Source organism: Enterococcus phoeniculicola ATCC BAA-412 (genome assembly GCF_000407505.1).
Lineage (GTDB): Bacteria > Bacillota > Bacilli > Lactobacillales > Enterococcaceae > Enterococcus_K > Enterococcus_K phoeniculicola.
Map to the genome: position 1 here is coordinate 1 of NZ_ASWE01000003.1, position 57,671 is coordinate 57,671.

General features: G+C 36.9%; 47 protein-coding genes (1 of these 47 running past the window's edge). 43 read left to right on the top strand and 4 right to left on the bottom strand.

The genetic code is table 11. The annotated features are described in order from the left end of the window. From I589_RS10770 to I589_RS10895, 26 genes are all read left to right on the top strand, one after another. Positions 1-414 (top strand): LPXTG cell wall anchor domain-containing protein (locus I589_RS10770; protein WP_016250109.1); only part of this gene is annotated, 414 nt, incomplete at its 5' end. A gap of 45 nt (positions 415-459) precedes the next feature. Then, positions 460-804 (top strand): DUF6568 family protein, encoded by a 345-nt coding sequence (locus tag I589_RS10775; protein ID WP_010767789.1) that lies wholly within the window; start codon positions 460-462, stop codon positions 802-804. 247 nt (positions 805-1,051) lie between these two features. After that, positions 1,052-4,021, top strand: coding sequence for a hypothetical protein (locus I589_RS10780; RefSeq protein WP_010767790.1), 2,970 nt, complete (start codon positions 1,052-1,054; stop codon positions 4,019-4,021). A gap of 14 nt (positions 4,022-4,035) precedes the next feature. Next, positions 4,036-4,257, top strand: a complete 222-nt coding sequence (locus I589_RS10785) for a hypothetical protein (protein ID WP_010767791.1) — start codon at positions 4,036-4,038, stop codon at positions 4,255-4,257. Positions 4,258-4,348: 91 nt separating this feature from the next. Next, entirely contained in the window at positions 4,349-5,056 is a 708-nt protein-coding gene (locus I589_RS10790; protein WP_139242893.1) for a WxL domain-containing protein, read from the top strand. 141 nt (positions 5,057-5,197) lie between these two features. Beyond that, positions 5,198-5,992, top strand: a complete 795-nt coding sequence (locus tag I589_RS10795; protein ID WP_010767793.1) for a WxL domain-containing protein — start codon at positions 5,198-5,200, stop codon at positions 5,990-5,992. 42 nt (positions 5,993-6,034) lie between these two features. Continuing rightward, positions 6,035-6,964, top strand: coding sequence for a WxL domain-containing protein (locus I589_RS10800; RefSeq protein ID WP_010767794.1), 930 nt, complete (start codon positions 6,035-6,037; stop codon positions 6,962-6,964). Between the two features lie 13 nt (positions 6,965-6,977). Continuing rightward, positions 6,978-7,868 (top strand): WxL domain-containing protein, encoded by an 891-nt coding sequence (locus I589_RS10805; protein ID WP_010767795.1) that lies wholly within the window; start codon positions 6,978-6,980, stop codon positions 7,866-7,868. Positions 7,869-7,901: 33 nt separating this feature from the next. Continuing rightward, a complete protein-coding gene (locus tag I589_RS10810) occupies positions 7,902-9,044 on the top strand; it encodes a WxLIP family cell surface protein (RefSeq protein WP_010767796.1) in 1,143 nt (380 codons plus the stop codon). Between the two features lie 422 nt (positions 9,045-9,466). Then, complete coding sequence (kdpA, locus tag I589_RS10815; protein WP_010767797.1) at positions 9,467-11,143, top strand: potassium-transporting ATPase subunit KdpA; 1,677 nt, start codon at positions 9,467-9,469, stop codon at positions 11,141-11,143. Positions 11,144-11,158: 15 nt separating this feature from the next. Continuing rightward, entirely contained in the window at positions 11,159-13,189 is a 2,031-nt protein-coding gene (kdpB, locus tag I589_RS10820; protein ID WP_010767798.1) for a potassium-transporting ATPase subunit KdpB, read from the top strand. Positions 13,190-13,205: 16 nt separating this feature from the next. Continuing rightward, positions 13,206-13,736 carry a potassium-transporting ATPase subunit C gene (locus I589_RS10825; RefSeq protein ID WP_010767799.1) on the top strand — a complete coding sequence of 177 codons (531 nt, stop codon included), beginning with the start codon at positions 13,206-13,208 and terminating at the stop codon, positions 13,734-13,736. Between the two features lie 188 nt (positions 13,737-13,924). Further along, the gene (locus I589_RS10830; protein ID WP_010767800.1) at positions 13,925-16,489 is read left to right on the top strand and encodes a sensor histidine kinase; all 2,565 of its coding nucleotides are present in this window, start codon (positions 13,925-13,927) and stop codon (positions 16,487-16,489) included. 11 nt (positions 16,490-16,500) lie between these two features. After that, on the top strand, positions 16,501-17,193 hold the full coding sequence (locus I589_RS10835; RefSeq protein WP_010767801.1) for a response regulator transcription factor: 693 nt from the start codon (positions 16,501-16,503) through the stop codon (positions 17,191-17,193). A 562-nt stretch (positions 17,194-17,755) separates the two neighbouring features. Beyond that, a complete protein-coding gene (locus I589_RS10840) occupies positions 17,756-18,124 on the top strand; it encodes a DUF2620 domain-containing protein (RefSeq protein ID WP_010767802.1) in 369 nt (122 codons plus the stop codon). A gap of 4 nt (positions 18,125-18,128) precedes the next feature. Beyond that, on the top strand, positions 18,129-19,436 hold the full coding sequence (locus I589_RS10845; protein WP_010767803.1) for a YhfT family protein: 1,308 nt from the start codon (positions 18,129-18,131) through the stop codon (positions 19,434-19,436). Between the two features lie 23 nt (positions 19,437-19,459). Further along, the gene (locus I589_RS10850; RefSeq protein ID WP_010767804.1) at positions 19,460-20,347 is read left to right on the top strand and encodes a phosphotriesterase family protein; all 888 of its coding nucleotides are present in this window, start codon (positions 19,460-19,462) and stop codon (positions 20,345-20,347) included. Positions 20,348-20,349: 2 nt separating this feature from the next. Then, a complete protein-coding gene (locus tag I589_RS10855) occupies positions 20,350-21,444 on the top strand; it encodes an aminotransferase class V-fold PLP-dependent enzyme (RefSeq protein WP_010767805.1) in 1,095 nt (364 codons plus the stop codon). 4 nt (positions 21,445-21,448) lie between these two features. Further along, positions 21,449-22,372: a GntR family transcriptional regulator YhfZ gene (gene yhfZ / locus I589_RS10860; RefSeq protein WP_010767806.1), complete on the top strand. Its 924-nt coding sequence runs from the start codon at positions 21,449-21,451 to the stop codon at positions 22,370-22,372. 12 nt (positions 22,373-22,384) lie between these two features. Beyond that, positions 22,385-22,738, top strand: coding sequence for a PRD domain-containing protein (locus I589_RS10865; RefSeq protein WP_010767807.1), 354 nt, complete (start codon positions 22,385-22,387; stop codon positions 22,736-22,738). A 13-nt stretch (positions 22,739-22,751) separates the two neighbouring features. Then, positions 22,752-23,903, top strand: a complete 1,152-nt coding sequence (locus I589_RS10870; RefSeq protein WP_010767808.1) for a YhfX family PLP-dependent enzyme — start codon at positions 22,752-22,754, stop codon at positions 23,901-23,903. Between the two features lie 2 nt (positions 23,904-23,905). Then, a complete protein-coding gene (locus I589_RS10875) occupies positions 23,906-25,114 on the top strand; it encodes a phosphopentomutase (protein WP_010767809.1) in 1,209 nt (402 codons plus the stop codon). 673 nt (positions 25,115-25,787) lie between these two features. Next, positions 25,788-27,206, top strand: a complete 1,419-nt coding sequence (locus I589_RS10880) for a helix-turn-helix domain-containing protein (RefSeq protein WP_162140352.1) — start codon at positions 25,788-25,790, stop codon at positions 27,204-27,206. Continuing rightward, the gene (locus I589_RS10885; RefSeq protein WP_010767811.1) at positions 27,199-27,570 is read left to right on the top strand and encodes a hypothetical protein; all 372 of its coding nucleotides are present in this window, start codon (positions 27,199-27,201) and stop codon (positions 27,568-27,570) included. Before I589_RS10880 ends, I589_RS10885 begins: the two co-directional genes overlap by 8 nt. A gap of 176 nt (positions 27,571-27,746) precedes the next feature. After that, positions 27,747-31,313 (top strand): SpaA isopeptide-forming pilin-related protein, encoded by a 3,567-nt coding sequence (locus I589_RS18710; protein WP_010767812.1) that lies wholly within the window; start codon positions 27,747-27,749, stop codon positions 31,311-31,313. Between the two features lie 676 nt (positions 31,314-31,989). Further along, a complete protein-coding gene (locus tag I589_RS10895) occupies positions 31,990-32,967 on the top strand; it encodes a tRNA dihydrouridine synthase (protein WP_010767813.1) in 978 nt (325 codons plus the stop codon). A 245-nt stretch (positions 32,968-33,212) separates the two neighbouring features. On the opposite strand, the gene I589_RS10900 is transcribed toward I589_RS10895, so the two are convergent. Continuing rightward, on the bottom strand, positions 33,213-34,211 hold the full coding sequence (locus I589_RS10900; RefSeq protein WP_245561646.1) for a LacI family DNA-binding transcriptional regulator: 999 nt from the start codon (positions 34,209-34,211) through the stop codon (positions 33,213-33,215). Between the two features lie 174 nt (positions 34,212-34,385). Between I589_RS10900 and I589_RS10905 the strand changes: the two genes are divergently transcribed. The 8 genes from I589_RS10905 to I589_RS10940 all read left to right on the top strand — a co-directional run bounded on the left by I589_RS10905 (position 34,386) and on the right by I589_RS10940 (position 43,435). After that, entirely contained in the window at positions 34,386-35,705 is a 1,320-nt protein-coding gene (locus tag I589_RS10905; protein WP_010767815.1) for an ABC transporter substrate-binding protein, read from the top strand. After that, positions 35,705-36,580 carry a carbohydrate ABC transporter permease gene (locus I589_RS10910; RefSeq protein ID WP_010767816.1) on the top strand — a complete coding sequence of 292 codons (876 nt, stop codon included), beginning with the start codon at positions 35,705-35,707 and terminating at the stop codon, positions 36,578-36,580. Before I589_RS10905 ends, I589_RS10910 begins: the two co-directional genes overlap by 1 nt. Further along, a complete protein-coding gene (locus tag I589_RS10915; RefSeq protein WP_010767817.1) occupies positions 36,567-37,403 on the top strand; it encodes a carbohydrate ABC transporter permease in 837 nt (278 codons plus the stop codon). The genes I589_RS10910 and I589_RS10915 overlap by 14 nt, the downstream gene beginning before the upstream one ends. A gap of 11 nt (positions 37,404-37,414) precedes the next feature. Further along, positions 37,415-38,923: an alpha-amylase family glycosyl hydrolase gene (locus I589_RS10920; RefSeq protein WP_010767818.1), complete on the top strand. Its 1,509-nt coding sequence runs from the start codon at positions 37,415-37,417 to the stop codon at positions 38,921-38,923. Beyond that, positions 38,920-39,822, top strand: coding sequence for a DUF1861 family protein (locus tag I589_RS10925; RefSeq protein ID WP_010767819.1), 903 nt, complete (start codon positions 38,920-38,922; stop codon positions 39,820-39,822). The genes I589_RS10920 and I589_RS10925 overlap by 4 nt, the downstream gene beginning before the upstream one ends. A gap of 12 nt (positions 39,823-39,834) precedes the next feature. Further along, a complete protein-coding gene (locus I589_RS10930; RefSeq protein ID WP_010767820.1) occupies positions 39,835-40,902 on the top strand; it encodes a BtaManbiosPhlase in 1,068 nt (355 codons plus the stop codon). Then, positions 40,899-42,617 carry a phospho-sugar mutase gene (locus tag I589_RS10935; protein WP_010767821.1) on the top strand — a complete coding sequence of 573 codons (1,719 nt, stop codon included), beginning with the start codon at positions 40,899-40,901 and terminating at the stop codon, positions 42,615-42,617. Before I589_RS10930 ends, I589_RS10935 begins: the two co-directional genes overlap by 4 nt. Positions 42,618-42,982: 365 nt before the next feature. After that, positions 42,983-43,435, top strand: coding sequence for a GNAT family N-acetyltransferase (locus I589_RS10940; protein WP_010767822.1), 453 nt, complete (start codon positions 42,983-42,985; stop codon positions 43,433-43,435). 168 nt (positions 43,436-43,603) lie between these two features. On the opposite strand, the gene I589_RS10945 is transcribed toward I589_RS10940, so the two are convergent. After that, complete coding sequence (locus I589_RS10945; protein ID WP_010767823.1) at positions 43,604-44,548, bottom strand: helix-turn-helix transcriptional regulator; 945 nt, start codon at positions 44,546-44,548, stop codon at positions 43,604-43,606. 125 nt (positions 44,549-44,673) lie between these two features. On the opposite strand from I589_RS10945, the gene I589_RS10950 reads away from it, so the two are divergent. Genes I589_RS10950 through yicI form a run of 4 tightly spaced genes read left to right on the top strand, consistent with a single transcriptional unit; the run spans position 44,674 to position 49,955 of the window. After that, on the top strand, positions 44,674-45,948 hold the full coding sequence (locus I589_RS10950) for an ABC transporter substrate-binding protein (protein ID WP_010767824.1): 1,275 nt from the start codon (positions 44,674-44,676) through the stop codon (positions 45,946-45,948). Between the two features lie 54 nt (positions 45,949-46,002). Then, on the top strand, positions 46,003-46,869 hold the full coding sequence (locus I589_RS10955; protein ID WP_010767825.1) for a carbohydrate ABC transporter permease: 867 nt from the start codon (positions 46,003-46,005) through the stop codon (positions 46,867-46,869). Next, positions 46,869-47,693, top strand: coding sequence for a carbohydrate ABC transporter permease (locus tag I589_RS10960; protein ID WP_010767826.1), 825 nt, complete (start codon positions 46,869-46,871; stop codon positions 47,691-47,693). The genes I589_RS10955 and I589_RS10960 overlap by 1 nt, the downstream gene beginning before the upstream one ends. Positions 47,694-47,702: 9 nt before the next feature. Continuing rightward, entirely contained in the window at positions 47,703-49,955 is a 2,253-nt protein-coding gene (gene yicI, locus I589_RS10965) for an alpha-xylosidase (RefSeq protein WP_010767827.1), read from the top strand. A gap of 114 nt (positions 49,956-50,069) precedes the next feature. On the opposite strand, the gene I589_RS10970 is transcribed toward yicI, so the two are convergent. Continuing rightward, the gene (locus tag I589_RS10970; protein ID WP_010767828.1) at positions 50,070-52,874 is read right to left on the bottom strand and encodes a sigma 54-interacting transcriptional regulator; all 2,805 of its coding nucleotides are present in this window, start codon (positions 52,872-52,874) and stop codon (positions 50,070-50,072) included. A gap of 188 nt (positions 52,875-53,062) precedes the next feature. Between I589_RS10970 and I589_RS10975 the strand changes: the two genes are divergently transcribed. From I589_RS10975 to I589_RS10995, 5 genes are read left to right on the top strand one after another with little or no spacing between them, the layout of a single operon-like run. Further along, a complete protein-coding gene (locus I589_RS10975) occupies positions 53,063-53,488 on the top strand; it encodes a PTS sugar transporter subunit IIA (protein WP_010767829.1) in 426 nt (141 codons plus the stop codon). Next, positions 53,478-53,942, top strand: a complete 465-nt coding sequence (locus tag I589_RS10980) for a PTS sugar transporter subunit IIB (RefSeq protein WP_010767830.1) — start codon at positions 53,478-53,480, stop codon at positions 53,940-53,942. Before I589_RS10975 ends, I589_RS10980 begins: the two co-directional genes overlap by 11 nt. A 12-nt stretch (positions 53,943-53,954) precedes the next feature. Next, a complete protein-coding gene (locus tag I589_RS10985; RefSeq protein ID WP_010767831.1) occupies positions 53,955-54,734 on the top strand; it encodes a PTS mannose/fructose/sorbose/N-acetylgalactosamine transporter subunit IIC in 780 nt (259 codons plus the stop codon). Further along, positions 54,734-55,555 (top strand): PTS system mannose/fructose/sorbose family transporter subunit IID, encoded by an 822-nt coding sequence (locus tag I589_RS10990; protein ID WP_010767832.1) that lies wholly within the window; start codon positions 54,734-54,736, stop codon positions 55,553-55,555. The genes I589_RS10985 and I589_RS10990 overlap by 1 nt, the downstream gene beginning before the upstream one ends. A 13-nt stretch (positions 55,556-55,568) precedes the next feature. Further along, positions 55,569-56,633, top strand: a complete 1,065-nt coding sequence (locus I589_RS10995) for a tyrosine-protein phosphatase (RefSeq protein ID WP_010767833.1) — start codon at positions 55,569-55,571, stop codon at positions 56,631-56,633. 202 nt (positions 56,634-56,835) lie between these two features. On the opposite strand, the gene I589_RS11000 is transcribed toward I589_RS10995, so the two are convergent. Next, positions 56,836-57,671, bottom strand: partial view of a LacI family DNA-binding transcriptional regulator gene (locus I589_RS11000; protein WP_010767834.1) — the 3' portion only. 142 nt of this gene lie beyond the right edge of the window; 836 of the gene's 978 nt are visible here — the last part of the coding sequence; its start codon lies off the right edge, out of view; it ends in the stop codon at positions 56,836-56,838.

Below are 57,671 nucleotides of genomic sequence, written 5' to 3' on the forward strand. Positions count from 1 at the left end.
AAAGATGAAACTGGGGCAGATGTCACAAAATCTGGAAAAGTATCAATCAAAGACAACAAGATTGCCTTTACACTGAATAAACAAGACGATAGTTATGGCTACTTAGCGGGTCATGAATATACCATGACTGTCACAACAGCTATTCGAGGTGACGCAACGGAAGCCGAGTTGTTCCCATACATTAAAGGTGGCGGAATCCCTAACCAAGGAGACTTGAATTTTGGCAATAAAGGGGATGTGGTTCATTCCAATAAGCCAACGGTTACACCACCTAATTTAAAAATAGTTAAAAAACAACACTATGAAGGCCTTCCTAAAATGAATGAGCTCATTAATAACAAGTTCATATGGGTGGGAATGATTCTTTCTCTTATAGCAGTTGTAGTATTAATTAAAAAGAGAAAGGAGAATTAAAAAATAAAAAAGGTAAAAATTGGACTCTCAATATTACTATCGTTAATGATAGGGACGATTCTATTTTTTAGTATCAAAAGTAATAGTTTATCCTATTCGGAATATGAGCAGCTTGTCGACAAACAAGAAAACTTTTATTTTGTACTTTCAAAAAAAGATTGTTCTGACTGTATTGAGTTTAATAAATATTTAAAATCAGGGGAAAATATTTATGAAGTAGATTTATCTAAAAATAAAAGGTTAGATGAGTGGCGAACGTTTATTCAAGAAAATGATGTTAAACTAGTTCCTTCACTGTATGAAGTTAGAGATGGTAAAGTCACTAAGATACAAGGCGAAGGCTCAGCAAAAAAATTATATAGTAACTATAAAAAAATGGAGAAATACTAATTCACGCGCCTACAGTTAGAAGACGGAAGAGTGAAAAATTAACAAAGTATTACGTTTTGTGTCAAAGCAGTGAAAAGTATAAAATTACCGGTTATTTTCAAAGAGACATAGAATACTATGAATAAACTGTTTTTGACTATTTAAATAAAACTCGAGTATATATTATGTAACTATTGGGGAAGTTGCATAATATATACTTATATTTAGAAAATTCTCGAAAACTATTCATAGAAAAAGAGTGAATACAATGAAAAAGGAAAATTTAAATATAGTGTTTATACTGGTCTTCATTTTTGTTTGTTTCTTTTTGACAAAAATTACTGTAACTGCTGCTACTAGCGCTTTAACAGATACGGAAGACACCTCAAAGCAAGTGGAAAAAACGAGTAATCTAACTTCTTTTGACTACTCAGATTTAACATCTGAACCTGATGATATAAATTATCATTCACAAGCTTCGTTAGATTTGGAAGCAGAGTATGGAGCAAAAGCAAGTAATGAAGAAGAGATGGAAAGTTCCTCAGAACTTGAATTTAAATCAGAACCATTAGCTGAAACTACCTCATCAAATACTCAGTATTCGATAGAAACTGACAGAGAAATAGTAGAAGCTAGTACAAGATTACCAGAGCCAAATGGTACAGACATTACCGTCGATACCGTGGATGATTTAATTGCAGTATTAAAAAATGATACAGTCGTTGGAGGTGTCATTGGCATTGGTGGAGAATATAAATATTCAGGAGTTAAAAATATTTATTTAACTACCAATATGACTATTCAGACGAATGTATTGATTGGTAAAGATAAAAAGAGTGGTACTTCGGTATCAAGAAATTTAACGATTTATGGTCACGCTCCAGATGCATCTGCAGAGGCAGAGAACGTTACACTTTCGATTGATTCTGGATCATTAAAAAGTAATTCAAATAATCAAACAATTGAATTTAAAGAGATAAAGTTAGTTGATTTAAGAACTGATAGTACATATATTGAATCTTCTAAGAAAAATAGTTTGTATGCGTTTACGAATGTCGATTTTCAAGGAAATACACTTGTTTCTATCGGAAGTGAAAAAAGTGGACTTACGACAGTAAATGGTACCGGAAGTGTGAGTCTCACCAATTCAACTCTAGAAACTCATTCCGGGAATGCTATAGTGTCGGGTGCTGATTCTATAGATTTCTATGAAACTGTTGCTATGAATCGGGTAGCTGAAGGTCAAAAACCTGTTTTTGAGTTTCGTAAAAATCAGGACAGTTTTTTTACAGCTCATTCCAATAGTACAGTCAACATTACTGCAAATGGTACGGGTGTCTGGCAGTCATTTTTCTATAATGGTAAAACGACTGTAGCTGTTGATGCTGGTTCATCAGTAAATATTGACGCAGGAGATTCAACCATCAATCGTTTCTTTGGAGAGAATGAAGCAAAAGTTTCTTCTTTGACAGTAGGAACAGATGCATCGTTTATTTTTAATGCGAATAATTACGCCGAGTCGGCAGCTGTTTTAGATACTAGAGGATTATTAGTGGAGCAAAATGCTGTATTTAAGTTAAAAGCGGCATCAGATAAAGCACAACTGTTATGGATTTCAGCAGATAGTTCTTTAAACGGAGGGCTGCAATTAAGACAGCCTAAAAGTTTTCTTTTAGAGAAGTCTGGCGGTTCTAGTGTGGCAGTAATGGGGTCAGATAATACAACGAAGAACTTTAATATTACTGCTGACGGTTTGTTCTTTTATGATTCGATGGATCGAGCATTGCTAGGAGAGCTCTCAGTAAACTCGGATAAAACACTTGATCAGAAATATATGATAGGAAATGACAACACCCCTTTTTCCTACAACGGTAAAATTCAATCAAAGATAGCCTTTAATGGGAGTGTTACAAATAGTAGTATTCCTGGTGATGGTACTAGAAACTTGATTTTGTCGAACACAGATGGATTAGTATCAATTGGGGTAACAAAACTGATTGTAGACGATCTATATTCAGACAATGCTTCTTATGAAGATAGCACAGCGATAACGGGTCAGAGCTATCCAGGATCAAGAGTTATTTTGCATTATCAGGCAATAAAAGACGACAAACTTGTTACTTATGTACAAGAAACGGTCGCAGACGCAAATGGAGCATTTAACTGGAACTTGGAAGGACATTTAGCAGCTGGTAAAGATGTGACGGTGACCTCTGAATACGACTATCGCTATAAATCAGTAGTGAAACATATTCCTGATGAAATTGCACCGTCAGCAGAACCAGTGAATCAATTTATTTATGTTGGTGATACGATGCCTTCTAATGTTAATGAGCTAGTTAAGAATGTGGAGGATAACAGTAAAGAAAAAGTAAAAGTTTCTCTTTCTGCTGATCAAACACAATTTGATAATAGCAAAGTTGGTATAACCCAAGTAAAGGTTGACTTAGAAGATGAAAGTAAGAATGTTACAACGGTTATTGTGCCAGTCTTTGTGGGAGATGAAAACTCACATGTTGAAACGACAACCAAAGATAAATTATATGTGATTCAGGGAAACAATTTTACTGTACCGACTGTTGATTTGAGAGCAAACAAAAATGATGAGCAACGAAAAGCAATGGTTTTTGAAAAAGGAGCGGTTCATCTTTTTGATATTAGTAAAATGACTGAAATTTCAAATGATCAGCTGGATATTAAAGGATTGGAAAACTTTGTAGAAGGACATACTACAGCACCTTTTACCTTCTCTTACAATGATGGTACGAAAGTCTATGAATTTGGAGGAAATCCTGTTACAGCAACCATTACACTACCAGTTATTGCGTTTAAGGAAGTCCCTTCCGCGATTAATTTTGATGGGAAAATAGCTGCCTTTACGACTGATTACTTTCCCAAAGAATCTCAAGAATTAAAGATTAGCGATGAACGTGGAGTCGTTACTGCTGGAGACTGGGAGCTACAAGTACAATGTACGTCTTTTCTTTCAGAAACTGGAAACGAGAATTATCCGAATTTGTTGTGGTTTAGATCATCAGCTGATGCAGAAAAACAAAGTTTATTAGATAATGCTTCTATTTTTAGTCAATCAGGAGCAGCAGAAGAGAAAATTGTTGAAACACTTGTTTCTTGGAAACCAGAGAACAAGTTAGGCGTGTTTATTGATGCACAACCTGGCGAATTATTAAAAGGAAGTTATCAAGGTGAATTGACTTGGACAATTAACTTAACGCCTTAAAGGGGTTGATAAATATGATAATTTTAAATGGACTTGCTAATGTTGTATTAGGCAGTACACAGGAAATTTCAACAACAGGCTACTTAATTGTGAAAACAGCATATCAGAAAAAAAGTCCTGAAGGTAGTTTGCCGTCATTGAATGAATGGTCAAATTCATTGGGTTGGCTTGGGTTGATAATGATTTTATTGAGTTTGTTTTTAGTAATAAATCATTACTCTAAGAAAACAAAATGAAGCAAATACACTGAGAGGGGGAAATTGATCATTGTTATCTGGTAAAAAGAAACGTAGGATTCTAAAAGTTTTATTAATAAGTAGTTTTAGTATGAGTAGTTTTACCGTTTCAGTACAAAACGTTTCCGCTGATAGTAAAGCTATAGTGGCTTCGTTACCAGGGGATTCAACTGCAACACCCACTAATCCAACCGATTGGACACCAATAAATGAGTTTCCGATGGATGGTGCTTATGGAGAGGGAACTTTGCGAATTGATTATGCTCCTAGCCTCAATTTTGGTTCAATTGAGTATACTGGAAACGAATTGAAAGTTCCTGCCCAAATGAGTGAAATAAATTCACAATCTCAAGCTATGTGGGTAACCCCCTTCTTTCAATTAACAGATATTCGTGATCATCAGTTTGGCTGGCAAGTTTTCTTGAGGGCAGATAGTTTAAAAAATCTGTCAGAGTCAGACAACGTCTCCAGTACTTTTGCGGGTGCACAATTAGTTTTTGAACGACCAGTAGTTAAAAGTATTTCAGAAAATGATGTAGACGAGGTATCAACACAACAGACAACTGTTATCGACTTATCAGATGATTCAAAAGCACAAACTTTGGCAGCTGTGTCTGCTAAAGGTGGAAAAAATTCTTGGATGGTTAGCTATGGTAGTGAATTGACTAAAGTAAAAAATAAAGATGAACCATTACCTATGACAGATGGTGTGTATCTTCTTCTTCCTAAAGATGCATCCGTATTGGCAGGTTCGTACAAAACGAATCTTTACTGGTCTATTGCTGCTACTCCCGCTTAAAAAATAGAGGAAGTTTAATTATGAAACTGGGATAGGTGCTGTTTTTGTATCCGCCAGTTATCAAGGGTTTAAAAGTTCGAAGCTGAACTAAAATAGCCATGTTTCGGACTTATAAAGATAAAAAAAAAAGGAGAATTAATTATGAAAAAAATTACATTATTAGGAACATTGCTTGTATCAACAATTTTACTTGGTGGGACAGTTGTCGCATTTGCTGAAGGAGAAGCAACACCAATATCCGCTGGTTCAAAAGCGACTGCAACGATTGAGGCGGCTGATGAGACAGATCCAGAAACACCGACAGATCCGACAGATCCAGGTCAAGAACTGGTTCCACCAATTGATGGTTCGGCAAGTAAAGGACCTTTGCGCATGGATTTTGTTCCAAATTTGGATTTTGGATCATTCAAAAACCAATCTGCTCAGATTGAACAACCTGCACTGTACAACAAAATTTTAGCATTGCAAGAAGATCAATCAACGGTAGAAAAATTTGTGAAAAACTATGTACAAGTGACAGATATTCGAGGAACTAAAGAAGGATGGAAACTGAGTGTTGCAGGGTCTGATTTAAAAAATACGGATCAAGGTTCAACCAATGTTTTAACAGGTTCAAAAATTGTTATTTCTAAATTAGATGCAAGTTCAATAAACTTCAATGGCGAATTAACAACTGGATTGGATGCGATTAGTCCAATTGTTGCAAAAGAAACTGTGGAAATTGAATTAGGCGGTACAGAACAAACATTAATGACAGCAGCAGAGGGTGCGGGTTATAACTCTTGGTTTATGACTCTTGGTTCAGGGAAAGTCGTTGAAGGAACTTCAGCTTCTACCAATGAAGATGTGCAGTTAATCATTCCTGCAAGTGCTGATAAAAGTGCAGCTGATTATTCAGCAGATTTAACTTGGACATTAACGAGTACACCAGCTTAAAAGAAAATGATTTTCAAAAAAGTGATGAAAAGAGCGAATCAAATGAATCAATTAAATAGTTGGAAACGAGTAATGGTTTCAATCGCGTTTAGTGGATTACTTTGCTCTTTTCCACTTTTATCTAATGCAGAAGAGGTACCTTATGTATCAGGTAACACGAATATACAAGGGAATTTTGAAAAAGGAAATATTCAGTCTGCAAAAGATAAAAAGTTATTCAAACCAGGAAAAGATGAATTAATTTCTCCCTTTGATGCAGAAGATGAAAGCCATTATACTAGCTCAGATAATAGTTTGGGCTTCAGTTATGTACCTAATTTTAACTTTGGCGTCTCCATTTTACCTGATGAAAAAAGTTTAAATATTGCTGGCAAACTTCAAAATTATTCTAAGTTAACAGAAGGCTCAGAAATTGATTATGAGTATTATATGCAGGCTTTTTTCATTTTACAGGATGTTCGTGGAACGAATAGTGGCTGGCGAGTACAGCTACAAGCAACGCCATTCGTCAACAAACTATCAGCTGATGATGTCATTGTTGGTTCAGCCATTTACCTTTCTGGCGCTAAAGTATACAGTAACGGAGTAGAAGGCGATAAGTTGATTAATTATTTGGATCGTAAAGAAGCGTATCAACCTTTACTAACAGCTGACGAATTGATTAACGATAAAGAACCAACAACAAATTTAGGCAATCGTTATTATTTAAAAGAAGTAGATTCTTCCTATAAAGATATTACAACAGTCGCTCAAGATATTTTAGCAGCCCCTGTAGGATCAGGTGCTGGAACTACTTATTTTGTTTTTGATCAAACGTACGAACCAGACTTTGAATGGTCTTGGAATAAAGATAGTTATGAGAATGTTTTGAGAACACCTGCTCAGATTTTAAGGGTTCCTCAAGGCGCGGTAACGGAAAAAGGCAAAGCTTATCAGAGCGATTTAACTTGGAGTATCATAGCTGGACCCTAAAGGAGTGGAAAAGATGAAGAGTAAAGAAAAAAAATCCATAAAAAAAGCACTCTTTGGAATCTTTTTCTTTTATGGCATCCTATTGTCAATTCAAACCTATGCAGAACAAATTGATGCGACAACAGCTGCAACTTTAATGTTTAATACAGACTATATTTCAATAAAACAAAAGAAGCCAGGACTAGGAAATGGTAGTTTCAACACGGATATTACACCAGATAATTTTGGCAATGGATTAACTACAGGAGAGTCTGAATATCAGTTTACGTTTATTCCTAATTTTAACTTTGGTGTTCGAAACGTCATGGCCAAAAAAACAATAGAGGGTGCAAAAATGATGGGGTATACGAGATATGATTCAACTACGGGGAGTAATCCTCGATACTACATGCCTTATTTTTTCACGATTCAAGATATTCGAGAAGATTCCCCTGGCTATAAAGTGAAATTGGAACTTAGTGAATTTACGACGGTTAAAAGTGGTCATCAATTAGTTGGAGCAAAAGTTGGTTTTAATGGAGTCTCTCTCTACGCTGATGAAAATTCAATAAAGAATCCTTCAATAGATGAAGTACCACAAGGAAATCCAACTTCGATGTATACAGATTTACCTGATGGAACGCTCCACTATTTTGCTCCGGGTATTTCTGAAGAAATGGTTTCTGTTGGACCAAGTGATGCAAATGAAGCGACAGTCAGTGGTGAGTCTGGAAAATATTATCATGGCAGGACCTATGTTGTTTTTGATAAAAATTATACAAAAGATGTGGAAGAAATAAAGGATGAGCATGGTGAAATTCCAATAGATTCGGGATTATTCCTTGAATTGCCTGCGTATGCCGGTTCAGAAGAATTAGGTGATTATAAAGCAGACATGATATGGTCAATTGAGAGTACACCGTAATGGAAAAAGAACGAGTAGAAAGTAGGAAGATGTATGAACATAAGATATAAAAAAGAAGCAGTAGGAATTTTTATAGGCTTCATTTTAATACTTTTGATAGGAATGAGCTCACCATCTCATGCATCTGCTGTAGAAAATAGTGCTAGTTTTTCTGTGTCGCCAGTTATACCAGAGGATCAAGAAAATCAAAATTATTCTTACTTTGATTTATTGGTGCATCCAAATGAAGAAAAAGTGTTAGAAGTGAATGTATCAAATAGTTCGGATAAAGAGATCACGGTCTTTGCTGAAATCAATGTAGCGACAACAAATTCAAATGTAGTGGTTGATTACAGTTGGAACTTAGAGAATGAATTAGAAAAAGCAAAAAAAAATAATGAAAACGAGGCGCTACTCCCGATTAAACTTGAAGATGTTGCCTATGATAACACGTTAAAATATCCGATACCGGATTTTGTCAAAGGGGATAAAGAAATTAAAATTCCCGCACAAAGTAGTAAAAAATATAAACTAACGATTCAAATGCCAAGCGAATCGTTTGATGGCGTTCTATTAGGGGGGATTCGTTTTATTCAGAAAGAATCAGAAGAATCTGCCGCTGATCAAAATGTTCAAATAAAAAATAGAATTGCCTATGTCATTGGTTTATTACTGCGTGAAAATGATAAAGAAGTTAAGCCTAGTATGGTTTTAAATCAGAAGAAAATTATTGCTGGTCAAATCAACGGGTACAACAAGTTGCTGGTTAATCTGCAGAATGAAACGCCGGTTATGTTACGAGATGTAACAATTAAAGCTGAGATAAGAAAAAAAGGGAGCGATGAAGTGCTTCATTCATTTAATCAAACGAAGCTTCGAATTGCCCCTAATTCTAATTTTAACTTACCTATTGACTGGGAAAATCAACCTTTCAAAGCGGGAGAGTATACTGCTGATGTAACTGTAGAAAATAAAGCAATTGATGGTGAGCCGGAAATCGTTAATCAGAAATGGCATTGGGATGAGGCATTTACTATTGAATCTAAACAAGCAAAAGCGGTGAACGAAAAGGCAGTGGTAATTGAAGAAGAGCCATCTACGTGGTCATATAGTCAATTATGGATGGGTCTGTTCATTCTAGTTTTCCTAGGGTTAGTGATTTGGATTGTTAGATTAAAGAAAAAGCTAAAGAAGTAATTCTAAATTCATATCTTAGCTGCAGACGTAGTGCATGCCATTCAATAGATAAATGGAAAAAATTTATAAAGTAAAGCTAGATTGTTTTTTAAGTATACTCTATCAGGCATCCTCATTTTTTGGAGGGTGTCTTTTTTTGTTGGAGGAATCAATTCAGTTTGATTACGCCTGCCCTGACTGATTGTCTGCTTCTCTTCATTTATTTAGAACTAGATAAGTCGTGTATAAAGATAGTGTAAAGAAATGCTTGAAATTTTCACACTATCTTTAGGTCTTTTTTTTTATACTGACAAAGTAAAGGGAATCCTGTCTTTTACGAACTGATTGAAAAAGGAGAGAAATGAAATGACGATTATTCTTGGGATAGTTGGCTTCTTATTAATGGTCTATCTTTTCTGGTTTTTATTTAAGGGGGAAGAGATATGAGTAGTGTGATTTATCAAGGAGTATTTTTCCTATTTATTTTATTATTGTTGGCATTCCCTTTAGGCTGGTATATGAAAGAAATTATGCAGGGAAGAGTCCCAAAAGGCGTTCGTTTTTTACAACCAGCTGAACGTTTGTTTTATAAAGTGATTGGTCCAGTCAGTAGAAAAGATATGTCAGCGAAACGGTATATTTTAAATGTTCTGCTGTTAGGATTTTTTTCACTCTTGCTCTTGATTATTTTATTAAGAATCCAGCATTTTCTGCCTGGGGGTTCTTCAGTTAAAAATTTAACATGGCCATTAGCTATAAATACGGCGGTTAGTTTTGTAACGAATACGAATTGGCAAGCGTATGCAGGTGAAACGGATTTATCCAATTTGGTGCAGATGTTTGGACTGACTGTCCAAAACTTTCTTTCAGCAGGTGTGGGTCTTTCTGTTTTGGTAGCGGTGTTGCGTGGATTCTCACAAGTTAAGAAGAAAACGCTGGGAAACTTTTGGCAGGATTTAACGCGTAGTTTGCTCTACATCTTACTGCCACTGGCGCTTATTTTTTCAGTTTTGTTGGTTTCACAAGGAACGGTTCAGACTTTTACATCGGGCATTTCCTATGAAGGGTTGGAAGGAAACAATCTTTGGTTATACTTGGGTCCAGTAGCTAGTCAGGTAGCGATTAAACAGCTGGGAACAAATGGTGGCGGCTTCTTTGGTGCAAACGCTGCTCATCCATTTGAAAATCCGACCTTGTTCACCAATTTTATTGAGAACCTGGCGATTTTATTGATTCCAGTGGCTTTGATTTTTGCTTTTGGTTTTTGGGTGAAGGAGTGGAAGCAAGGTCGAACGATTATGCTTGTTTCTCTATTTTTCATCTTATTAGCTTTTGTTGGTGTAGCGTTAAGCGAGTATTATGGTCCTGAATTTGCAAACGTTCTTGGATCAACTAACTTAGAGGGAAAAGAGATTCGTTTCGGTGTTGGCTGGTCAAGCTTATGGGCGGTGTCAACCACGGCAGCATCTAATGGGTCTGTCAATGCCATGTTAGATAGCTTTATGCCGTTTGGTGGAGCGATTCCTATGTTTCTAATGCAGCTTGGTGAAATTATTTTTGGCGGTGTAGGAAGTGGTCTGTATGGAATGTTGGCATTTTTATTACTGGCAGTATTTATTGCAGGGCTTTTAGTCGGACGCACACCAGAATATTTAGGAAAGAAAGTAGACGCTTTTGATATTAAAATGGCTAGTTTGGTTATTCTGACGCCATTAATGCTGACATTGTTTGGCGCGATGGCTCTTGTTTTGCATCCGGAAATACAATCTTGGTTAACGAATGAAGGTCCTCATGCTTTTAGTGAGTTACTTTATGGTGCTACTTCTCTAGCTAATAATAATGGGAGTGCGTTTGGCGGCTTACTTGCAAACACGCCATTTATAAATAGTTTAGGTAGTCTGTTAATGGTTATTTCACGCTATTTACCAATGATAGCTATCTTGTTTTTGGCAGAAAATATGGGCAGCAAAAAGAAAGCGGCACTAAGCTCCGGAACGCTCTCAACAGTTAGTCCAACATTTGTTTCTATGCTAATTATTGTCATTTTAGTGGTGGGTGCGCTAAGTTTCTTGCCAACATTGGCATTGGGACCAATTGCAGAATTCTTTACGATGAATTAGATGGAGTGAATAAAAATGAAAAAAATCTATCAATGGGCTGTCGGACAGTCCTTTAAAAAATTAGATCCACGGCAACAACTCAAAAATCCCGTGATGTTTGTTGTTTATTTAGGCGCAATCCTCACAACGATTTTATGTTTTTATCCTATGCGTGTCCCAGTATGGTTTAGTATTTCAGTGACTGTTTTTCTTTGGCTGACTTTACTTTTTGCGAACTTTGCTGAGGCAGTTGCAGAAGGACGTGGAAAAGCACAAGCAGATAGTTTAAAACAAGCGAAAAAAGAAGTAATGACTTATAAAATTACTCGTTTAGAGGATATTAAAGAGGGAAACTTTATTGAAATGCGTTCTTCTGATTTGAAGCGTGGGGACTTGGTCTACGTTCTTGCAGGAGAACAGATTCCAGCAGATGGGGATGTGGTTGAAGGCGCAGCATCAGTGGACGAAAGTGCGATTACGGGGGAATCAGCACCAGTCATCCGAGAATCTGGCGGTGACCGTAGCGCTGTTACAGGCGGAACCACCGTTGTATCAGATTATTTGGTTATCCGTGTGACTTCAGAGAATGGGCAGTCATTCTTAGACAAGATGATTGCTATGGTTGAGGGAACACAACGGAAAAAGACGCCTAATGAGATAGGATTACAGATTTTTTTAATCACCTTAACCATCATCTTTTTAACCGTTTCTATCACATTAGTCCCATTTACAGGTTTTAGCAGTCAGCTTTCAGGAAGAGGAGAGTCTCTCTCAATGATTATTGTGATTGCTTTGTTAATTTGTTTAGCGCCAACAACGATTGGGGCGCTGATTTCTTCAATTGGTATTGCTGGTATGAGTCGTTTGACGAAAGAAAATGTGATTGCTATGAGTGGCCGTGCGATAGAGGCAGCAGGAGATGTGGATGTTCTTTTACTCGATAAAACAGGAACAATTACATTGGGAAATCGTCGGGCAAGTGAATTCTTACCGGTTCCTGGTATTCGTGAAGAACAGCTAGCGGATGCTGCACAATTGTCTTCGTTAGCAGATGAAACAGCAGAAGGTCGCAGTATCGTGATTTTAGCAAAAGAGCGATTTAATTTTCGAGAAAGAGAATTCCAGCAGTCAGAAGTAAAATTTATCGATTTTAGCGCAAAAACCCGAATGAGCGGGATTGATTATCGGGGGGATGAAATCCGTAAAGGGGCTGCTGATACGATGAAAAAATACGTACAGGTCCAAGGCGAAATTTATCCTCCCGAATGTGATGAAATAGTTGATAAAATCGCTCGAGCAGGCGGAACGCCCCTAGTAGTTGTGAAAAACAATCGTGTGATGGGGGTTGTTTATTTGAAAGATATTGTAAAAAATGGAGTGAAAGAGAAGTTTGCTGATATGCGCAAAATGGGGATAAAAACCATTATGATTACTGGAGATAATCCTCTGACCGCAGCAGCAATTGCTGCAGAAGCAGGTGTGGATGACTTTTTAGCTGAAGCGACCCCTGAAAATAAAATGGATTTAATCCGAGAGTATCAGGAAAAGGGACACTTGGTTGCAATGACTGGCGATGGGACGAATGATGCACCTGCCTTGGCGCAAGCAGATGTGGCAATGGCGATGAATACTGGAACGCAAGCGGCAAAAGAAGCAGGAAATATGATCGATTTAGACTCTAGCCCAACGAAGTTACTGCAAGTGGTTCAGATTGGCAAACAATTGTTGATGACACGTGGTGCATTGACTACGTTTAGTATTGCAAATGATATCGCCAAGTATTTTGCCGTTATCCCAGTACTATTTTATAGTATTTATCCGCAATTGGATCAATTGAATATTATGGGATTAAGCAGTCCCTTGACGGCGATTTTGTCTGCGGTTATTTACAATGCGGTGGTTATCATAGCACTGATTCCTTTAGCATTACGAGGAGTAAAGTACAAAGAAAAACCTGCTAGTCAAATCTTGCGGCATAATTTGCTAGTCTATGGACTTGGGGGGATTATTGCTCCATTCATTTTTATCAAAGTGATTGATATAATCCTTTCATTAATTATTCTGTAGAGAAGGAGAAAGAAGAATGAAAAAAAGTATTCTAGGAAGTGTACGTTTTCTGATTTTGAGCACCCTCATTTTTGGCGGCTTATATACGGTATTCGTCACAGGGGTAGGACAATTATTTTTTTCAAATCAGGCGAATGGGAGTCAACTTGTCGTAGATAATCAAGTGATTGGATCAGAACGAATTGGACAACCATTTGAACAAAAAAAATATTTTTCAGGACGTAGTGAAGAGGTCAGTCAACTATCTCCTGTTTCAAAAGAGCAAAAGCAACGAATTGAAAAGCGGACAGCCTTGGAACAAACAAAAAATTCAACAGAAAAGAAAGTTCCGAATGATCTTGTGACAGCTTCTGCTAGCGGAGTTGATCCAGATATTAGTGAACAAGCTGCTGAATTTCAAGTAGCTCGTATTGCAAAAGAACGAGGAATTTCTGAACAAGCGATTTACAAGTTAATTGAAGAACATGGTCAAAAGGATTGGTTTTCTAATCAGAAATATGTCAATGTTTTGCAGTTAAACCTAGCATTAGATAAACTAAAGGAATAGTATAAGTGATGAGTCTAGGAATGTAGATAGTAAGGCGTAAAACCAAGGGACTTTGTCTCATTGAAGACTCAGAGAAAACAAAGTCCGTAGCTAGTGCTGGAAATTCGGATAGGTTGACGATAGCCTATGATGTTGATGCCAGCACGGTTTATCTAAGCGCCAGGTGGACAAGCAGAGGAGGAAGATTGATGCAAGGGACAGAAGAACTGGGCGATGAACGTCGAGGGCGATTACGCGTGTTTTTCGGATTTGCGGCGGGTGTTGGAAAAACCTATGGCATGCTGGCAGAAGCCCATGAGCTTTTATTGATGGGAAAACATGTGGCTATTGGTTATATTGAACCCCATGATCGACCAGATACCAATCGTTTACTGGAAGGCTTGCCTAACATTCCTCCGAAAATATTTACTTACAAGCAATTGGTCTTGACCGAGCCGGATATTGATCGAATTATTCAGGAAAAACCAGAAGTGATTCTAATTGATGAGTTAGCGCACACTAATGCAACAGGCTCACGAAATCGCAAACGATACCAGGATGTAGACGAATTATTAAATGCAGGGATTGATGTTTTTACTACCGTTAACGTTCAGCATATTGAAAGTTTAAATGATATTGTTGAAGAGGTTACCGGAATTGAAGTAAAAGAGACCGTACCAGATACCTTTTTACAGCAGGCAACGATTAAAGTAATTGATGTGGAGCCTGATGAGTTGATTGAGCGGCTTGAACAGGGCAAAATCTATGCCAATGAAAATGCAAAACGTGCTTTACAAAATTTTTTCATTCCGAAAAAACTGGATCAGCTGCGTGGATTAGCTATTCAACGAGCGTCAGATCACATTAACCGTATCAGTGGAAAAACGGTGGGCATTCAAAGCAAATTACTTACAGTGGTAACGGATGTATTTCCAAAAATGACAGAAAAATGTATTCGTTGGACGGCACGATTAGCGCAAGGACTAGGTGCTGAGTGGACAGTCATTCAAATTCGTACACAAGAAGAGACGCCCACTAATATTCCTCTTGCAGATAAGCTAGGGGCAGAGGTAATCAGTATTGAAGAAGACGGCAGTTTTGAGACGATTGTTGAATTTGCTAAAATGACCGGTGTGACAGACATTATCATGGGGAAAAATCTTCGTCAGCCATGGTATGAAAAAATTTTTGTTGAAGCGTATGATGACCGGCTATTAAGGCGGTTAAATGATACTGAGCTTCACCTGATCCCATTTAAAGAAGAAAAACAAACCCTGTTTTCCAAGACACGTAAGATTATTGAAGGTGGGGGAAAAGATTTAAGTATTGCGCTAGGCGGTGTCTTTCTGGCAACAGTAATAACTGAGCTGATGCAATATATCCATGTTGGGGATCAAAATTTAATGCTCATGTACATCTTTTTTATCTTGCTAGTCGCTCGAACGACCTCGGGGTATTTTTGGAGCGCTCTTTCGTCTATTTTAAGTGTTTTGTCCTTTAACTGGTTTTTCGTTGAACCGTTGTATTCATTAACCGTATACAAACAAGGGTATCCGATTACTTTACTAATCATGCTGGTGGTGGCGCTTATGATTAGTAATTTAATGGTTCGATTAAAAAAACAAGCAGATAGTTCGATGGAAAAAGAACATCAGATGGAAATCTTGTATGAATTAAACAAAAAATATATGTTAGCTGAAAGCCGAAAGCAGATTCTAGAAATATCTGTCACTTATCTATCGAGATTGTTGGAACGAGAAGTGATTATTTTTGACCAGCAGGCAAACATGCAGAGCGTTCACTGTGTAGAGGATAAATCCTCTGTTTTGAATCAAAAAGATGAGGCAGCCGTTGCTTTTTGGGCGGCTAAAAATCAAAAAGAAGCAGGTAATGGGACAGATACTTTGATTGGGGCAAAAGGCTTTTATTTACCCATTATAGCAAGCGGAAAAACCTTGGCAGTATTAGGCGTTGAACGAAACGCCACGCTTGATTTGGAAAACGATCAGCTTAACTATTTAAAACTAGTCTTAACGCAAATTGCTTCAATTTTGGAGCAAACAGAATTAAAAACAGAAAAAGAACAAGTTGAATTGGAGAACGAACGAGAAAAAGTTCGCAGTAATCTATTGCGCGCAGTCTCTCATGATTTGAGAACGCCGTTAACAGTTATTTCCGGCATTGCAGAAACATTGGGGCTGGGGACAGACTTAAAAGAGGAAACACGTCAGAAATTAGTAAAGGATATTCAAGAAGAATCGCAGTGGCTGATACGAATGGTGGAAAATCTATTATCCATTACACGCATCAATATGGATACGATGAAAGTAACGAAAACATCTGAGCCTGTGGAGGAGATTATAGAAGCTGTTTACAAACACTTAAAAAAAGTTTATCCAGAAGGTCAAGTCCGGATTCAGTTACCTGAAACAGTTATTTTTATTCAAGCTGATCCTATTTTAATTGAGCAGGCACTATTCAATTTAATAGAAAATGCATTCCGACATGGAGATAAAAATCAACTAGTAAACTTAATCGTTTATCAGGAAAACGGTCAAACTGTTTTTGAAATTGAAAACTATGGTGAAATTCCATTGAAGCAGTTTCAAAAAATTCAATCTAACTTATCTAGTACAAATGAAGTACCCGTTGATTCAAAAAATGGGTTGGGAATTGGTCTAAGTATTGTAAAAACAATTATCCATGCGCATAATGGAAAGATGGAAATGAAGGTTGGCGAAGGAAAAACAGTGGTTAAAATTTATTTGAAGTGAGGAGGATGCTTGTGAAACAATCTATTTTGTTGATTGAGGATGATCCAAATATCACGGATTTTATGGAAGTTGTATTAGATCAGCAACGGTATCAGTTAACTGTTTCTAGTACTGGGATGGAGGCTCTAAGTGCTTTTCAGACAACCTCGTTTGATTTGGTCTTATTAGATTTGGGCTTACCCGATATAGATGGCATCGATTTGTTAAAAATCCTTCGGAAACGAATGTCTTTGCCGATTATTATCATTTCTGCCAGAAATAATGAAGGGGAAAAGGTAAAAGCTTTAGATTTAGGTGCGGATGACTATGTAACAAAACCATTTGGGACCAATGAATTGCTGGCTCGGATTCGTACGGCCTTGCGTCATCAAAATATGCAAGCAGATAGGGCAACGATCATAGAAAACAAAGCGTTGAAAATCGATTTTGATAAGCAGCTAGTGTACAAAGAAGGTCAAGAAATCCATTTAACGAAAAACGAATATCGAATTTTAGCATTGCTGTTTCGAAGACTAGGCAAAGTGGTAACCTATCAAACGTTAATGACAGAAGTGTGGGGCCCCTATAGCGATGATTCACAAATATTACGGGTGAATATGTCAAATATTCGGAAGAAATTAGAAAAAGACACGTTAAATCCAGAATATCTAATCACAGAAATAGGTGTAGGTTACAGATTACGAGATTATCAAAAAAATCAGTAGAATAAGCTTTTATAGGATTATGACGTAGAGGAACCGCTATTTAAGGGAAGACGGCTGTCCTTTGAGGGTTGCATAGAAAACGCTGTAAAAGAATTTTCATGTCAGCTTTCTTTCTAATTTTTTGCTTGCTAAGTTATTGATCAATACATTAAAGAGAGCATATTAGTAAAAAAAATTGAATAGAGGAGTTTTCCTTAAAAGAAAGAATTTCTTATTTTAATTATTTGAAGTTCTTTCTTATTTGTTTGAATGGCACTGATAGGCTGTTTTTAAATGTTTAGGGACAATCAGCAAGAAGAATTTTGAAGACTTCTTCATCTGTGAAAGCCTGTAACGAAACAGTTCTTAGAGAGAAACGTCATTGTCCTCTAACTAGTTATCGTTATTAAATAATTAAAAGAGCGATACGTTCAGTGGAATACAGGGCTTAAAATTTTGCTGCAAGAAAGTGTTTACAATTTTATGATAAGGTGGTATATTCTAGGTGGAAATATAAATACAAAAAAATGTATTTATATTTTTGCAATTAATATACAAAATTTTGTACAAAGGTGGGTTTATCATGAAGAAAATTGTTGTAGGTGGACAGATCGAAAAAGCAAAGATTGAAGAACTGTTACAAAAGTATGGGAAGGGGAACTATGAAATCTCTGTTAAAACGGATATTGATGCAGCGATGGATTTGAAAAGTGGTGCAGCGGATTACTACTTTGGTGCATGTAACACTGGTGGCGGTGGCGCACTAGCAATGGCCATTGCTATGCTTGGTGGAGATAAGACAGCGACTTTAGGGATGCCGGGAAAAACTTCTTCTGAAGAGGAAATTAAACAGAGCGTAGCAGATGGAAAAGTGGCATTTGGATTCACTTCACAAGATATGGATTATATTATTTCAACGATAATGGCGGAGCTTGAAGCGAAGGAGGAATAAATAAATGGTGGTAAATATATTAGTAATGGCGGCACTTTGCGCAGTAACAACGATTATGGCGAATACGAAAATTGCTGTGTTTAACGATGCTCTAAGACCCATTGTTTTAGAGTATCGAGAAAACAGAGTGACAAAGTCAGCCTTGGGAACGACAGCGTTAGCTTTTGGAATTGGCTATATTGTTGGCTTTATTCCACAATCAATTGCTTCAAGTGTCATTATTATCCATGTGGTTTTATTAGGAACAGATATTATAGGAAGTTATTTGCCAGACAATAAAAAATCTTCTATCTGGATTGCTGGGGTAGCGGGTGGATTGTATGGTGTAGTGATGGGAGCAGGACTAGGAACTATTCAAAAAGTTTTCGAAATTCTTCCATATAACTTTCTGGATAGCTTAGGTCAAGTATCCTCAGTTGTTTTAGTCGCTTTTGCTGTATTTCCAGCATTGGTTGTGGCATTACAGTATGGTTGGAAAAAAGGTGGCATTACGTTTACAGCCACAATCCTTGCACAAATCATTACCACACAATTTGGTTCATTTAGCTTGTCTAATGGGAACACTATTGTCATCAATGCAAATGCAATTGCGTTGCTTGTAGGGATGATTTTCATGATTAGCTATGCGATGAATGATAAAAAAGAAAGAACAGATTCCCAAGCACAATTGGCAAATATCTTTGCAGAACGAGTGAAGCAAATTAAGAAATATTGGTACTTATTTGCTCTATCCGGTGCATTGATAGCTTTGGCGGCATCATTGACAATTGTAACAGAATCTGCGCTCTCTGCTCCATTATACCAAGAAGGACAATTTAATTCAGCAGCTTTGACTGAATTAGCTCGAGTTGTTGGATTTATTCCATTAGTCGTGACTACAGGAATTGCTACAGGAACCTATTCACCAGCAGGAATTAAAATGGTGTTTGTTATTGGGTCACTTGGGGCTGCGATGGGCCAACCACTTTTAGCCTTTGTTGCTGGGGGAATTTGGATGTCTGTTGAAGTACTGTTACTAACGAAATTCTCTGTACTGCTTGATCGTTTCCCAGGAATGAGAGATGCTGGAGACAACATCAGAACAGCGATTACCAAAGTACTGGAAATTGCATTATTAGTAGGCGGGGTTATTGCAGCAACCGCTATCGCACCTGCATGGGGCGGGCTATTTGTTGTAGGACTATACGTACTAAATGAGACTTTCAAAAAGAAAATGGTCAATCTTGCAATTGGTCCAATCGGCGCATTATTAGTAGGTGTGATTTCTAATATTTTAGTATTACTGAATTTAATGACACCACCAGGTATGTAATGAATGGTAGGAGACGATAAATAATGAGTTTAAAAAATGGCATCACGTATATGCATGAGCATACGACGATTGACTTATCAAGAATAAAAAATATTGATGATACAAATTTAAACTGTTTTGAAGAGACCGTGGCAGAATTTAAAGAGCTGTACAGTAAGGGTGTTAGAAATATTGTTGATGTAACCAACTTGGATATGAGACGAAACCCTCTCTATGTTCAGCAGGTGGCAGAAGAGTCTGGGATAAATATTATTCAGGCAACTGGATTTTATACAGAAAAATTTTTACCATCTATCGTCACTGAATGGACTGTAGAAGAGCTTTCAAAATTGATGATAAAAGAGATTCAAACAGGAATTGCTGATACCACAATTCAAGCAGAAATTATTGGTGAAATTGGTTCAAGTAAAGATGGCTGGACAGCTAACGAAAAGAAAGTATTTGAGGCTGCCGTTATTGCACATAAACACACGGGTGTACCAATCACTACGCATACAACGCTAGGAACGAACGGGCACGAACAAGTAGCTTTCTTTAAAGAAAGTAAGGTGGACCTATCCTCTGTTGTTATCGGACACGTAGATTTAAGCGGCAATCTGAACTATATTTTAAAGATGCTGGATCAAGGTGTCTATGTAGAATTTGATACTATAGGCAAAGAAAACTATCAGCCAGATGCGTTGCGGGTCTCTATGCTAAAGGAAATTGAAAAAAGAGGCTTTGCCGACAAAGTATTTTTATCAATGGATATTACAAGAAAATCAAATATGAAATTTAAAGAGGGAATCGGTTATTCTTATTTATTAGATAGCTTTGTCCCTATGATGAAAGAAGCAGGGATTTCAAACGAATCGATTGAAAACATGCTCATTCATAATCCAATGACGTTCTTTACACAAGGAGTGAAATAAGCATGGAAACATTTCCTTTACACACAATCAGTCTGGAAGAGGCAATGAAAAAACAATTTCAGTTAGTTGACTGTGTTACACAAAATTTTAAAGGCTCAGAAATTCTTACAAGAGGAGATTTAGGCGTGGTTCAAGGGCTAAATCAACCCGTAACGACACATAAAGTAGAAAAAGTGTTAAAAGATTTCTTCTCAGCTCAAGCAGCTATGCTTGTTCGAGGAGCAGGTACGATGGCTATTCGTTTATCGCTACATGCAGCAAGTAAAAAGTATGGAAAGACGGTTTTGGTACACGATGCCCCTGTCTATCCAACAACCCAAACGTCAATAGATATGTTAGGGTTAAACAAAGTAGTTGCTGACTTTAATCAGCTTGATTCTATTGAACAGGTGATTAATGAGCAGGACATTCAATTAGCGATAGTTCAATTCACACGACAAAAACCATCGGATTCTTATGATCCGGAAGCTGTGATAAAAAAGATTAAAGCCGTGAAAAAAGAGATTATCGTGATTACAGACGATAATTATTCTGCACTAAAGGTTCCTAAGATTGGGACGGAATGCGGTGCTGACTTATCTTGTTTTTCAACCTTTAAATTGCTGGGACCAGAAGGTGTAGGCTGTATTGTTGGTGATGCTGATTTACTCAGTGATTTGCGTGAGGAAAACTATTCAGGTGGATTACAGGTTCAAGGATTTGAAGCAATTTCTGTGCTGCAAGGACTTATTTATGCTCCTGTTGCTTTAGCTATTTCATCCCAAGTTTCATCAGAAGTTGAGTCACGATTAAATGCCGGAGAAGTAAAAGGGGTAAAACAAGCATTTATTGCAAATGCCCAATCAAAAGTCATCATTGTGGAATTGGAGCAGCCTATTGCTGCGCAAGTCTTAGAAAAAGCAGAAGAATTGGGTGCTGCACCCAATCCAGTAGGGGCTGAGTCAAAATATGAATTTGTCCCGATGTTTTATCGGTTATCAGGAACATTTAGAGCTGCTAATCCGGAAAGTGTAAAAACAATGATCCGTATCAATCCGATGAGAGCAGGTGCAGAAACAATTATTCGAATCATAAAAGAAGCAATCGAGAGGGGTTAAGCTAATGCAAGAGGAATTTCTAAATAAAACGGGGAAAGCAATTCAACAGTTAGCGTGTGATTTAATTTTACTGTCAGAGGGAAGTAGACTACCTGTAATTTCAGATTTACAAGAAAAATATGGACTGTCTAGAGGAACTGTACAGAACGCCTTTAGTTATCTTAAAGACGAAAATATTATTCATACCCTAAGTCAAGGACGCCATGGAACGATTCTAACAACTATTGATTATGGAAGATTACAAAAAATTGTTCTTGAGGGAACGATTCGAGGGACGATGCCTTTACCATATTCAAAGTTGTATGAAGGATTCGCTACTGGTTTGTATGAAGTGTTTCAACGAGCAGAAATTCCTTTAAGCATGGCTTATGTAAGGGGCTCAAAAGAACGAATGGAGCTGACTAGCGAAAAAACAATGCACTTTTCAATTGTTTCAAAGCTGGCAGCGATGCAGGCGATAGAAGCAGGAGAAAGCTTAGAAATTTTCAAAGACTTTGGCCCACAAAGCTATCTGTCTAACCATGTAATCATCTTTTCAAATTCAAAAAGTGCACAAATTGAAGAGGGGATGAGAGTAGGTATCGACCATAGTTCCTATGATCAACAGATATTAACAGAAAATGCAACGATTGGAAAAAAGGTTACATTCGTTGAAGTACCAAGCCATCAGCTAATCTATTCTTTGGAGCAAGGAATGATTGATGTAGGCATTTGGAATTACGATGAAATAAAAGATAGAAAATTAGACCATTTAAATTACCAGTTTCTTGAAGGTAGTAAAGAAGATAGTTTATCAAGCACCGCAGTCTGTGTATTGAGCAAAGATAATCTGTTGTTAAAAAAAATCTTGATGAGTGTGATAGATGAAGAAACGATTTTATCTATTCAAAAAAATGTTTTAGAAGGTAAAATGATCCCTCATTATTAAAGGAAGTCCAAAATGATTGAAAAAAAATTAGATATTTTAAAAGAATCCAATGTAATTACAGAAGAGACGAAGCAATTTGTATTATCCGTAAGCAAGTATTTAATGGAAAAACAAGTCATTGATAGCGAAGAACATCTGGATATGTTCTTGACACACTTGGCAATGGCAGATGCTCGACAAAAAAAGAACGAACCAGTTGCAGGAATGGATGAGATGATTCTTTCGCAAATTCAAAATGATGAAAAGCTAGATCAATCAAAAGAATTATGGAAAGAGCTGTCACAGTATTCCTCAACAGAATTCAGCGCGGACGAACGATGGTTTGTTTACATGCATATTATAAATATTTTGAATAAAGAGAACTAAGGGAGGAATTCATTTGTTTCTACCAATGATGAAACAAGAGAATCCTGCATTAATTGATGCCGGGATTCAATTACACCAATCTGGACAAATTCTTCCTGATACCTATGTTTTAGATTTAGATACCATTATTTCTAATGGGACTGTTATGCTAGAGCGTGCAAAAAAAGAGGGAATTGACCTGTTTTTTATGCTTAAGCAAATTGGCAGAAATCCATTGATTGCAAAAGAGCTGATGGCTATCGGCTATCGTGGGGCAGTAGTGGTTGATTTTAAAGAAGCATTAATCATGATGGAAAATCACATTCCGTTATGTAACGTGGGCCATCTGGTTCAAATTCCAGATAGCCTTTTGGAAAAAATTATGCTTTACGGCACGGAATACATGACTGTCTATTCGATGGAGAAGTTAGAAAAAATTCAAGCAATTGCAAAGAAACACGGAATGAAACAAAAGGTTTTATTAAAAGTAGTGGATGACGAGGATCAGATTTATGAAGGTCAATTTGGCGGCTTCTTATTGAAGCATTTGGCAGAGGAAAGTAAAGCATTTCATCAGTTTGATGCAATCGAATTTAGTGGCATTACTTCATTTCCGTGCTTCTTATTTGATGATAGATATACAACCTTGTCACAAACGAATAATGTGAAAACTATTGAAGCGGCTAAAAAAATTCTGTGTGAGGAAGGCTTTCCTATTTCAGAGCTGAATGTTCCTTCTGCTTCATGTAGTACAACGATTCCCTTCATTAAAGAAATTGGCGGGACACAGGCTGAACCTGGTCATGCATTAACTGGAACTACGCCGTTACATGCGTATAAAAAACAGCCAGAAAAGCCTGCGCTGCTTTATGTTAGTGAAATTTCTCATAACTTTAAGGGGAAATCTTATTTTTATGGTGGAGGATATTATCGCAGAGGTCATTTAAATTCAGTAATGATAGGAGATACAAGACGACAAGTAGAAGATCAAGTTGAACGTTTTTCTGACGAAAGTATTGATTATTATCTTTCTACTCCCTCTGAGCATCCTGTTGGAGAGACAGTCATTGCCGCCTTTCGTACACAAATATTTGTTACTAGAAGTGATGTCGCTGTTGTGAAAGGAATTAGTCAAGGTAAGCCGGAGATTTTAGGAATCTTTGATAGTCGAGGAAGAAGGATTTAACAATGAGTAGATTTATTATTAATGTTTTAGATAGTTTTGGTGTGGGTGCGATGCGTGATGTTCCAGTTGTGAGACCTGCAGATATAGGGTCAAACACAGCGAAGCATATCATTGAGGGTGTTCCTTCAATAACAATCCCCACTTTGGAAAAACTTGGATTGATGAATCTTTTAGGATTTGAAACAGATACATTGAACTATTCAGAACAAGCAAATTATGGTAAAGCCAATTTAACGCATCACGGAGCAGATTCATTTTTAGGTCATCAGGAAATTTCAGGAACAACACCTAAGGAGCCCTTGAATCAGGCCTTTAATGAAGTGATAGATGAGGTTGCACAGCATTTAAAGGAAAAAGGACATCAAGTACGTTACGTTGGAGAAAAAGATGAACCAAAGATTCTGGTCGTAAATGAGGTTGCTACTGTTGGTGATAACCTAGAGACGGATTTAGGACAAGTATTCAATGTTTCTTCTGCACTGGATGATATTTCTTTTGAAGAGGTTACTGCACTGGGGAAAGCCGTTCGTGAAGTAGTAAAAGTTTCTAGAGTGATTACTTTTGGCGGACATGGCATTCATTTAGAAAACTTACTTGCCGCTAGAAAAGTTATTGGAAAATTTGCTGGTGTAGATGCACCAGAATCGGGTGTTTACGATGATGATTATCATGTGATTCATTTAGGCTATGGGATTGATCCAAATGTTCAAATTCCTACTATTTTAGATAAGGCAGGAATTTCGGTAGAATTGTTTGGAAAAGCAGCCGACATTATTCAAACATCAAGCACATATCTATTTCCTGGGGTAGATACAGAAGAACTTTATGACCAGTTAATTTCTGAGGTTAAGAAAAATGAAAATGGCTTATTCTTTCTTAATATACAGGAAACGGATTTAGCGGGACATGCGGAGGATACAGCTCGTTATGCAGATCGTTTGGAGGTCAGTGATAAAAAACTGGCGGAATTACTTCCTTATTTAAACGAAGGGGATATCTTGATTGTAATGGCAGACCATGGAAATGATCCAACCATTGGACATAGCCAGCATACACGGGAATTTGTACCATTACTGGTTTATAGTAAAGGCATTGAAGGAAAAGTCATTGGCGAAAGAGAGACAATGGCAGATGTAGCAGCAACTGCGGCAGATTTCTTCCACGTAGAAATGCCACAGCATGGACATTCTTTTTTAGATAAGCTGAAATAAAAGAAGAAAAGAATTGAGTAGGGGATGGGATAGGAAGCGTTCAGCTCTAAGAACCAAGTAGGTATGTGCATTAGTGGAAGTGAAATGATCTGATTTGCAGAACTAGGCAGGTACATCACTACTCTTTTTACGTTTACTGAGCGCTTTCTCGTATACTCATCAGTAGGTTTCTCTTTTTTTGAGTTCCTATCTTAATCAGTTGTACAAAAATAAGAATAAGGCATAATGGAAAATTTCTTGTGATTGGTATGATTCCCGTCATAAAGAGACACTTTCCATTATGTTTTTTTTTTTTTTAGATAGTTTTCTTTTTTAAGAGTGTAAATTAGTAAGTTTTCTTTTCAAAATTTCGATTTTTTTTCTTCAATCTCTAAAAAAATCAGAATTTCCACGTAGATTGTTTCTTTTTTTGCAAACTTTTCAAAGTAAACTAATGTGTAGAAGAGATGATGAATGATAGAGTTATCATATTTTAGATTCTTGTTCGAGAGAATCTGAGAAAAAGGGATGGTTATTTTTTTAAGTCAATCATTATTTTTTCTTTGGGGAATAGTTAATAAAGGGGTGAGGGAATCATTAGAATATGAAGAAACGATAATGCATAATGCTTCTATCATTTTTAGGATTGCGTTATTCTTTACCTAAAAAAATCAAATTTTGGGAAGTATTTACAATGAATATGAATGAATTTCTAGATCAAAATCAATATCCAGTATTAATACTACAGTGGTTGGAACTAAAAAAATCAACATATTGCACAGTCGGAATGTTATGCGAATTTGTCGGGATTTCTAAATTTAAAGCAGAACAATATTTAGAAGAGCTAAGGGTTTCTTTGTCAGAGGTAGCACCAGAAACAAGGATCACGGTCGAGTCTACAGGAGAAATTTACGTGACGCACCTATCTAATCTCGTTATTAAAAAAGTTCGAGTACGCTATTTAGTTGATTCCGATGTGTTTCAATTACTAAAATATACGCTCGATTTGGAGAGTTCATTAGATAAGTTTTCACAAGAACGGTTTTTGGGGAAATCTCAAACCTACGACAAGCGAAAAAAATTAATAACAGCACTAAAACAATTTAAATTGCACTATAAAAAAGGGAAAATTATCGGAAATGAATTGACTATAAGAAGTTTTGTTTATGCGTTGTATTTGAATTTTTTTTATGGGCTCTATGATCCTTTTTCTGATTCATTAGCAAAAAAAATTCATTATGTGATGAATCGAATGATTAGCCATTTAGACTTGAACCTTACTTTAACGCAAAAAAATAAGCTGTATTTTTATCTGGGTATTTTATTTACTCGGACAGCACACAATCATTTTTGTCCTGAAGAGTCATCTCTAGCCAATACGTTTTCTACTATTTCGAGGTTAGAAGTATTTGATCAACAGTTTGTTAGTTCAAAAGAGAATATAAAAAATGAGTGGCAATATGTTCTTGCTTTTTTGAGAGTAGAAGGGCTGTTAGAAAATGAGTTGTCTACTAAAGCAATGGAGCAGACAACTCTCTGCCAAGAATTTATTTCGCAAGTTGTAAAAGGGAATCCTTCTGAGAAATCAAAATTTTCTGAGGAGTTAGGCTACGAAATTGAGCGGTTGAAATTGAAGTATACGATTTTTCCAGTAGATACCGAAGGCGAGGCCTATCAGCAGCCGACTTCTTTTTTAGAGGAAAGCTACCCCATTCTTGTGGAACCTATACGGGAATTTACGAAACAGATTCAGCAAAACAATGACTTATTCAGCGAAAGTCAGCGAGTCTATAATGACCTTTTTTTTAGCGTTTTATTTGTGATTCCGATTGAGTACATGGGTAGCAATGTGTATGTTTGTGTTGACTTTACACAAGGGGAAGCCTATACGCATTTTATTTACAAACAGATTGAAGGGTTTCGAAATCAGAATATTGTGGTTCAGACGAAAATTTCTTCTAAGACTGACTTGTTTATTTCTGATTTTGCGAGTGAGCGGTTGTCAGCGGAGCAAATAATCTGGAAAGAACCTCCTAATGCGGATGATTGGGAAGCATTTGGAGCAATCGTCTCACAAATTAAACAACGGAAAGCAGGCATAAAGAGTGAATAAAGTTTTTTTAGGTTTAGCGATGGCTTCACTTGTAAGCTATCAGATTGGTCAACCTGTGTTTCTTATTGATCAGCTTCCTAAAGAAACAGTGAAGAAATCAAGACCACATGTTGAGCAATGGCAAGAAGAGCAAGTAATCATTGAAGGACAAACTACGGTTATTTTACAAAAAGCAAATACAAAAGAGTCAGATACGAAAAAAGAAAAGACACGCAAACTAAAATCAACTGAACAACTTCGCTTAGAAATCTTACAGCTAGAGCGTTCACCAAAATTGGATGATGGCAATAAAGGAAAAAGTTTATTTGCCCAGCAGCTAAAGAGTCTTTCAGGAACCGTATTATATGGTGCCGTTGAAGTCTGAGATTTTTTTGAAGACGATTAATGATTTTTGGGAGAAAAAAGGGAAATAGGGTAATGAAAAAGGAATGTTTTTTTATAGAAGAGAAGAGGCTGGATAAAAAAGATAATTTTAGGAAGAAGGATTTAATTATCAATTTTGTCTAATTCAACGTGTAAGAAAAAGAAAGAGGAATCGATTTGAAAAAAAGTTATAGAAAGAAAGCAGGCTATATTCTGACGATTGTTTTTATGCTTATCAGCCAACTGGGAATTACCCCTTTCGTTGTTGCTGCAGAAAAAGCGACAAATCGTTCAACTATTTACCATGATTATAACGACTATCTGGCAGCATTAAAAGTCTATAAAGATGACTATGCACAATATCAGACGGACTTGGCGCAGTATAATCAAGATAAACAGATTCATGACGATACGCAGGCACAAGCAGATCGTATCCAACAGGAGAATGCTGACAAGAAAGCTGCCTATGAAAAAGAACTAGCAGATTATCAAGTGGCTCTTGCTGAATACAATAAAAAACTAAATGAAATAGCAGATCATAGTGGAAAAGGACAATATGTTGGACCTGATATGTGGGGAGTTTATGGACATCTTGAAACGTATTTAGTCGATTATTCGGCAATTATTCAAATGATGAATACGGGCTTGTCTATATCAGGAGATCCATTAACCAAAGTGATTCAATCTGATATGAGCAATGATCCGTATACTGGCAGCTCAACGATTGAGCAGAACATAAATGATGTAATTACTGAGTGGGATAAGTATGCCGCTTATGAAACAAGCATTTACGCATCAGTAGATCCAATAGATCTTGACACCATGATTGGTTTTGCCGTTGGTGGTGCTTGGTATAGTGGATTTAAGGGTGTAGAGTTTTATCATACTTATACGAGTACAACTGGGCAAACCAAAGACAATATTCCAAGTAGTTTAGATCATCCAACAGAAGAGGGGATTAAAACCGCACTTGCTGATTTATTTACGCAAACAAATGGCTCTCCATTCAATAGCGGTTCTGCGGGAATGTCTTCAAATACCTACATGGTGGATCAAGCGATGGTTGCAAAATGGGAAGCAGCTGTGGCGGAAGCCAAAATGCAAGGGGCGAATTTATATGAACAAGCAGGTCAAGAATACCTAGCAGCATACCAAGCGTATAATGCTACTGAATATACTTCCTCAGATTACGCTGCTTTTCTAGCGGGGGTAAATCAGGCGAAAGATACACAAATAAAAGCGATGAATTATATCAGTGGAGTTCCCAAAGCTAGTTTAGCAGATAAAGATGATTCTGCCCCTTTTTACAATGATTTAAAAAATTTATCGGCAAGCGAACTAGCAGGAAAATATGGTTACTTAATTTTATTGAGTAACATGGCAAATCAAACGACCTATGGCTATTTCCATTTGCTGCAACCTCAGGGTGGAGAAGTAATTCAAGCTGCAACAGCCGTTTCTTGGTCGGTATCTTATCGTACATTTGGAGAAACAAAGGGGGATCATGAGCCGACACTTTCTGAGCCAGTAGAACCGACTCCGCCTAGCTATGAAGAGGTTCCCGTTGTTCCAGAAGAGCCAGTAAAACCAGTTCCGCCAGTAAAACCGGTTTATGAAGCACAAAATAAAATCACTCTGTCAAAAATTGATAAAGAGAGTCAAAAACCATTAGCTAATGCAGTATTTACGTTGATGAATACAGATACAAATCAAGATCTTGGCGAATTTACCAGTAATAACAATGGACTGATTGAGATTACGAATCTGGACCCGGGAAATTATACGTTAACCGAAGTACACGCACCTGATGGCTACCTACTGGATAAGAATCCTGTTGCGTTTATTGTACATGGGACGGAGAATGAAGCTATTCGTTTAGAAAAAACGAATGAATTGGATTCTGGAGGAGTCCTATTAACTAAGACAGATCAAGAGTCAGGGACAGTCTTACAAGGAGCAGTTTTTAAAGTAGTTGATGCCTCTGGGAAAGTAATAAAAAGCGGGTTATTAACAGACGCTTCTGGAGAGTTACTTGTTACGGGCTTAGTACCAGGAGATTATCAGTTTATTGAAACCCAAGCACCTGCAGGATATGCTGTAGACTCTACACCAGTAGACTTTACCATTACAGCAAATCAAACCCAAGTAGTAAAGGTATCAAAAACGAATAAACTGACCTTAGGCGGCGTCACATTAATGAAAACAGACAGTCAATCGGGTGAACGATTACAAGGAGCCGTTTTTGAACTACAGGATAAGAACGGAACCCCGTTAAAAAGCGGATTGATAACAGATGCTTCAGGAAAAATTGCGGTAGACAAGTTATCACCGGGAGAGTATCAGTTTATTGAAACCCAAGCACCAACAGGTTATATACTAGATACAACCCCTATTGTATTTACAATTAGTAAAGGACAAACAAGTCCTGTTCAACTAACAATGACTAACCAGTTAATGTCTGGTGGGGTGATACTAACAAAAGTAGATAGTGAAACAAAAGCTGTTTTACAGGGCGCAATATTTGAATTGCAGGATGAAAATGGAAATGTCCTTCGAAAAGGATTAACAACAGATAAATCCGGGAAGATTGCTATCGATAAGCTCATGCCGGGGAATTATCGATTTGTTGAGACCCAAGCGCCAACAGGCTACACTTTAGAGACGGCTCCTTTAACATTTACAATTGAAAAAAATCAAACGAAAGTAGTAGCATTAACGATGACGAATACTTTGATCCCGGGAGGCGTCGTACTAACGAAAGTGGACAGTCAAACAGGTGCTGTATTAGAAGGGGCAGTTTTTGAGTTACAAGACAGTAAAGGCAACTCCTTATCAAAGGGACTGATGACAGATGCTTCAGGGAAGCTTGCAGTTGACTCATTAGCTCCAGGAAAGTATCAATTTGTGGAAACCCAAGCGCCAACAGGCTATGATTTAGACAAAACACCAGTGTCATTTGTTATAGAAAAAGGACAGAAAGAAACTGTTCAATTAAATGTAGCAAATAAAGTCACACCGGGTGGAGTTATTCTAGAGAAAATTGACAGTCAAACTGGAGAAACACTTGTCGGAGCAGTATTTGATTTACAGGACAAATCTGGACATGTAATAATGACCGATTTAACGACGGATGTCTCTGGCAGAATTGCGATTGAAGGGCTGACACCAGGCGAATATCAGCTAGTGGAAACAAAAGCACCAGCAGGCTATGAGCTGGATGCGACACCTGTTTCGTTTAAAGTGAAGAAAAAACAACAAGTATCGGAAAAACTAGTGAAAAAAAATGAGGAAAAAGAGCATAGCGTTCGCATAGAAAAACAAGATGGTGAAACGAAGGCATTACTACCTGGGGCTGTATTTAAGCTAGAGGATAAATCAGGAAATGTAATCAAAGAAGAAATTCAAACAGATGAGCAGGGTATAGCGGTTATTGATAAGTTAGAGTCAGGTGAGTATCAGCTGGTGGAAACAAAAGCACCAGCAGGCTATACCTTGGATAAGCATCCGATACAGTTTAGCATGACAGATGAAATTACATTTATAGATTTAGCAGTATACAACTATCAGGAAAAAGGGGGGACGCCACCTAATTTTTCAACTGGAAATTCCGGAAAGAGTCCCTCTACGTATCTGCCAAAAACCGGAGAACAACGAAATGCGAACATGTTCCTACTAGGAACGCTTTTTGTAGGGACTGCTTTTGTACTCGTGTATATTCGTAAGAAAGCAAAGAAATCTCACTAATAACAGGTGAAAAATTGTAGAAGATGATGAGAGGGAAACAAAGAGGAGACCTTTAATTCTTAAAGCGTCTCGCTTTTAGAGATTGTTGAGAGGGAAACGAAGTGGAGACCTTCAATTCTTAAAGCGTCCCGCTTTTAGAGAATGTTGAGAACGAAACGAAGTGGAGATGAGTTCCTTCTCTTTTCAACCTTTATCAAGAATTTCCGAGGGTGGGCTATAACTTAAATAGTCCTACTCTCGGTTTTTAATTTATTGAATCGACTCTCTCTATACATAGAGCAGTGTTTCTTTATCTGCTGGTTACTAAACAGAAATTGAACTATTCAAAATAAGCAATAAATGAGTGAGTACAAAAAATAGTGAATAGTAAATTTTAAGATAGAAATGCAGTCTTTGTAGTCAAGAAATAACGCATGATAATTAGAAAATAGAAATCCGCACCTTTGCTTCTTTTTTCCATTCTTAGTATAATGACTATGCTTTAGAAGAGTTTGGACAATCGTTCATTGTGACTCAGAGGGCTGAGTCTTTACTAATTGGCGGGAACAGAAGACGTTTATGTACCTAAAGTAAATCATGAAAGCATTCCTTTAAAAGAGAGTTTTCCTGATTTTGTGCGGATAGCGAACTCTTTCTATCCTGACCATGTATTGTGTTATGAGAGGAAGAATAACGTATGGAAAACAATTTTTGGGCAGAGCTACCGAAGCCTTTTTTTATTTTAGCACCGATGGAGGATGTAACTGATGTTGTCTTTCGCCATGTGGTGAAAGAGGCTGGCGCACCAGATGTCTTTTTTACCGAGTTTACAAATTCAGATAGTTTTTGTCATCCAGATGGGATTGAAAGTGTTCGCGGACGTTTAGTTTTTACCGAGGATGAACAGCCAATGGTGGCACATATCTGGGGAGATAATCCTGAGTTTTTCAAAAAGATGAGTATAAGTTTGGCAGAAATGGGCTTTAAAGGCATTGATTTAAATATGGGCTGTCCAGTCCCTAACGTAGCAGGACGCGGAAAAGGAAGCGGGCTGATTTTACGTCCCGAAGTCGCAGCAGAATTGATTGAAGCAGCAAAAGCTGGCGGGCTTCCGGTGAGTGTGAAGACGCGCATTGGGTATACCGAAATGGAAGAGATGGAGGCATGGATTCGTCATCTATTGAAGCAAGACATTGCCAATCTTTCTGTTCATTTACGTACGCGAAAAGAAATGAGTAAAGTAGAAGCGCATTGGGAAGTTATCCCACAGATACTTACGTGGCGAGATGAGTTAGCCCCTCAAACCTTGATTACAGTTAACGGCGATATTTTAGATCGTAAGATGGGCTTAGCGCTTGCAGAAAAATATGGAGTAGATGGTCTGATGATTGGGCGTGGTATTTTCAAAAATCCATACGCATTTGAAAAAGAACCAAAGGAACATTCTGCAAAGGAGCTGATTGGTTTATTGCGCCTGCAGCTTGATTTACAAGACGAGTATTCAAAACAAGTCCCTCGTTCGATTGTTGGCTTGCATCGATTCTTTAAAATCTATGTAAAAGGATTTCCAGGGGCCAATGATTTACGTGTCAGTTTGATGAATACAAAGTCGACTGATGAAGTCAGAGAAATTTTGATGAATTTTGAAAAGGAACATGAAGAGGTGTTTCAATAAGCCCCTCATTTTGAAGAAGGAACAAGTGATAGAAAAATGATCCTACCGTTCACTCAGGAGATATCTAGTCAAAATGGCAGATGATCTAACATCAAAAAGCAATGAATTAGGGGAAGATAACAGCGATAGCTAGATAGATGGATAGTTCTGAAAAATAAGTGGAAGATATTTTGTTGTTATACTTTATGACAATTTTAAGAGCGCAGGATATAACTGGTAGAGTTATATCCGCGCTCTTTTTTTGTCTATTTATTTTCTTTCAATAATACCGAATCTCTTACATTTAGTTTAGGGATAATTTGTTGATGAACAATAGGTTCGTCAGGATAGGAAATCCGATGAAGCAATGTGCGAATAGCTAATTTCCCCATAAATGGAAGATCGGTAGCCACATTTGTTAGTTGAGGCACAGCCATTCGGGTGAACTCGGTTTCATCAAAACAAATAATGCTAATATCATTAGGAATTAAATATCCTGACGATTGAAGGTAGTTATTCAGCATAAATGCTAACCCTGAATTTACACAAAACCATGCTTCTGGCATTATTTCGATATTTTTCAATTGGCTGAAAAGAGCTCCTTGAGATTCTTCAATTTCAGTAATTTCAATAGCGGGATCAACAGATAGACCATTTTCAGTTAATGCACGATGATAGCCGCGGTATCGTTCAAGGTAGCTTGGTGAAAAGTGAATATCACCGATGAAGCCAATCCGTTTAAAGCCATTTTTTACGAGTAAGGAGACCGCATGAAATGTGCCGTCGGTATTTTTAGATAAAATGGCATCTGCCAATAATTCTGGGTTATGATGGTCAATTAAAGTAACAGGTATCCCTGTATCAATTACCTTTTTTATATATTCATTTCTACTGTGAGAAAGAAGAATGACGCCATCGTAATTTTTTAAAGTGGGAGGTAAGGTTAGTTTATAAAGATTGTCTTCGGTTAGCGTGTACGTATCTAATTTTATATTGTTAGCTAGGGCTTCAGTTTCTGCACTTTTAACGATTTCACCAAAAAAACTGGTTTGGGAAAAAGCAAATTCAGTGGCCATTAATAAAAAAGACATCGTGTAGACTTCTTTTGGCGCGGAGTAGTGATAACCTAACTCCTTGGCTTTGTTACTTACTAGTAATTTTGTTTGTTGACTAACCCCAGGCTTATTTCTCAATGCTTGTGATACAGAATTTTTAGATATGCCTAGTGCGTCTGCTATATCTTGCATAGAGGCTTTTTTCATCATTTCACCTAATTTCTTTTATTCGATAAGTTTATTATACCACATTATTTCATTTACAATCATCTTTAATGATTACAAAATTAAATGTAATTATAATTATGTAATGTTGACAAAGAGAATTACAAGTGATAGTATGTACGTGTAAAAGAAAACGTTTACTATATTGGAGGAATAATTATGAAAATGAATAAATTTCTTTTAGGAACTGTCACGCTTTTGGCAGGAATGGTTTTATTTTCCGGATGTGGTAATAAATCAAAAGAAAATAACCTTAGCTCAAATGACGGAAAGACGAAAGTTACTTTTTGGGCTGCGCCGAATCCAACACAATTGAAATATTGGCAGCAAATGGCGAAAGATTTTGAGAAACAAAATGACGATATTACGGTTGAAGTAACGCAAATGAAAGAAAGTCCTTCCTCAGAAGCGACTATCCAAAGTGCGATTGCATCAAACACAGCACCTACATTATCTGAAAATATTAATCGAAGCTTTGCAGCTCAATTAGCTGCTAGTCAAGCTATTTTACCTTTGGAGAAACAAGAGACCTTTGAGTCAATTGTTCAATCAAGAAAGATGAGTAAAACCATTGAAAGTTGGGAGTTTTCTGATGGTAGTCAATACGTGCTACCTGTTTACTCAAACCCAATCTTATTTGGCTGGCGTTTAGATTTACTGAAAGAATTAGGATTTGATGAAGCACCAAAAACGTATTCTGAACTATTAAAAGTTGTGGACAAAGTGAAAAAGACAGACAAAGCACTTTGGGCGAAAAAAGATTTAGCTGATCCAACTGCATGGATGCGCTGGTTTGACTTTTTCCCGTTGTATGATGCAGCAAGTGAAGGTGCTAGCTTTGTTGAAAACGAAAAATTTTCAGCAGATGAAATCGCAATGAAAGATGTTTTTGAATTAATAAGCACATTGGCTGATGCTAAAGTTTTAAGAACAGGTGAGGCAACTGATCCTTTTGAAAATGGCGATAGCATTATGACTGATTTAGGCCCATGGACATTTCCTAACTGGGAAGAAAAATATCCGGAATTGAAGTTTGGTGAAAATTATACTGTTACAACTCCTGTTGTACCAGATGCCATGGCAGACAAAGAAACCATTTCAACTTATGCAGATGCAAAAGGAATTGTTATGTATGCACAAGCAACAAAAGAGGAGCAAGCTGCTGCAATGAAATTTTTAGCATTTGTTTATGGGGATGAACAAAATGACATGAAGTTTTTAGAAATGACTTCACTTATCCCAGCGCGTGATGATGCGACAGAAAATGACACTTTCAAAGCCTACTTTGAAGAAAATCCTGCAATGAAAGTTTATGCAGAAAATGTTCCATACGCAGTTCCTGCGATGGATAATGAAAAATACAATGATATTCAACAAGCTTTTGGCGAACAAGCATGGGTACCAGCCGTTCGAGGTGAAAAAGATGCTTCGACTGCTGTAACAGATGCCAAAAAAGCTGTCGAAGGGGCACTGCAATAATGAACAAGAATACAAAATTGGGCTGGTCTTTTACCAGCCCCTATCTGATATTTACAGCGATTTTTTTCCTGCTTCCATTGTTCTGGTCATTTTGGCTAGCTTTAACGAGCTGGAATATGATTTCACCAACTGTAGAATTTGTTGGTTTCCAAAACTTTATTGATGCAGCAAAAAGTCCGGCAATTCGATCTGCATTTGTAGTGACGTATAAGTTTTTGATTATCTTTGTTCCTATGGCACTTATTATGTCTATGGGAATTGCTTTATTGGTCAATAGTTTACCAAAGCTAAAAGGTTTGTATATGGTCGCTTTTTTTCTACCATACCTATCAAGTGGCGTGGTGACTTCATTAATCGTGAAAGGGTTATTGTCATACAATGGACCGTTTAATACATTTTTACGTACAAAAATGGGCTGGGATATTGACTGGTTAGGGAATCCCCATACGGCAATTGTCATTGTATCTTTAATGATTGCATGGAAAATGTCGGGATATTACGCCTTGATTTTAATTTCAGGACTAGGAAATATCAATAAGGAAGTGTATGAGGCGGCTGCAATTGATGGGGTCAGTCCATGGACAAGCTTCTGGAAGATTACCTTTCCAATGCTTTATCCCGCATTTTTTACTGTAACAGTTTTAGCTGTCGGGATTAGTTTTGGAATATTTACCGAAGTTTATCAATTAACTGGTGGAGGACCAAATTTTGCAACAAATACTTGGCAAATGGAGATTTATAATCAGGCATTTGTCAATTTAAAATCAGGTTATGCATCTGCAGTTGCTTTAATGGCTTCTGTGGTAACTTTTGCTTCCATTGGGGTTATTCGTAAATTATTAGAAAAATGGGGTGAAAAAAATGGTTGGTCATAAACGTTCAAAAAAGAAAACTGGGTTACTTTATGCTGTGACGACTTTAGTCATGCTAATCATGACATTCCCATTTTTATATCTTGTTTTACATTCTTTTGCAGAATGGAATCAAGTAGATAGAAAAATTATTCCAACAAGCTTTAGCTTACGCTCGTGGACATGGCTGTTTGGCGGTTCCGCTACATCGGCAGACATTCCTTGGATTGGCGCTTTTGTTAATACAACCATTGTTGCAACGATTGCTACATTGTTAATGCTTATCTTTGCTTTAATGGTCGGCTATGCCCTTGCAAAAATCGAATTTAAAGGGAAGAAATTCGTAAATAGCTTTATTCTTTTTCAAATGTTCTTTCCGGCAATCATTCTGTTAATTCCACAATTTCTGATGGTTACAAAAATTGGTTTGCTTGATTCTTATGCAGGAATGATTATCCCAACGGCCATTAGTCTATGGGCAATATTCATGTATACCAATTTCTTTAAAGCCATTCCGGATGCGTTGATTGAAGCAGCGAAGTTAGATGGAGCTACAGAATTACAGGTTCTATTTAAAGTAGTGCTGCCCATGTCTAAATCAATTACGACTGTGATTTTTCTTTTTCTTTTCACGGATCGGTGGACGAACTTATTGTGGGACATGATAGTTTCAAAAAGCGATAGCACCGTTACATTAAACGTATTAATCTCTCAAATGTTTGGTCCTTATGCGACTTATCCTGGTCCAATGTATGCTGCTTCTGTATTGTTGACGCTACCATTAATTGTGTTGTTTTTGATTTTTTCTAAACGATTCCAAGATGGTATGCAGTTTACATTGAAATAAGAGGGAAAAATATGTGGTGGGAAAAAGCTGTTTTTTATGAAATTTATATTGCTTCTTTTGCAGATGGTAACGGAGATGGAATCGGTGATATTTGCGGTATTCGTGAACGCTTATCTTATTTAAAAGAATGCGGGATTGATGCACTTTGGTTAACGCCTTTTTACCCTTCTCCTAGAGTAGATAACGGGTATGATGTATCCGACTATTGTGCGGTTGATTTGCAATATGGAACACTTGATGAGTTTCGTCTCTTATTAGAGGAAGCCCATCAGCTAAAGATTAAAGTAATTATTGATGTTGTATTTAATCATACGTCGACTGCACATCCGTGGTTTATCGAGTCATCTTCCAGTAAGGATAACCTGAAACGTGATTGGTATATTTGGCGAGACTCTCCTAATAATTGGGAAAGCTTTTTTGGCGGTACTGCTTGGAAATTTGATGAAAAAACAAATCAGTATTATTATCATAGCTTTGCTGAAGAGCAGGCAGATTTAAATTGGCAAAATCCTGAAGTACAGCAGGCAATTTTTGATGTGTTACTTTTTTGGATAAATCAAGGAGTCGATGGATTTCGTTTTGATGTCATAAATAATTTAACGACAGCAAATGATTTTGAAGAAAATCCTATGAACGAAAATGGTGAACAAGAGCATCTTTATGATGTAAATCAAGAGGGAATCGTCTCTGTTCTTCAACAGATGATTCAACGAATAAAAGCAGTTGATCCTGCTATTTTTACAGTAGCCGAAATCAGTTCGGATCAGCTGCCGGTTATTTCCAGATATGTTCAGGAAGACTTATTTGATACAGCATTTAATTTCAATCTAGGTAGTGTTGAAAAGCTTGATTTAAAAAGAATCACTGATGAATTTATACAGATGAATGCGCAAAAAAACTTACCAACGCTCTTTTTTAACAGTCATGATATGGGGCGTTCATGGAATCGGCTAGCCAATGGCGAGTGGGCACTTTATCAGTTGCTGGCAGTCTTTATGTTGATCAATCGAGGAGTTCCATTCTTATTTCAAGGAGAAGAACAGGGACTAGGCGATTATTTGCCTAAAAATTTTGCTGAGGTCAGGGATATTCAAGCAAAAAATAAATATCAAGAACTATGTCTTTCGCTGGATGAGGAACAAGCGCTTTTATTAGCCAATGAAGTCAATCGCGATCGTTCTCGAGGGATGATTCCATGGGAAAGTAATCAGCAGAAGGGTTGGATTGGACTTAGTCAGAAGAATCAGAAACAAGCGCTCATTTTAAAGACCTATCAAGAATTAATTCGTTTGAGAAAAATGGAGGGCCCTTTTAAAACAATCTCTGATATTACCTTAAAACAAGAGTGTCTAAGTTACCATGCTGGGCAACTGTCGATCATTTTGAATTTTGGTCAAACAGAAATAGAGCAATTCTTAGAAAAAGAGATGGAAACCGTTTTTGGTACCGGAAAAGTTAGTCGTGAGCGGTTGGTGAACGTACCGCCAAGATCCTGCTGGATTGGAAAGGAAAAACAATGATTGATAGCAAAGAACTACTTCAAGAATATAGAAAAAAAACTGTTGAAAAGAAACAAGCGGCTACTCTACGTTTTACAGGAGTAGGAGAGCAAGACGTGTACAATATTACCGCACCATTTGAATTAGCAGGACAAGAAGTACTTGCTGGACGGATTGAAGCCAGAGATAGTGAAGCTTCCACAGTAGGTTTATTTACGCAAACAGAGGAAAATAACTGGTCAAGAATTTCTGATGGAATCAATTTGCCGCTACAGGATCCATTTTTTACACGTATCGATGGAAAAGTCATTCTCGGTGGTGTCGATGTTGTGTTCTCCGAAGAAGGACAGGCAAAATGGCGTACGGTCTTTTATCAGCTAGAAAGTGTCTCTGAGGCAAAACAGATATTTGTTGGACCTTGGGGGATGAAGGATCTGCGTTTGAAGCAATTAACTAACGGAGAAATAGTGGTACTGACTCGTCCGCAAGGAAAAAAAGGTGGACGTGGAAAGATTGGTGCAATTGTCATCAGTCATATGAATGAACTGACCATTGAAAAAATTAATGAAGCCCCTCTTCTTGAAAACCAGTTTTGTGAAGAGGAATGGGGTGGTGCAAATGAGATTTATGAAAGAGACAACACACTTTGGGTCTTAGGTCACATTGCAAATTTTGATGAACAAGGAAATCGTCATTACTATGCCATGAGCTTTTGTTTTGACCGTGCTAAACATGCCATGACAAAAGTAAAAATTATTGCAGAAAGAAGTGATTTCTTGGATGGACCATCAAAACGTCCTGATTTGGAAGATGTTGTTTTCAGTGGTGGACTGAGGTTCACTGGCAATCATGCCATTCTTTATGCAGGTATCAGTGATGCTGGTGCGCAAAAGCTTGAAATAGAAAATCCATTTAAGTAGAGGTTAATAAAAATGAAAATAGAACGTTTTAAAGAAAATCCATTAATTACACCCGAAGATGTCAAACCATTACATGAAGGATATGAAGTAATCGGTGCATTCAATGGGGGTGTTGCAAAATATAAAGATGAGGTTCTGCTTTTATTACGAGTTGCAGAGCGCCCAATTTCAGAAGATCCAAACGTCATTAAAGCTCCTGTATATGATCCAGAAACGAAGACGATGGAGGTGTTAACTTTCAATCGTGATGATGAGACCTATGATTTTGAAGACCCGCGAATGATTCGAAAAAAAGACCGATTAGACAGCTTTGTGTATTTGACTTCTCTTTCTTATATCCGTATTGCCCGCAGTAAAGACGGTCATCATTTCACAGTGGATGAGGAAGCTTTTCTCTATCCTTTTAATGAGTATCAAACGTATGGAATAGAGGATGCCCGTTGCACACAAATCGGAGAAACGTTTTATATTAATTTCAGCTCTGTTTCACCAAAGGGTGTTTGTGATTCCTTGGTTTCAACACAAGATTTTCAGACTTATCAAGATCTTGGCAATATTTTTGCACCCGAAAATAAAGATGTTTTAATTTTTCCAGAAAAAATCAACGGAAAATACTATGCGCTCCATCGTCCTTCACTAAAAAGTATTGGTAATTATGATATTTGGATTGCCTCTTCACCAGATTTAGTCAGTTGGGGAAATCATCACCATTTATTGGGCATTCGGGAAAATAATTGGGATAGTGGTCGAATTGGCGGCGGCTTGGTACCTATTCGAACGGAGCAAGGCTGGCTAGTAATCTACCATGGTGCAACAAAGGAACATCGTTATTGTATGGGCGCAGCACTTTTAGATTTAGAAAATCCAACACGTGTTATTGCAAGAAGTCTGCAGCCAATTATGGAACCTGAAGCGGACTATGAAAAAAATGGCTTTTTTGGCGATGTTGTCTTTGGCTGTGGCGGGATACAAGAAGAAGATCAGTTAACGATGTATTATGGTGTGGCGGATACATCTATGGCAGGCTGTACGTTATCAATATCAGCAATTTTACAACAACTAAAAGAGGAAAATGAATGAAATGGCAAGAGAAATATCAAGAGTGGCGTACTGAGCCACAGCTAGATTTGGATATGAAGGAACAATTAAGGATGCTCTCAGATCCAGCTATGTTGGAAGACCGATTTTATGATTATTTGAGCTTTGGGACAGGAGGAATGAGAGGGGAGCTTGGAGTTGGCATCAATCGTATGAATTCCTACACGATTCGACGTGTAGCTCTTGGTTTAGCTACGTACATTCAAGAGGAAAATGCGTCACAGCAAGGGGTTGTGATTGCTTTTGACAATCGTCATGGATCAAAAGAGTTCGCAGAATGGACAGCTCGTGTTTTAGCTAGTCAGGAAATTCGAGTCTATTTATCCGATCAGCTAAGACCAACACCTGAACTTTCTTTTCTAGTTCGATATTATAAAGCATTTGCGGGTGTGATGATTACTGCTAGTCACAATCCGAAACAATACAATGGATTTAAAGTATATGGATCTGATGGCGGACAGATTACGCTAGCGACAGCAGAACGGTTAATGGCTATTTTGAAAAGTAGTCAAAATGAGCTGACGATTGAAGCAGATTCGTTAATCAGTTATGTTGATAAAGGACTAGTTCATATTTTTGGGGAGGAAGTGGACGACCGATACTTAGATGAGCTGGAGAATGTGATTCAAGATCAAAAAAAGGTTCGTCAGTTTGGCTCTAAGCTATCTGTTGTATATACGCCTTTACATGGAGCAGGTAATCATTTGATGCAAAAGGCGTTTCAACGAATCGGACTGACCAATCTGCACATTGTAGAGGAGCAAGCAGTACCAGACCCAGATTTTTCTACGGTCACTTCGCCTAATCCCGAAGACCGTGAAGCGTTTAGACTTGCTTTGAACGAAGCAGAAAAGTTTCCGACACAGCTTGTCATAGCTACTGATCCAGATGCAGATCGACTAGGGGTAGTGGTTCTTAAAGAGGGACAGCCCATCTTTCTTACGGGAAATCAAATTGGTGTGTTGTTACTTGATTACTTAATAAGAGTCAAACAAAGCAAATCAGAAAACTTAGAAAATTATTTTCTGGCAAAAACAATTGTAACGTCAGATTTAGGGGCAAAAATTGCTGAGGACTATGGAATCGAAGTGAGAAATACACTAACTGGATTTAAATTTATTGGTGAACAAATTCAGATATCGGAAAAATTAGGGGATAAGGAATTTCTTATTGGCTATGAAGAAAGTTATGGCTACCTTATTTCGCCATTTGTTAGAGATAAGGATGCTATCCAAGCAGCTGTCTTGTTAGCTGAGACAGCACTAGATTGTTATCTTTACGGGGAAGATTTAGTGGATCGGCTGATTAGCATTTACGACCGTTATGGGTATTATGAAGAACAACTGGAGACACAGGTATTTTCTGGAAGAGAGGGGATTTTAAGGATGAAGCAACAGCTAGATCGATTGAGAAATGCCTCTTTTTCTAACTTAGATACGTTTGAGCTAGCTTGCAGGGAAGATTACCTAGTCTCTGAAAGAATAGTCGCAGGACAAAAAGTAGAGAAATTAACCTTGCCATCCTCTAATGTGCTCAAATATATTTTTACAGACGGTTCATGGATTTGCCTAAGACCTTCAGGAACAGAGCCCAAATTTAAAATTTACTATTCTGTAAATGAAAAGAGTCAAGAACGTGCAAAGTGTAAATTAATCCATTTAAAAAAAGCTTTTACGGAATTGATGAAAGAGCTGTAATGATAGAAATCGAGTCGTGTTCAGGACTGAAAAGTTCAGTTTCGTGAATTCTGTCTTATTACTGAGGTCGGAGCAGAAGTGTTTTGCTCCGGCCTCGTCGTATTTTTACGGTACTGGATAAGAGTTCAAAGAGGACGGAAGTGGAATCCTCTAATCTCTCTTCTTTGAATTTAAAAATACTTTGCGGTTTTCTTCTTTTTTTCCACTATGCTTTCGGCTGTCTTTTTAGATAAGAGGCATCTCCCTAAATGCGTAGGCTTCCTATTCAGTAATCTCTATCAGTGTGTAAAATAGTATTTTTTTCGTTCACGCTGTACACTGGAATAAAAAGATACAATAAGTTTATTTGAGAAAGGAGAAAAAAGATGATTACTTTTGTTACACTTAATCAAGTGGCTACTTCCCCTCAAAATTGGGTATCATATACGCAACAAATTGACGCATTTGACTGGAATGGAGCCAAGTTTCTAGCCAACAAAATGAAAAAACAGTTAGGGGAGAAAGAAAGGGTTACGCTAGCATTAGATGGAGAACAGGTAATTGGAATTGGTGCGCTGGTTAATAAAGATATTGTTGAGATACCAGAGACCCCTTACTTTAGCACGTTGTATGTGTTACCTTCCTACAGAAACTATCATTTCGCACGTAAAATTGTTAGAAAAACTGTATCAGAAGCAAAGAATCTAAACTATAAACAGATTTATGTGGTAACACAGTTAGAGAATTTTTATGAAAAGTTGGGGTTCACCTATAAAAAACAAGTGATAGATTTTATGGGTAGGGAGATGAAACTTTATCGCCAAGAGCTACTCTTATAAAGAGAATATGGATTTTTATGAGTGTCTGGATCGGCGTAGATTACCTCTTTTGAGACAGAAGAAAAATCCCTATGAAGTAGATTTAAAATCCTTGGCTTACTTTACAGGGAGATTTCATTGAGCTTTTCACTCTTGAGAGAGTGGTTCAATTCTGTTTGGAAGACTTTTTTAATTTAGAAGCGTGACATTATTTGGTGTTTTTCGATAGGCAGTGGGCGTAAGACCGGTCTCTTTTTTAAAGACAGTTGTAAAATAGTTAGAATCATCAAATCCGCTTTCTAATGCGATGTCAATAATTTTCAGCTGAGTATTTAATAATAGATACTCAGCTTTTTTTATGCGCATTTCATTTAAGTAAGTAAAAAAAGAAATATGAAAATTTTTTTTGAAAAAGCGACAAAAATGTTCTCGACTAAATCCAATATGGCGACTGATATCATCTAGTGAAATATGATTTTTATAGTTTTCTTCTATATATAATAAAATCTTTTTACATTTATAAGAGGTTAAATCATTTTTTCGCTCAATATTTTCTTCGAAATGAAACAAGGTTTCTTTTTCTTCATAAAGCTGCTGAAAAAATAAGAAGAGATGAGCCTTTAAGGTCAGCTCATAGTAAGGCTTTTTTATCGCAAATGCTTCAATTAGTTCTGAAGCATGAGATTGTAATAATTCAATATTGTGTATTTCCTGTGTAGCGTGGACAATATGCTGCGCAGTGTATTTTAATATAGGGTCAAAATAGGACTGCTGCACTAAATCTGAAAAGTGACTTTCAACGAAAAAAGAATCGAACACAATAGCGAAAAATGAGCAGGCAGACTGATTATAGTTTATGGCACCATGTAAAAGATTAGGCGGTATAAATAAAATATCCCCTTCTTTGGCGATGAAATGATTCCCTTCAATAATAACCTCCATCATTCCATTCGTGATATAAAGAATCTCCATTTCTCTGTGCCAATGCGTATGAATCATAAATGTTTGCGATTCATCATGACTAGTAAAATGAACTGCAAAAGGGAACAGACTATTTCCATGCTCGGTGATTTCATTTAGAGATTGGTCAATATCTTTCTCACTGGGGTTAGGTGTAAAAATAAAGTTCTCCATCATTTTTCTCCTTTTTCTAAAATATCAATATTTTCGTGTATTTCAATTAAGATAGCGATTACATTCTATCATGAATACTAATATAATGAAAATGTGTTTAAGAGAAATAACTAGGAGGACAAAAGATGAAAAAATTATTGTTAGTATCCGTAGTAGTCTTAGGAATGCTTGGTTTAACAGCGTGTGGAAGCTCAGAAGACTCAAAAGATAAAGGGAAAACAACCTTGGAAGTGTTTAACATTAAAACGGAAACTGCAGAGCAAATGGACGCATTAGTTGAAAAGTATGAAAAAAGTCATCCAGAGATCAAAATCAATATGACAACGGTCGGAGGAGGAACAGATGCGACCGCAGCCATGCAATCTAAGTTTTCTTCTGGAGATGAACCAGATGTTTTTATGCTAGGTGGATTATCCGATACCCAAACTTGGGAACACAAATTATATGATTTAACTGATACAGATTTAGCAAAAAATGCGATTGAGGGAACATTAGAAGGTGCAACATTAAATGATAAAGTTTTAGGTGTTCCTATGAATATTGAAGGATATGGATGGTTAATTAACAAAGAAATTTTCAAGAAAGCAGGAATTGAAGTAGAAGCTATTCAATCATTTGCTGATTTTGAAAAAGCGGTAAAAATACTTGATTCAAAATCAGAAGAATTAGGCCTAGATGGCGTATTTGCTTTTAGTGGAGGAGAAACTTGGGTAACTAGTCAATTTAGCTCCAATTTCATTGCTCCAGAATTTTCTGATAGTTTAATCGAAACATATGGTGCAAAGGAATTAAAATTTACGTATAACAAACAAATGGAGAACTACCTTAACTTGGCAGCGAAATATAATGCCTCACCACTTGAATCAATGGATTACAGCACATCCGTGGAAGAGTTATTTGCTGGTGGAAAGGCAGCAATTGTTCATCAGGGAAATTGGATTGTCCCAACATTAAATAGCTTGGATGAGTCATTTGCTAAAGAAAAATTAGATATTATTCCTATGTTTGTAGAAAGCGAGACACAAGGAAAAATCGTTGCGGGTCCTGCATGGTATTGGGGCGTGAACAAAGATAAAGATCAAAAAGTAATTGATGCATCTATTGAATTTTTAACGTGGATGTATACAGATGAAGAAGCAATGGATTCAATTATTAATGAGTTTGATTTTATCCCAGCGTATACCAATTTCTCTGGCGATAAAATTACGGATCCATTATCAAATAAAATCTATACGTATCTAGCAGATGGAAAAACTGTTCCATGGGCGCATAATTCTTATCCAGATGGATTTGGTCAAAATGTTATTGGTGTTCAAGTACAGGCCTATACAGCAGATCAAATAACTTGGGATGATTTTGTTAAAACTGTGACAACCACTTGGAAAGATGAACGTAAGTAATAAGTTTTGAGGGGGGAAATCTCCCTCTCTTGTTTTATTGGAGGAGGGGCACATATGTTAACAAATAAATCAAAATCTTTTTGGCTATTATTACTTCCTGCATTAGTAGGATTAACACTTGTTTTATTTATCCCACTTTTAGTCGGATCGTACTATTCATTGACTGATTGGAATGGGAATACGGTGGGACAATTCGTTGGAATAGAGAACTATATTCGTGCATTCAAGGATAAGGGGTTTATAGATAGCTTACTCTTTACTGCTAAGTTTTCTGTAGTGAGTGTGGTATTGATAAATGTAATTGCTTTGATGCTTGCTACGTTAGTTACACAAAAATTAGGTCGCTGGACGACGTTTTTCAGAACGATCTTTTTTATGCCGAACTTAATCGAAGGAATTATCTTAGGATTTATCTGGCAATTTATTTTTAATAAAGCATTTGAAACGATCGGAGATTTAACGGGTATTGGATTTTTTAAAGGCTGGTTGAGTACACCTGAAACGGGATTTTGGGGATTAGTAATGCTATTTGTTTGGCAGATGAGTGGTTACATGATGTTAATCTATGTGTCATTTTTAAACAACATTCCTGAGGAAATATTGGAAGCGGCAGACATGGACGGTGCTTCTCCAATGCAGACCTTTTTAAAAATCAAATTACCTATGTTGATGCCAGCATTCACAGTTACTTTGTTCTTAACGCTGTCCAATGCATTTAAAATTTATGATCAAAACTTAGCACTGACACAAGGTGGACCATACAATTCTACACAAATGACAGCAATGAATATTTACAATGAAGCATTTGCAATGAGAAAGATGGGATTCGCCCAATCTAAAGCGATTATTTTTCTATTAATTATCGTAGTGATTTCAGTAGTTCAAATTTCAATCACTCGTAAAAAGGAGATAAGTGCTTAATGAAGACAAAAAGAAAAAATAAAAAGATTTTATTAATTGCAGCGGGACTCATTTTTTCAGCATTATGGTTTTATCCATTCTTCTTAATCGTAATTAATTCATTTAAAACAAAATCAGAAATTTTTCAAAATACATTGAATTTACCTAAGGGAATTGATTTTGACAATTATATGATGGCGTTAGATAAATTAGATTTTGTGCGAAGTGCGGTAAATTCTTTGATGATTACAGTGGGTTCCTTGATACTTATTATCTTTGTTTCATCAATGGCAGCTTACGCTTTGTCCAGAAATACAGGTAAATTAAGCGGAATTATTTATTTCATTATCGCCATAGGATTACTGATTCCATTTCAGGGGATTATGATTCCTTTAATTTCTCTTTTCGGGAAAGTCAGTATGCTGAATCGCCCAGGACTGATGATTATGTATTTAGGTCTAGCCACAAGTATGGCAACATTTATGTATTACGGTGCGTTACGTGGCATTCCTAAATCACTGGATGAAGCAGCAATTATTGATGGGGCTGGTACTTTTCAAATTTATTGGAAAATTATTTTTCCATTGCTAAAACCTACAACTGTAACAATTATTGTTTTGAACTCACTTTGGTTTTGGAATGATTATCTATTGCCATCCTTAAGTGTAAACAAAGAGGGGATGTATACAATCCCGCTTAAAATGTTTTATTTCTTTGGAGAATTTAATAAGCAGTGGCACCTTGCTTTGGCAGCATTAGTGATAGTTATTTTACCAATCATTATTTTATTTATCATACTGCAAAAACACGTTGTGAAAGGAATTTCAGATGGGGCAGTCAAATAGGAGGAACTTATGAGATTTACTGAAGGATACTGGCTAACAAAGGATGGATTTACGTTAAACCATCCCGAAGAATGCCGTGATTATCGAGTGGAAGACAAGGCATTAGAATTATTTTTACCGTATAAAAAAATACAAAAACGTGGGGATACATTGAATTTAGGAATGACGACCCTTCGTTTGGAATCACCACAAAACGATGTTATTAAAGTTCGTTTAACCCATCATGATGTAGATCAGGCGACGCCTTATTTTAAAGTCGAGTCAAATGAAACGCAGATCTCTATTTCTACAGAAGAAGAGTTTCGATTTAAAGCAGGGAGATTAGAGGCACGAATTCCAAAAGAAGGCCCATTCACACTTGAATTTTTTGGAGATAATCAGCTAATTACGGCATCTAAACCGCATGCTCAAGCAGAAATTACATCGGATGATGGAAAACATTATATGCGTGAACAGCTGACTTTAGATTCCCATGAGTTCGTTTATGGTATGGGTGAACGATTTACCCCGTTCACAAAAAATGGACAATCAGTAGATATTTGGAACGAAGATGGCGGAACAGGAAGCGAAAAATCCTATAAAAATATTCCTTTTTATCTTACCAATAAAGGGTACGGTGTATTTGTGAATCACCCAGAAAAAGTTTCTTTTGAGATTGCTTCTGAAAATGTATCTAGAGCCCAATTTAGTATAGAAGGGGAAATTTTAGAATACTCCATTATTTATGGACCCACAATGAAAGAAGTTTTAAAAAAATATACAGATTTAACTGGAAAACCAGCATTGCCGCCAGCATGGTCATTTGGCTTGTGGCTTTCTACTTCATTCACAACAGACTATAGTGAACAGACGGTTATGCAGTTTATTGATGGGATGCAAGAAAGAGAGATTCCATTTGATGTCTTTCACTTTGACTGCTTCTGGATGAAGGAATTTGAATGGTGCGGTTTTGAATGGGATAAAGAGATGTTTCCAGACCCTCAGGGCTTATTAGATAGGATTCATGAAAAAGGATTAAAAGTATGTATGTGGATTAATCCATACGTAGGTCAAAAAGCGAGAGTATTTAAAGAATGTAAAGAAAAAGGTTATTTTATTAAACGAGAAGATGGTGCTGTTTGGCAATGGGATTTATGGCAAGCAGGGCAAGGGATTATTGATTTTACAAATCCTGAAGCTAGAGAGTGGTATAAGGCACAATTAAGAAATTTACTGGATATGGGGGTAGATTCATTCAAAACAGATTTTGGCGAACGAATTCCGACTGATGCGGTTTATTTTGATGGTTCTGATCCTGAAAAAATGCACAATTACTATGCTTATTTATATAACGAAGTTGTTTTTGAACTTTTGGAAGAAATCAAAGGGGAAGGAAATGCAGTTGTATTTGCACGTTCTGCCTCTGTAGGTTCACAAAAATTCCCTGTACACTGGGGCGGAGATAATTTATCACAATACTCATCAATGGCAGAATCATTGCGTGGAGGGCTCTCATTCGTTCTTTCAGGATTTGGTTTTTGGAGTCATGATATAGGCGGGTTTGAAGAGAATACGACAGAAGATTTATATAAGCGCTGGACACAATTTGGTCTTTTATCTACCCATAGCCGTTATCATGGCAATATTGAGTATCGTGTTCCTTGGAACTTTGGTGAAGAGTCGGCATTAGTAACACAGAAATTCTCTAGACTAAAAAATAAACTGATGCCTTATATTTATAAAGAAGCCGTAACGACAGCTAAAACAGGAATTCCAATGATGCGTCCATTAGTCTTAGAGTTTGAAGAAGATTATACTGTGCATACGCTGGATAAACAGTATATGTTTGGTGAAGATTTATTAGTGGCTCCTATTTTTAATGCGGAGGGGAAAGTTTCATTTTATCTTCCAAAAGGGAAATGGACTAACTATTTAACGAATAGGGTGTATGAGGGTGGAGAATGGTACCAAGAACAATACGATTATTTTTCTCTGCCACTATTAGCTCGACCAAATAGTTTAATTGTTGAAGGGGCACAAGAAAATACTGCATCTTATAATTATAGTGAACAAGTAACGATTCATGCATTCGAGTTAACGGAAGAAAAAACAATAGAAATTGTTGATATAACTGGAAAACTAGCAGGAAAGGTAACTATTACACCAGCTGGTGACTCATATGAAGTGAAAGTAAATAATATAGAGCATGCTACCATCATTTTCAGAAACAAAGAAATTAAAGGAATGAAGCAGCATGAGCTAGGCTCACTTTATCAAATATAGTGAAAGAAGTTGTATTAAGCGTATGCGCTCTGCAAAGGAAATACAGGTGAATTTACAAATAATACAACCGAAAAACGGAAAACCGATGTTCCTTGGTTTTCCGTTTTTTGTAAATCAATCAAACGCCACATCCGTTAACAGTATCTCGTGAATATAGAACAGTTCACTAGGTGGCAGTGTGATATTAAAGCTTTCTTCAATTTCATCAAATGAACGTTTGATTTTTTCTGGATGGGCTGGATAGGTTTTCTTCATAGCAAGCTGGTCTTCTTTGGTTGCAGTGAGTGTTTTATTTTCAAATATAAGTCGTTCAAGCATGCACCCAATGTGAATAAATAGTTTCATTAGCGTTTCATTTGATAGACGTACCTCAAAGAATTCTTCCATTTGTTCAATCTGTTTAATAAGTAATGAATGGATTTTTTCTGGTGCAATATACATTAGGTATTTATCTAATGCTTCGCTACAGAGTCTAAAGGTGATTTCTCTAGTAGCTTTATCAATAGAAAGCATAGTTTTATCTGAGTCAGGGACATGTTTTCCCAACAAGTTGAGAAGTAAGTCAAATCCTTGCTTTAAAAGAATTTCATCTAGTGAGATATAAGGAATTGCCAACTGTTCTAACTGGATACTTCCGATGATTGCCACACTTTCCTTATCCTTTGATGTAAGACGTATAATGTGTTCAATATCTTTTTGACTACCGCTAAGAGGGATTAATTGAACATCGTAAATATGATTACTTCGTAAAAATTCTCCAATAATTTGTTCTAAAAATAGAGCAACTCCTTCACCAGAAGCACACACGGTATAGATGACGCGGTTCATTTCTGTCTCTAAATAGTTTTTAACTCGAACTTGCAATTTGTGGTTCAACTCATCATTCATCTGAGCAATATCTGCCACAATTTGTTTGGAGGAAACAAATGAGAAAATAGCTTGGCGAACACTCTCTAAAATAATCAGCAGGTTCGTGGACTCAATCACAAAAATTTGATTCTCGTTTTTTGTAACCAGCTGCTTGTCTAGCTGTGCAAGAGAGCCCATATCAGCAAAAATAATCCAGTCTTTGTCATCGTCAAAGCTATTAATTTTTTCATTGATTAGTTGAGCTGCCTCAGAAGGGCTCATTGTAAGAGGCATATCTAACCCGATAACGTCAGAAGTATTTAACAAGGTATTAATTGTTTCAGCAATACTAGCTCCAGCACTTGTTCCATGTGCTACGACCATAAAATGTGTAGTGGTTTGTGTTTTATTTTTGGTTAATGAATCAATAATAGACGCAAGCGTTTGTAACTCTCTAGGAGAGCAGAATAAATGGAAACGACGTTCAATAATTTGAATCATCTTTTTTGCCGTGTTAATTGAATGGACAGAAGGAACATAAGTTGCGACATCAATTAGCTCATGAGGTAAATCATTTTTTTCTTGAAGATTTCGTAAAAATAAAGCTAGTGCTAAATAGATACTCTGATCAAGAACTAACTCGTGTTCTTTTACTAGCACATCAGATAGTATGACAGAAATTTCTTTTGTCATTTCATCAAAAAGAACAGAATAATTCGATTGTAAAATCATATTTTTCGAGATTTTATTTGTGTAGTCTTTAAAAACTTCACTTAGATCAATTTGCTCTTTTGAAACAATTAGTTGATTAAAGTAATAGTTTACAAAATCATGATCCATAATAATAGAGGATTCACTATGCGTAGATTCATCCGCAGTAATCGTCATTTTTTGTGGAACAATTCGCTCTAGCTGATTTCTTTTTTCCTGATCAGACTGATGAATCAACTGGAATATGTAAGAAGGTAAAGAAGGACTGTTGACTTGGACAACAGAGACCTCTTGTTGTTTTGATTCTAAATAAGCGCGAGCAATGGCAAGTTGTAAATCACTACGCAGTTGGCCTAAATTTCCTTTTGCCTCATAAGAAAGAAGCTGGATGAGTGCTCCTTTGGACAGTTCAATCGTCGTATTTACCTTTCTCGCTTCAATCGATGCGTATTCACGAATAATATCTAGTCGTTCCGTTAATCCTCGTTCTTCTAAGTTAGGTAGCCAGATGGTCGTAGGAATTCTTCGTAAAAAGGTAGTCAGCAAGTTATTATTTTCTGTTTCAGTAGTTGCGCCGATGATAAACACATCCGCTGAACGTTCCTCAATCGTTTCTCCCATCCTTCGATAAACTTTTTTATCGATAAAATGAAATAACATTTCTTGACCCTCCGGCGGCAGGCGATGGATTTCATCAAGAAAAAGGACTCCGCCATCTGCAGCTTCAACCATACCCATTTTTTCTTCATCTGCACCTGTATAAGCACCTTTGACAGCCCCAAATAATTGAGTCATCAATAGTTGAGGGTTGTTTGCGTAATCTGCACAATTAAATCGAATAAACGGACTGTCTTTAGCAAAAATATTTTTTTCTTGACCGAAGGAATACATCACTTCTGCAAAGATACTCTTTCCTACACCAGATTCACCTAAAAGAAGTGTATGAAGACCATTTGGTGGGTATAAAATGGCTGCCTTTGCTGTCTGTATCGCTTTTCCCAAGCTTCCCTTCCAACCGATTAATGAGGAAAAGGCATCTTCCATAGTAGCGGCAGGCGTAAGACAGTCTGAAATTTCTGAAAATTTTTGGAATAATAAGTCTTTTGAAGCGATTGTCCCTCCTAAATAGGATTCAACGGCAGGAAGGTACAAATATTTTACAGGCCGTCCTTTTAATTTAATTATTTTTCTTTTTCTATGTAATTCGTTCAAGTCTTGTGAGACGTTATTTCGAAATAGGTCCGTTTGCTCGGAAATATCAACTGCACTAATCCCCACACTTGAAGTCTGGTAATCTGTTTCGGTAAGCGCCTCCGTATATTCTTGAACAAAGGACAAAATTTTATCAATTCGTTTCATAGGAAAACTCCATCCGTATTATTTGTTTGTGTATCCGTATTAATAGAGTTGATTATAGATGAAAGCGTATTATTTTACAATGTTTTCGTATCATTTTATAACTCTCATCTTGATATACTTCGGTTTATCCGTATTGGCACGGTACTTGCTGTTAAATAGTTATACAACAAAAAGGGGAGAAGGATTTTATGGGAGAATTTGCCGTATTGCTGATAAGTCATGGCTATTATGCTAAAGAAGCGTTGGAGAGTGCAGAGATGATTGTAGGAAAACAACAAAATACTCAAGTGGTCTCTGTTACACCAGAGAAAGATTTGCAGACTGTTTTAGATGAAGTGAATATGAACTACGAACAGTTGGACACCTCTAGCGGGTTGTTGATTTTAGCCGATATATTAGGTGGAACACCTAGTAATGTTGCTGGAAATCTAGTTTTAAGCAAGAAAAATGTACATGCAGTTACTGGCTTTAATTTACCGATGCTGCTTGAACTATTTTTAAACAGAGAGAATTCAATGGAAACAGTAATTGAAAAAATTCATAAGGTCTATAAAACAAGCTTTAATGATTTGAATCGCGTATTAACAAAGGAGGAAGAAGTAAATGAGTATTGAATTAGTGAGAATAGATGATCGGTTGATTCACGGACAAGTAGTAACAGGATGGGTAAATGAATTAAAGGTAGAACAAATTATTATTTTAAATGACAAACTTGTCAATGATACGGTTCAAAAATCCGTATTAACAATGACAGCACCACCTAGTGTAAAGGTTCATGTGTTTGGAATTGAACAATTTAGTGAAATTTATAAAAAGAATCCAATTAAAAAGAGAACTCTGTTACTTTTTAGTAATCCAATTGATGTGTTGGCAACTTACCAAAATGGCGTGGACTTCGATCAGGTAAATGTTGGCGGAATTCGATTTAATGAACAAAGAAAGCACAGATTGTCAAAATCAGTGGCAGTCACAGATGAAGAAAAAGCAGCGTTGGACACCCTGATTGAGAATGGCAAGGATGTTTTCATTCAAATGGTCCCTAAAGATAAAAAAGAAACACTTAAATAAGGAGGAATATCGATGTTACAATCAGCTATTTTAGTCGCTTTATGGGCGGGAATTTGTTCATTAGATGATAAAGGACCGCAGCTTGGGTTTAGACGACCCTTACCTGCGGGGGCAATTGTTGGTTTATTGATGGGAGACTTAGGACAAGGGCTTGTCATTGGTGCAACCCTTGAATTGATGTGGATGGGTGTTGGAAATGTCGGAGCATATAATTCTCCAGACGTTGTAACCGGTGCAATTGTCGGGACAGCAATGGGAATCTCGACAGGTGGTGGTGTAGCAGCTGGTGTGGCAATCGCGGTTCCCGCATCTATTTTATGTCAACAGCTCCTTGTTTTATGGAATACAGCGGCTAGTTTCTTGGTTCACCGTGCAGATGTTGCTGCAGAAGAAGGCGACTTTAAGAAAATTGGTCGCATTCATTACCTGTCTGTTCCTTTTCTATTTTTAATTCGTGCTGTTCCTGTATTTATTGCAGTATATTTAGGTTCAAATGCAGTAGAAAAAGTCATTGATGCTTTACCAGATTCTATTATGACAGGGCTAAGTACAGCGTCTGCCTTAATTCCAGCGGTTGGGATTGCGATGCTTTTGACCATGATGTTAAAGGGAAGAATGTGGGTCTTTTTACTCTTGGGCTTCACACTAGTATCTTATTTAAATCTTCCATTATTGGCTGTTTCATTTATCGGAGTTGTAATGGCGGCGTTATATGATTTAGCCAGTCAAAAACCTGAAGTGGTTGTTGTAGAAGCAAACAGCGAAAGTGATGAAGGGAGCTACGATTTATAATGAGTGAACAAGTTAGCGTAATTACAAAAAAAGAATTAGATAAAGCCTTTTGGCGAACAAACACAGGCTCGTTTTCTTTTGGTTATGAACGGATGCAAACACTAGGAATGTTATATAGTCTAGTCCCTAGTTTGGAAAAATTATATGAAGGTCATGAACTAGAGGAACGTAAAAATGCATTAAGACGACATATGGAGTTCTTTAACGGAATGACAACAATGAACGGACTAATTGCAGGTGTCGTCATTGCTATGGAAGAAAAGACTTCAGAGGAAGAAAAAGAATCGGTTATTGCACTGAAAACAGGGATGATGGGTCCATTAGCTGGACTAGGGGATAGCTTGATGAAATTTACTTGGCTACCTATTTGTGGAAGTATCGGTGCTTCTCTTGCTTTAGAAAAAAATATATTAGGTCCGATTTTGATGCTGCTTATGTTTGGTGGTGCACAGTTGGCAATGCGTTATTTTGGTGTACATTATGGCTACAAAATGGGTATTTCTATCTTAACCAAGACAGTTGGAGAAAACAGCATGATTCAGCGTATTTCAAATATGGCAAATGTCATCGGATGTACGGTTGTCGGCGGATTGCTAGTAAATACAGTAAAAGTGAACATTGGCTTAAGCTATGCAGTGGGTGAAAATAAAATTGTTGTTCAAGAAATGTTCGACAAAATCATGCCTAATTTACTACCAATGTTACTAACGTTATTGTTTATCTATATTTTGAAGAAAACTAAAGGCAAACATGCAGTGGCATTAATTATTTCAACATTAATCATTGGTGTTGCATTATCAATGCTAGGAATTTTAGGATAAGGAGAGCAACCGTATGAAAAAACAGCCGTATACGTTAAAAACGATAAATTTTTATAGAGACGGTAACCAGTGCAAGGTCACGTTTGAAAATCCTAAAGGAAACCCCATGAAGTTGTTTTATGGGACACAGCCAAATGAAGAGACAATAACAGCTATTTTAGGAAGCACAGAGGAAGACTCTCTGGAGTTTACTCTTTCTGAAAAAGACGGTCCGTATTACTACAAGCTACAGGAGGAGGAAACGACACTTGCGTTGTTTGGAGAACGACTTTTACCCTTGAATGGCGCAATCAATGTGCGAGATATGGGAGGCTATACGACAGATGATGGTTGTCAGGTTCAATGGGGAAAGCTTTATCGAGGGGATCAGTTAAGCAGTTTAGATGATTCAGATGTTGTCTATTTAGAAAAAGTGAAACTACAATCTATTATTGACTTTAGGAGTGAAAAAGAGCAAATATTAAATCCAAATTATCCTTTATCTACGGTGAAAGAAACGATTCAATGTGATCCGCAATCCACTGTAGCAGAGGCTGCAGGAGAAGCAGTGAGCTTTGAAGAGGAAAATAAAAAAATTGTTAAAAACTTAGAAGCTGGTATTGTTGCAAAAGAAAATTTAAATGGCAGTGGAACAGCATTTTTAAAAAATTATCGTGAGTTTGTGACAAGTGAGCCAGGAAAACAAGCTTTTGGCAGGATGTTGAAGTTTTTGGCACGTCCAGAGCATCTTCCTACGCTTATGCATTGTCGAGGTGGGAAAGATCGTACAGGCTTTGGAGCAGCATTGACTCTTTTACTATTAGGTGTCAATGAGGAAGAAATTATTGAGGATTATTTAATTACGCAAAAGGTTCGCGAAGAACGAAACCGTTATAAGATGGGCCTTTACGCAGAGCACACAGACAATAAAGCAGTGTTAGACTATCTGCAAGCGATGATTGACACTCGTGCAGACTACATCCAAGCAAGTCTTCAAGCAATTCAAGACGAATATGGAGATGTGGAAACCTATGTGATACAAGGGTTAGGACTCACAAAAGAAGAGATTCAGCAGATAAGAGAGAATTTTTTGGTGTAGAAAGAAGAAGAGAGAGCTTGGAGAAATCCAAGCTCTTTTTTGGAAAAAGAAATGATTTAAATGGGGAGTGGAAGAAAGAAAAGGGCACCAATTGTATAGCTTCCACCAATTCTTAGTTCATATTTTATGTTTAGAATAACAAAATAATCTACTTCATTTTTGTTTAGCAATAACTAAAAATATAGAGAACCTTTTAGAAATTTTACTCTAACGGCTTTGTTGTTTTCCCATCTTTAAATGTAACGGGGAGAATAATAGGTTCGCCAATTTCATTTCCTTCAATCAATCCATATAATAATTTTAAAGACGACTCCGCCATTTCTTTAATTGGTTGTTTGATAGATGTAAGTGTTGTTTCATATCCTTCAAAATAACTAAATCCATCATAACCAACTATCTGTAAATCCTCTGGAACCGAAACACCTTTCTTATCTAAATAAGAAAGAAGAATTAAGGCTGTTTGATCATTCATCACAAGAAGACCATCTACGTTAGGATTTTCTAAGAAGAAAGAATCAAAAAAATGATCGTAATCTAAAATTGGTTCGTAACGCTCGTAAGTTGCGACGTTTTTATTGTGTGCTTTTGCGTAATCAATAAATCCATCTTTACGTTTTAAAGTATCATTCTTTTGCGGAGCAATAGCAGAGACATAACCGAGATGTTGGCAGCCCCTTTTTATGAGCTCCTCAGCAGCAATTTCACCACCATGATAGTTGTCAGAAGTCACATAAGCAACTTTTTCTTTAAAGTAACGATCAATACTTACAAAAGGAATGTTTGCTGATAGATAATTGTCAATATTATGATAGGTCAATGCAATAATCCCATCTACTTTATTTTGACGAATCATATCTAAAAATTCCAACTCAGCATGTGCATCTAAATTATTACTCGAAATGAGCAAACGATAATTTTTTACCTGTAGTTCTTTTTCAATATGATAAACAAATTCAGAGAAAAAGGGATGCCAGATACTAGGAACACTTACTGCAATTGTATTTGATTTTTTTGATTTTAAAACGCGAGCATATTCGT

Coding starts and splice junctions, on each gene's coding strand:
- I589_RS10845 (WP_010767803.1), top strand. CDS start 18,129: ATGGTGGTAAATATATTAGTAATGGCGGCACTTTGCGCAGTAACAACG.
- I589_RS10795 (WP_010767793.1), top strand. CDS start 5,198: ATGAAAAAAATTACATTATTAGGAACATTGCTTGTATCAACAATTTTA.
- I589_RS10985 (WP_010767831.1), top strand. CDS start 53,955: ATGTTACAATCAGCTATTTTAGTCGCTTTATGGGCGGGAATTTGTTCA.
- I589_RS10855 (WP_010767805.1), top strand. CDS start 20,350: ATGGAAACATTTCCTTTACACACAATCAGTCTGGAAGAGGCAATGAAA.
- I589_RS10910 (WP_010767816.1), top strand. CDS start 35,705: ATGAACAAGAATACAAAATTGGGCTGGTCTTTTACCAGCCCCTATCTG.
- kdpB (WP_010767798.1), top strand. CDS start 11,159: ATGAAAAAAATCTATCAATGGGCTGTCGGACAGTCCTTTAAAAAATTA.
- yicI (WP_010767827.1), top strand. CDS start 47,703: ATGAGATTTACTGAAGGATACTGGCTAACAAAGGATGGATTTACGTTA.
- I589_RS10850 (WP_010767804.1), top strand. CDS start 19,460: ATGAGTTTAAAAAATGGCATCACGTATATGCATGAGCATACGACGATT.
- I589_RS10970 (WP_010767828.1), bottom strand. CDS start 52,874: ATGAAACGAATTGATAAAATTTTGTCCTTTGTTCAAGAATATACGGAG.
- I589_RS10935 (WP_010767821.1), top strand. CDS start 40,899: ATGAAATGGCAAGAGAAATATCAAGAGTGGCGTACTGAGCCACAGCTA.
- I589_RS10975 (WP_010767829.1), top strand. CDS start 53,063: ATGGGAGAATTTGCCGTATTGCTGATAAGTCATGGCTATTATGCTAAA.
- I589_RS10840 (WP_010767802.1), top strand. CDS start 17,756: ATGAAGAAAATTGTTGTAGGTGGACAGATCGAAAAAGCAAAGATTGAA.
- I589_RS10945 (WP_010767823.1), bottom strand. CDS start 44,548: ATGGAGAACTTTATTTTTACACCTAACCCCAGTGAGAAAGATATTGAC.
- I589_RS10775 (WP_010767789.1), top strand. CDS start 460: ATGATAGGGACGATTCTATTTTTTAGTATCAAAAGTAATAGTTTATCC.
- yhfZ (WP_010767806.1), top strand. CDS start 21,449: ATGCAAGAGGAATTTCTAAATAAAACGGGGAAAGCAATTCAACAGTTA.
- I589_RS10800 (WP_010767794.1), top strand. CDS start 6,035: ATGAATCAATTAAATAGTTGGAAACGAGTAATGGTTTCAATCGCGTTT.
- I589_RS10875 (WP_010767809.1), top strand. CDS start 23,906: ATGAGTAGATTTATTATTAATGTTTTAGATAGTTTTGGTGTGGGTGCG.
- I589_RS10900 (WP_245561646.1), bottom strand. CDS start 34,211: ATGATGAAAAAAGCCTCTATGCAAGATATAGCAGACGCACTAGGCATA.
- I589_RS10895 (WP_010767813.1), top strand. CDS start 31,990: ATGGAAAACAATTTTTGGGCAGAGCTACCGAAGCCTTTTTTTATTTTA.
- I589_RS10940 (WP_010767822.1), top strand. CDS start 42,983: ATGATTACTTTTGTTACACTTAATCAAGTGGCTACTTCCCCTCAAAAT.
- I589_RS10930 (WP_010767820.1), top strand. CDS start 39,835: ATGAAAATAGAACGTTTTAAAGAAAATCCATTAATTACACCCGAAGAT.
- I589_RS10810 (WP_010767796.1), top strand. CDS start 7,902: ATGAACATAAGATATAAAAAAGAAGCAGTAGGAATTTTTATAGGCTTC.
- I589_RS10955 (WP_010767825.1), top strand. CDS start 46,003: ATGTTAACAAATAAATCAAAATCTTTTTGGCTATTATTACTTCCTGCA.
- I589_RS10880 (WP_162140352.1), top strand. CDS start 25,788: ATGAATATGAATGAATTTCTAGATCAAAATCAATATCCAGTATTAATA.
- I589_RS10915 (WP_010767817.1), top strand. CDS start 36,567: ATGGTTGGTCATAAACGTTCAAAAAAGAAAACTGGGTTACTTTATGCT.
- I589_RS10925 (WP_010767819.1), top strand. CDS start 38,920: ATGATTGATAGCAAAGAACTACTTCAAGAATATAGAAAAAAAACTGTT.
- I589_RS10920 (WP_010767818.1), top strand. CDS start 37,415: ATGTGGTGGGAAAAAGCTGTTTTTTATGAAATTTATATTGCTTCTTTT.
- I589_RS10865 (WP_010767807.1), top strand. CDS start 22,385: ATGATTGAAAAAAAATTAGATATTTTAAAAGAATCCAATGTAATTACA.
- I589_RS10990 (WP_010767832.1), top strand. CDS start 54,734: ATGAGTGAACAAGTTAGCGTAATTACAAAAAAAGAATTAGATAAAGCC.
- I589_RS10785 (WP_010767791.1), top strand. CDS start 4,036: ATGATAATTTTAAATGGACTTGCTAATGTTGTATTAGGCAGTACACAG.
- I589_RS10790 (WP_139242893.1), top strand. CDS start 4,349: ATGAGTAGTTTTACCGTTTCAGTACAAAACGTTTCCGCTGATAGTAAA.
- I589_RS10905 (WP_010767815.1), top strand. CDS start 34,386: ATGAAAATGAATAAATTTCTTTTAGGAACTGTCACGCTTTTGGCAGGA.
- I589_RS10950 (WP_010767824.1), top strand. CDS start 44,674: ATGAAAAAATTATTGTTAGTATCCGTAGTAGTCTTAGGAATGCTTGGT.
- I589_RS10995 (WP_010767833.1), top strand. CDS start 55,569: ATGAAAAAACAGCCGTATACGTTAAAAACGATAAATTTTTATAGAGAC.
- I589_RS10825 (WP_010767799.1), top strand. CDS start 13,206: ATGAAAAAAAGTATTCTAGGAAGTGTACGTTTTCTGATTTTGAGCACC.
- kdpA (WP_010767797.1), top strand. CDS start 9,467: ATGAGTAGTGTGATTTATCAAGGAGTATTTTTCCTATTTATTTTATTA.
- I589_RS10780 (WP_010767790.1), top strand. CDS start 1,052: ATGAAAAAGGAAAATTTAAATATAGTGTTTATACTGGTCTTCATTTTT.
- I589_RS10830 (WP_010767800.1), top strand. CDS start 13,925: ATGCAAGGGACAGAAGAACTGGGCGATGAACGTCGAGGGCGATTACGC.
- I589_RS10805 (WP_010767795.1), top strand. CDS start 6,978: ATGAAGAGTAAAGAAAAAAAATCCATAAAAAAAGCACTCTTTGGAATC.
- I589_RS10980 (WP_010767830.1), top strand. CDS start 53,478: ATGAGTATTGAATTAGTGAGAATAGATGATCGGTTGATTCACGGACAA.
- I589_RS10960 (WP_010767826.1), top strand. CDS start 46,869: ATGAAGACAAAAAGAAAAAATAAAAAGATTTTATTAATTGCAGCGGGA.